Source organism: Streptomyces sp. NPDC033966, from assembly GCF_055575955.1.
On sequence record NZ_JBVIRQ010000019.1, the window covers coordinates 54,503 to 108,565 of the forward strand.

55 protein-coding genes and 2 pseudogenes (1 of these 57 running past the window's edge) are annotated in these 54,063 nt (G+C 73.7%); 35 read left to right on the forward strand and 22 right to left on the reverse strand.

What is annotated here, in order from left to right; translation table 11 throughout:
• Positions 1–113: 113 nt before the first annotated feature.
• Positions 114–1,010, reverse strand: coding sequence for a ribosome-inactivating family protein (locus tag ACZ518_RS35165; RefSeq protein ID WP_469117093.1), 897 nt, complete (start codon positions 1,008–1,010; stop codon positions 114–116).
• Positions 1,011–1,698: 688 nt separating this feature from the next.
• Here ACZ518_RS35165 and ACZ518_RS35170 point away from each other — a divergent pair.
• On the forward strand, positions 1,699–2,238 hold the full coding sequence (locus tag ACZ518_RS35170; RefSeq protein ID WP_469117094.1) for an ArsR/SmtB family transcription factor: 540 nt from the start codon (positions 1,699–1,701) through the stop codon (positions 2,236–2,238).
• A gap of 17 nt (positions 2,239–2,255) precedes the next feature.
• A complete protein-coding gene (locus ACZ518_RS35175; RefSeq protein ID WP_469117180.1) occupies positions 2,256–3,536 on the forward strand; it encodes an MFS transporter in 1,281 nt (426 codons plus the stop codon).
• Between the two features lie 195 nt (positions 3,537–3,731).
• Here ACZ518_RS35175 and ACZ518_RS35180 read toward each other — a convergent pair whose 3' ends face one another.
• The 4 genes from ACZ518_RS35180 to ACZ518_RS35195 all read right to left on the reverse strand — a co-directional run bounded on the left by ACZ518_RS35180 (position 3,732) and on the right by ACZ518_RS35195 (position 7,778).
• A complete protein-coding gene (locus tag ACZ518_RS35180) occupies positions 3,732–4,847 on the reverse strand; it encodes an AI-2E family transporter (RefSeq protein ID WP_469117095.1) in 1,116 nt (371 codons plus the stop codon).
• A gap of 275 nt (positions 4,848–5,122) precedes the next feature.
• On the reverse strand, positions 5,123–6,412 hold the full coding sequence (locus ACZ518_RS35185) for an MFS transporter (protein ID WP_469117096.1): 1,290 nt from the start codon (positions 6,410–6,412) through the stop codon (positions 5,123–5,125).
• A gap of 48 nt (positions 6,413–6,460) precedes the next feature.
• Positions 6,461–6,820 (reverse strand): hypothetical protein, encoded by a 360-nt coding sequence (locus ACZ518_RS35190; RefSeq protein WP_469117097.1) that lies wholly within the window; start codon positions 6,818–6,820, stop codon positions 6,461–6,463.
• A gap of 172 nt (positions 6,821–6,992) precedes the next feature.
• Positions 6,993–7,778, reverse strand: coding sequence for an ATP-grasp domain-containing protein (locus ACZ518_RS35195; protein ID WP_469117098.1), 786 nt, complete (start codon positions 7,776–7,778; stop codon positions 6,993–6,995).
• Between the two features lie 172 nt (positions 7,779–7,950).
• Here ACZ518_RS35195 and ACZ518_RS35200 point away from each other — a divergent pair, with 172 nt between their 5' ends.
• The 3 genes from ACZ518_RS35200 to ACZ518_RS35210 are packed head-to-tail and all read left to right on the forward strand — an operon-like array spanning position 7,951 to position 11,540.
• Entirely contained in the window at positions 7,951–9,735 is a 1,785-nt protein-coding gene (locus ACZ518_RS35200) for a bifunctional phosphatase PAP2/diacylglycerol kinase family protein (RefSeq protein ID WP_469117099.1), read from the forward strand.
• Between the two features lie 5 nt (positions 9,736–9,740).
• On the forward strand, positions 9,741–10,715 hold the full coding sequence (locus ACZ518_RS35205) for a YihY/virulence factor BrkB family protein (protein ID WP_469117100.1): 975 nt from the start codon (positions 9,741–9,743) through the stop codon (positions 10,713–10,715).
• Positions 10,716–10,748: 33 nt separating this feature from the next.
• Positions 10,749–11,540, forward strand: coding sequence for a phosphatase PAP2 family protein (locus ACZ518_RS35210; protein ID WP_469117101.1), 792 nt, complete (start codon positions 10,749–10,751; stop codon positions 11,538–11,540).
• Between the two features lie 22 nt (positions 11,541–11,562).
• Here ACZ518_RS35210 and ACZ518_RS35215 read toward each other — a convergent pair whose 3' ends face one another.
• Both ACZ518_RS35215 and ACZ518_RS35220 read right to left on the reverse strand, forming a co-directional pair.
• Positions 11,563–12,447 (reverse strand): YihY/virulence factor BrkB family protein, encoded by an 885-nt coding sequence (locus ACZ518_RS35215; RefSeq protein WP_469117102.1) that lies wholly within the window; start codon positions 12,445–12,447, stop codon positions 11,563–11,565.
• A 272-nt stretch (positions 12,448–12,719) separates the two neighbouring features.
• Positions 12,720–12,974, reverse strand: a pseudogene (locus ACZ518_RS35220) (FAD-dependent oxidoreductase); the annotation flags it as partial.
• Positions 12,975–13,156: 182 nt separating this feature from the next.
• Between ACZ518_RS35220 and ACZ518_RS35225 the strand changes: the two are divergent.
• Positions 13,157–13,612 (forward strand): ATP-binding protein, encoded by a 456-nt coding sequence (locus tag ACZ518_RS35225; RefSeq protein WP_469117103.1) that lies wholly within the window; start codon positions 13,157–13,159, stop codon positions 13,610–13,612.
• A 373-nt stretch (positions 13,613–13,985) separates the two neighbouring features.
• On the opposite strand, the gene ACZ518_RS35230 is transcribed toward ACZ518_RS35225, so the two are convergent.
• A complete protein-coding gene (locus tag ACZ518_RS35230) occupies positions 13,986–14,555 on the reverse strand; it encodes a PepSY domain-containing protein (RefSeq protein ID WP_469117104.1) in 570 nt (189 codons plus the stop codon).
• A gap of 260 nt (positions 14,556–14,815) precedes the next feature.
• Here ACZ518_RS35230 and ACZ518_RS35235 point away from each other — a divergent pair, with 260 nt between their 5' ends.
• The gene (locus ACZ518_RS35235) at positions 14,816–15,118 is read left to right on the forward strand and encodes a hypothetical protein (RefSeq protein ID WP_469117105.1); all 303 of its coding nucleotides are present in this window, start codon (positions 14,816–14,818) and stop codon (positions 15,116–15,118) included.
• Positions 15,119–15,354: 236 nt separating this feature from the next.
• Here the strand turns inward: ACZ518_RS35235 and ACZ518_RS35240 are convergent, their stop codons facing one another.
• Positions 15,355–16,179, reverse strand: coding sequence for a bestrophin-like domain (locus ACZ518_RS35240; protein ID WP_469117106.1), 825 nt, complete (start codon positions 16,177–16,179; stop codon positions 15,355–15,357).
• A gap of 310 nt (positions 16,180–16,489) precedes the next feature.
• Here ACZ518_RS35240 and ACZ518_RS35245 point away from each other — a divergent pair, with 310 nt between their 5' ends.
• Positions 16,490–16,876, forward strand: a complete 387-nt coding sequence (locus ACZ518_RS35245; protein ID WP_469117181.1) for a DinB family protein — start codon at positions 16,490–16,492, stop codon at positions 16,874–16,876.
• A 30-nt stretch (positions 16,877–16,906) separates the two neighbouring features.
• On the opposite strand, the pseudogene ACZ518_RS35250 reads toward ACZ518_RS35245, so the two are convergent.
• Positions 16,907–17,288: pseudogene (locus tag ACZ518_RS35250) on the reverse strand (hypothetical protein).
• Between the two features lie 152 nt (positions 17,289–17,440).
• Here ACZ518_RS35250 and ACZ518_RS35255 point away from each other — a divergent pair.
• Genes ACZ518_RS35255 through ACZ518_RS35275 form a run of 5 tightly spaced genes read left to right on the forward strand, consistent with a single transcriptional unit; the run spans position 17,441 to position 24,692 of the window.
• Positions 17,441–18,925, forward strand: coding sequence for an aldehyde dehydrogenase family protein (locus tag ACZ518_RS35255; protein WP_469117107.1), 1,485 nt, complete (start codon positions 17,441–17,443; stop codon positions 18,923–18,925).
• Positions 18,926–18,964: 39 nt separating this feature from the next.
• Entirely contained in the window at positions 18,965–20,497 is a 1,533-nt protein-coding gene (locus ACZ518_RS35260; protein WP_469117182.1) for a GMC family oxidoreductase, read from the forward strand.
• The gene (locus ACZ518_RS35265; protein WP_469117108.1) at positions 20,494–21,564 is read left to right on the forward strand and encodes a quaternary amine ABC transporter ATP-binding protein; all 1,071 of its coding nucleotides are present in this window, start codon (positions 20,494–20,496) and stop codon (positions 21,562–21,564) included. Before ACZ518_RS35260 ends, ACZ518_RS35265 begins: the two co-directional genes overlap by 4 nt.
• Before the next feature lie 52 nt (positions 21,565–21,616).
• Positions 21,617–23,707: an ABC transporter permease subunit gene (locus ACZ518_RS35270; RefSeq protein WP_469117109.1), complete on the forward strand. Its 2,091-nt coding sequence runs from the start codon at positions 21,617–21,619 to the stop codon at positions 23,705–23,707.
• A gap of 1 nt (position 23,708) precedes the next feature.
• The gene (locus tag ACZ518_RS35275) at positions 23,709–24,692 is read left to right on the forward strand and encodes an ABC transporter substrate-binding protein (protein ID WP_469117110.1); all 984 of its coding nucleotides are present in this window, start codon (positions 23,709–23,711) and stop codon (positions 24,690–24,692) included.
• 63 nt (positions 24,693–24,755) lie between these two features.
• On the opposite strand, the gene ACZ518_RS35280 is transcribed toward ACZ518_RS35275, so the two are convergent.
• Both ACZ518_RS35280 and ACZ518_RS35285 read right to left on the reverse strand, forming a co-directional pair.
• Positions 24,756–25,634: a sigma-70 family RNA polymerase sigma factor gene (locus tag ACZ518_RS35280; RefSeq protein ID WP_469117111.1), complete on the reverse strand. Its 879-nt coding sequence runs from the start codon at positions 25,632–25,634 to the stop codon at positions 24,756–24,758.
• Positions 25,631–26,008 (reverse strand): VOC family protein, encoded by a 378-nt coding sequence (locus ACZ518_RS35285; protein WP_469117112.1) that lies wholly within the window; start codon positions 26,006–26,008, stop codon positions 25,631–25,633. Before ACZ518_RS35285 ends, ACZ518_RS35280 begins: the two co-directional genes overlap by 4 nt.
• A gap of 187 nt (positions 26,009–26,195) precedes the next feature.
• On the opposite strand from ACZ518_RS35285, the gene ACZ518_RS35290 reads away from it, so the two are divergent.
• From ACZ518_RS35290 to ACZ518_RS35310, 5 genes are all read left to right on the forward strand, one after another.
• Positions 26,196–26,735 (forward strand): hypothetical protein, encoded by a 540-nt coding sequence (locus ACZ518_RS35290; protein WP_469117113.1) that lies wholly within the window; start codon positions 26,196–26,198, stop codon positions 26,733–26,735.
• Positions 26,736–26,883: 148 nt separating this feature from the next.
• The gene (locus ACZ518_RS35295) at positions 26,884–28,347 is read left to right on the forward strand and encodes a hypothetical protein (RefSeq protein ID WP_469117114.1); all 1,464 of its coding nucleotides are present in this window, start codon (positions 26,884–26,886) and stop codon (positions 28,345–28,347) included.
• Between the two features lie 170 nt (positions 28,348–28,517).
• Entirely contained in the window at positions 28,518–29,801 is a 1,284-nt protein-coding gene (locus ACZ518_RS35300; RefSeq protein ID WP_469117115.1) for an AAA family ATPase, read from the forward strand.
• A complete protein-coding gene (locus ACZ518_RS35305) occupies positions 29,798–31,120 on the forward strand; it encodes a vWA domain-containing protein (RefSeq protein WP_469117116.1) in 1,323 nt (440 codons plus the stop codon). Before ACZ518_RS35300 ends, ACZ518_RS35305 begins: the two co-directional genes overlap by 4 nt.
• A 318-nt stretch (positions 31,121–31,438) precedes the next feature.
• A complete protein-coding gene (locus ACZ518_RS35310) occupies positions 31,439–31,864 on the forward strand; it encodes a hypothetical protein (RefSeq protein ID WP_469117117.1) in 426 nt (141 codons plus the stop codon).
• A 31-nt stretch (positions 31,865–31,895) separates the two neighbouring features.
• Here ACZ518_RS35310 and ACZ518_RS35315 read toward each other — a convergent pair whose 3' ends face one another.
• Positions 31,896–32,468 (reverse strand): CGNR zinc finger domain-containing protein, encoded by a 573-nt coding sequence (locus tag ACZ518_RS35315; protein ID WP_469117118.1) that lies wholly within the window; start codon positions 32,466–32,468, stop codon positions 31,896–31,898.
• Positions 32,469–32,553: 85 nt separating this feature from the next.
• Between ACZ518_RS35315 and ACZ518_RS35320 the strand changes: the two genes are divergently transcribed.
• Positions 32,554–33,774, forward strand: coding sequence for an MFS transporter (locus ACZ518_RS35320; protein WP_469117119.1), 1,221 nt, complete (start codon positions 32,554–32,556; stop codon positions 33,772–33,774).
• 308 nt (positions 33,775–34,082) lie between these two features.
• On the opposite strand, the gene ACZ518_RS35325 is transcribed toward ACZ518_RS35320, so the two are convergent.
• Positions 34,083–34,571 (reverse strand): VanZ family protein, encoded by a 489-nt coding sequence (locus ACZ518_RS35325; RefSeq protein ID WP_469117183.1) that lies wholly within the window; start codon positions 34,569–34,571, stop codon positions 34,083–34,085.
• Positions 34,572–34,624: 53 nt separating this feature from the next.
• Between ACZ518_RS35325 and ACZ518_RS35330 the strand changes: the two genes are divergently transcribed.
• A complete protein-coding gene (locus tag ACZ518_RS35330; protein WP_469117120.1) occupies positions 34,625–36,100 on the forward strand; it encodes an MFS transporter in 1,476 nt (491 codons plus the stop codon).
• 51 nt (positions 36,101–36,151) lie between these two features.
• On the opposite strand, the gene ACZ518_RS35335 is transcribed toward ACZ518_RS35330, so the two are convergent.
• The 3 genes from ACZ518_RS35335 to ACZ518_RS35345 form a co-directional block, all read right to left on the reverse strand.
• Positions 36,152–38,557, reverse strand: a complete 2,406-nt coding sequence (locus tag ACZ518_RS35335) for a SpoIIE family protein phosphatase (RefSeq protein ID WP_469117121.1) — start codon at positions 38,555–38,557, stop codon at positions 36,152–36,154.
• The gene (locus ACZ518_RS35340) at positions 38,554–42,303 is read right to left on the reverse strand and encodes a HAMP domain-containing protein (RefSeq protein WP_469117122.1); all 3,750 of its coding nucleotides are present in this window, start codon (positions 42,301–42,303) and stop codon (positions 38,554–38,556) included. Before ACZ518_RS35340 ends, ACZ518_RS35335 begins: the two co-directional genes overlap by 4 nt.
• Positions 42,304–42,411: 108 nt before the next feature.
• Entirely contained in the window at positions 42,412–42,756 is a 345-nt protein-coding gene (locus ACZ518_RS35345; RefSeq protein ID WP_469117123.1) for an STAS domain-containing protein, read from the reverse strand.
• A 192-nt stretch (positions 42,757–42,948) separates the two neighbouring features.
• On the opposite strand from ACZ518_RS35345, the gene ACZ518_RS35350 reads away from it, so the two are divergent.
• From ACZ518_RS35350 to ACZ518_RS35365, 4 genes are all read left to right on the forward strand, one after another.
• Positions 42,949–43,872, forward strand: a complete 924-nt coding sequence (locus ACZ518_RS35350) for a SigB/SigF/SigG family RNA polymerase sigma factor (protein ID WP_469117124.1) — start codon at positions 42,949–42,951, stop codon at positions 43,870–43,872.
• 5 nt (positions 43,873–43,877) lie between these two features.
• Positions 43,878–44,189: an STAS domain-containing protein gene (locus ACZ518_RS35355; RefSeq protein WP_469117125.1), complete on the forward strand. Its 312-nt coding sequence runs from the start codon at positions 43,878–43,880 to the stop codon at positions 44,187–44,189.
• Complete coding sequence (locus ACZ518_RS35360; protein ID WP_469117126.1) at positions 44,186–45,133, forward strand: anti-sigma factor RsbA family regulatory protein; 948 nt, start codon at positions 44,186–44,188, stop codon at positions 45,131–45,133. The genes ACZ518_RS35355 and ACZ518_RS35360 overlap by 4 nt, the downstream gene beginning before the upstream one ends.
• A gap of 172 nt (positions 45,134–45,305) precedes the next feature.
• Positions 45,306–45,764: an ATP-binding protein gene (locus tag ACZ518_RS35365; protein WP_469117127.1), complete on the forward strand. Its 459-nt coding sequence runs from the start codon at positions 45,306–45,308 to the stop codon at positions 45,762–45,764.
• A 205-nt stretch (positions 45,765–45,969) separates the two neighbouring features.
• Here the strand turns inward: ACZ518_RS35365 and ACZ518_RS35370 are convergent, their stop codons facing one another.
• Both ACZ518_RS35370 and ACZ518_RS35375 read right to left on the reverse strand, forming a co-directional pair.
• Positions 45,970–46,377, reverse strand: a complete 408-nt coding sequence (locus tag ACZ518_RS35370; RefSeq protein ID WP_469117128.1) for a VOC family protein — start codon at positions 46,375–46,377, stop codon at positions 45,970–45,972.
• Positions 46,378–46,524: 147 nt separating this feature from the next.
• Positions 46,525–46,893, reverse strand: coding sequence for a PRC-barrel domain-containing protein (locus ACZ518_RS35375; RefSeq protein ID WP_469117129.1), 369 nt, complete (start codon positions 46,891–46,893; stop codon positions 46,525–46,527).
• 175 nt (positions 46,894–47,068) lie between these two features.
• Between ACZ518_RS35375 and ACZ518_RS35380 the strand changes: the two genes are divergently transcribed.
• The gene (locus tag ACZ518_RS35380) at positions 47,069–47,464 is read left to right on the forward strand and encodes a hypothetical protein (RefSeq protein WP_469117130.1); all 396 of its coding nucleotides are present in this window, start codon (positions 47,069–47,071) and stop codon (positions 47,462–47,464) included.
• 8 nt (positions 47,465–47,472) lie between these two features.
• On the opposite strand, the gene ACZ518_RS35385 is transcribed toward ACZ518_RS35380, so the two are convergent.
• The gene (locus ACZ518_RS35385) at positions 47,473–48,453 is read right to left on the reverse strand and encodes a helix-turn-helix transcriptional regulator (RefSeq protein ID WP_469117131.1); all 981 of its coding nucleotides are present in this window, start codon (positions 48,451–48,453) and stop codon (positions 47,473–47,475) included.
• 288 nt (positions 48,454–48,741) lie between these two features.
• Positions 48,742–48,864: a hypothetical protein gene (locus ACZ518_RS35390; protein ID WP_469117132.1), complete on the reverse strand. Its 123-nt coding sequence runs from the start codon at positions 48,862–48,864 to the stop codon at positions 48,742–48,744.
• Between the two features lie 154 nt (positions 48,865–49,018).
• Here ACZ518_RS35390 and ACZ518_RS35395 point away from each other — a divergent pair, with 154 nt between their 5' ends.
• The 10 genes from ACZ518_RS35395 to ACZ518_RS35440 all read left to right on the forward strand — a co-directional run bounded on the left by ACZ518_RS35395 (position 49,019) and on the right by ACZ518_RS35440 (position 53,192).
• A complete protein-coding gene (locus ACZ518_RS35395; protein WP_469117133.1) occupies positions 49,019–49,291 on the forward strand; it encodes a WhiB family transcriptional regulator in 273 nt (90 codons plus the stop codon).
• Positions 49,292–49,389: 98 nt separating this feature from the next.
• The gene (gvpO, locus tag ACZ518_RS35400) at positions 49,390–49,701 is read left to right on the forward strand and encodes a gas vesicle protein GvpO (RefSeq protein ID WP_469117134.1); all 312 of its coding nucleotides are present in this window, start codon (positions 49,390–49,392) and stop codon (positions 49,699–49,701) included.
• A gap of 78 nt (positions 49,702–49,779) precedes the next feature.
• On the forward strand, positions 49,780–50,214 hold the full coding sequence (locus ACZ518_RS35405) for a gas vesicle structural protein GvpA (RefSeq protein ID WP_469117135.1): 435 nt from the start codon (positions 49,780–49,782) through the stop codon (positions 50,212–50,214).
• On the forward strand, positions 50,211–50,930 hold the full coding sequence (locus tag ACZ518_RS35410; RefSeq protein WP_469117136.1) for a GvpL/GvpF family gas vesicle protein: 720 nt from the start codon (positions 50,211–50,213) through the stop codon (positions 50,928–50,930). Before ACZ518_RS35405 ends, ACZ518_RS35410 begins: the two co-directional genes overlap by 4 nt.
• Positions 50,931–50,932: 2 nt before the next feature.
• On the forward strand, positions 50,933–51,163 hold the full coding sequence (locus ACZ518_RS35415; RefSeq protein ID WP_469117137.1) for a gas vesicle protein GvpG: 231 nt from the start codon (positions 50,933–50,935) through the stop codon (positions 51,161–51,163).
• A complete protein-coding gene (locus tag ACZ518_RS35420) occupies positions 51,160–51,483 on the forward strand; it encodes a gas vesicle protein (RefSeq protein ID WP_469117138.1) in 324 nt (107 codons plus the stop codon). The genes ACZ518_RS35415 and ACZ518_RS35420 overlap by 4 nt, the downstream gene beginning before the upstream one ends.
• The gene (locus ACZ518_RS35425) at positions 51,480–52,316 is read left to right on the forward strand and encodes a GvpL/GvpF family gas vesicle protein (RefSeq protein ID WP_469117139.1); all 837 of its coding nucleotides are present in this window, start codon (positions 51,480–51,482) and stop codon (positions 52,314–52,316) included. The genes ACZ518_RS35420 and ACZ518_RS35425 overlap by 4 nt, the downstream gene beginning before the upstream one ends.
• A complete protein-coding gene (locus ACZ518_RS35430; protein ID WP_469117140.1) occupies positions 52,313–52,495 on the forward strand; it encodes a gas vesicle protein in 183 nt (60 codons plus the stop codon). The genes ACZ518_RS35425 and ACZ518_RS35430 overlap by 4 nt, the downstream gene beginning before the upstream one ends.
• A complete protein-coding gene (locus ACZ518_RS35435; protein ID WP_469117141.1) occupies positions 52,492–52,764 on the forward strand; it encodes a gas vesicle protein K in 273 nt (90 codons plus the stop codon). Before ACZ518_RS35430 ends, ACZ518_RS35435 begins: the two co-directional genes overlap by 4 nt.
• 41 nt (positions 52,765–52,805) lie before the next feature.
• Positions 52,806–53,192 carry a hypothetical protein gene (locus ACZ518_RS35440; RefSeq protein ID WP_469117142.1) on the forward strand — a complete coding sequence of 129 codons (387 nt, stop codon included), beginning with the start codon at positions 52,806–52,808 and terminating at the stop codon, positions 53,190–53,192.
• A gap of 86 nt (positions 53,193–53,278) precedes the next feature.
• Here the strand turns inward: ACZ518_RS35440 and ACZ518_RS35445 are convergent, their stop codons facing one another.
• A protein-coding gene (locus tag ACZ518_RS35445; protein ID WP_469117143.1) for a thiamine pyrophosphate-dependent enzyme crosses the window boundary here: on the reverse strand, positions 53,279–54,063 show its 3' end. It continues 943 nt past the right edge of the window; only the last 785 of its 1,728 coding nucleotides appear in the window; its start codon lies beyond the right edge, outside the window; its stop codon occupies positions 53,279–53,281.

Here is a 54,063-nt window from a genome sequence, read left to right on the forward strand (position 1 = left end):
GGCGAGGACCCTGGGGCGCCGGCCGGCGGGAGCTCGGTCGTGCGGCGCAGCCGGGACTCCTCGAGCCGAGCCGCCCTCCGACGGGCCGGAAGGGGCTCAGCGCTTCCGGAGCATTACTGGCCTGCCTGGCTGCCCAGCCCCAGCAAGTAGGAGATGCGCGGACGTTGGGGCGGATTTCCCCGCATCATGTCGATCAGACTCGCATAGCTCCGGCCGTCGACGTTCACCGGATTTCCGGTACCGCCGTTCCTGGTCTGGAAGGCCAGGCGGGTCAAGGGGGCCCACCGGTTCTCCAACGCGATTCCGAACGATCCCAGAGTCGTCTGCCAGCCGTATCCGTCCGATTCCCCTCCGTTCCTGATGGTGTTCGAGATGCGGTTCTGGATCCATCCGAAACGGGCCGCCTCCGAAGTGGCCTGGACTATGTTCGCGAGGTGCAGCCGGTAGTTGTCACGGGTGTTGTAGTTGAACCCGGTGAGTCCCATGAACTGGTTGCGCAGGTTCGGCCCGGTGTACACCGTGTTTGCGCGGGCGTTGGCGGAGTCGAGGCCGCCGTTCTGATAGCTCCCCGAGTAGATGGTCGTGAAGAGCTGGTCGCCCCTCCCGAAGTTCCTCACCAGCTGGGGCTGGGCGTCGCTGAACCGGAAGTTGCGACCCGCGAGCCTGAAGCCGTCCAGGTAGAGGTTGTCCGTGCGGTAGAACAGGCTGAGGAACTGATCGCCGTTGTCCGTGACGCGAATCTCGATGTACCGGCCGACTTCGGCCTCGGTCCTGCCCAGGACGCCGCCGTGGTCGGCGTCGACCGTGTAGCCCGCCAGATGGCGGAGCTCCCTCAGCATGTCGTCGTAGCGCTGGGCCGCCAGGGGGCCTCCTTGCCGGAGGCTGGTGATGTCCCAGGACATGACGGTCCATATTTGGGTCGTGGTCGCGCGGGCGGGCGAGGCCGTGGTCAGCTGGAGCAGACCCAGCAGCGCGACCAGGACGGCAAGGGCCGCCCGGGGCACCTTCATGGACAACAGGTTCAAGGCCGTGCCTCTCTTCGGAAGCCGGCCCGTGTCGCAGAACGAAACGGACCTGGCTTGTGGAGGAGTCCATGCTGGCCACGGCCACTAACACTGCGCTGTCTACCCCCTAACGCCTTGGTCGCGCGTGGGAGTTGCTCCGGTTGTCCAGCCGGAATCGGCCGAGGGGCCGGACGGCCTCTATCGCCGCCCGAGAAGTACGTCGAGACCATCGCCCGCTCCTCTTCGTACGCCTGCCTCTACTTCACCGACACCCGCGGCCGCCCCGTACAGCTCAGGACCGTCCGCAACGACGACGTCCGGCAATGGCCCGGCAGAGCACACGGAGCTGCGGGTGCGGACGCTCACGGAGTGGGAGCCGGTCATGGGGCCGGCCAAGTTCGAGCGGCTCCGGAGGGTGCACGAGGCCCGGCGCAGCGGGAACGCCGTATACCTGGAGCGCTGACGGTCCACCCCTCGCAGCGCCCCCTGTGCCCGTACCGGGAACTCCCGCAGGGCTCGTGGAGCGGTTCGTCCGCCGGCCGGACCCATGCGGTCGCGGCCGGACTCGAGGCCTTGCCCCGTCCACCCACCGGCCCGTCCCCGCGGCATCCAGGCGCCCGGGCACTCACGGGCGTCCGAGATCGCGTGGCGGATACCCCTTGCGCAATGGTCAAGAAACGTTGACCATTGAGCCATGCCTACCGATGATCTTCCCGAGACCTTTCACGTCACCACCGACGAACAGCTGCGCGCCGTCTCCAATCTGACGCGCCACCGGATCATGGCCGTGCTCCGCTTCGAGCCCGCGACGATCACGCAGATCGCCGAGCGGGTGGGCCTCGCGAAGGGGAGTTCCAGCTACCACGTACGGCTGCTGGAGCGGGCCGGGCTGGTGAAGGTGGTGCGGACCCGGAAGGTGCGGGGGGTCACCGAGCGGTACTACGCGATGGCCGCGCGGTCCATCGTGCTGCCGGATCCGGGCGAGGGAGGGCCGGACGTGCTGATGCGGCACGCGGTGGCGGACCTGGAGGCGGCGCCGGCCGCGGCCGAGCGGCACGTGCGGATGGCGCACCTGCGGCTCACCGACGAGCAGTTCGCGGAGCTGGGGGCCCGGCTGGAGGCACTGGCGGACGAGTACCGCGCGCTGTCCGACCCCTCGCTGCCGGACACGTCGCTCGTCTTCGCGCTGTTCCACCCGGCTTCGGGCAAGCAGGCCGAGGAGGACGCCAAGTGACCTCGGACGCTCGCAGGATGCCGGCCGGGTTCGGGCGGCTGTGGACCGCACAGACGGTTTCCTCGCTCGGAGACGGGGTGTCACACGCCGCGCTGCCGCTGATCGCGCTGACGTTGACGCGGGACCCGATGGCGCTCGCCGTCGTCACGGCCGCCGGAACGCTGCCGTGGCTGCTCTTCGGGGTGCTCGGCGGTGCGCTGGTGGACCGCTGGGACCGCCGGCGCACGATGTGGGTCACGGACGCGGCGCGGGCGGTGCTGCTCGCGGTACCGGTGGCAGCCGCCGCGCTCGACGTGCTGAGCATTCCGCTGCTCGCGGCCGTCGGCTTCCTCCTCGGCATCGGCGGGCTCTTCTTCGACACGGCCGCCACGGCCTACCTGCCCGATCTGCTCGGCCGCGACCCCGCGCTCCTGGAACGCGCCAACTCCCGCCTGCGCGGCACCCAGACCGCGGCGTCCGGCTTCGTCGGGCCGCCCGCGGGCAGTGCCCTGCTCGCGCTCGGGCGGGCCGTTCCGCTGCTCGCCGACGCGGTCTCGTTCGCGGTCTGCGCACTGCTCGTACGGTCACTGCCCTCCGTACCCCGGCCCGTGCCGCAGGCCCGTGAGTCGCTGCTGCGGCAGGCGCGCGCCGGAGCCTCGTACGTGTTCCGGGACCGGCTGCTGCTGGGGCTCGCGCTGCGCCCGGCGGTCGGGAACATCGCCTTCGTCGCCGTGGAGACCGTACTGGCCCTCTTCGCGCACGACCGTCTCGGCAGCGGCGCCATCGGCTTCGGCCTGCTCCTCGCGGCGGAGGCCACCGGCGGTCTGCTCGGCGCGGCCATCGCGTCCCCCCTCGGCCGGCGGCTCGGCACCGGCACCGCGCTGACCTGCACCGCCGCAGTCGAGGGACTCGCCATCCTGGGCCTCGCCGCCGCCCCGAACCCGTACGCCGCCGGCCTCGCGCTCGCCGTCTGCGGCGCGGGCATGGGTACCACGATGGTGCTCGCCCCTTCCCTGAGGCAGGCGATCGTCCCCGCCCACCTGATGGGCCGGGTCGCCTCCACCTCCCGCATGCTCGCCATGTGCGCCGCCCCGTTCGGCGCCTTCCTCGGCGGCTGGCTGGCCACCGCCTACGACGTGCGCACCCCGCTCTACACCGCCGCGGGCCTCCTGCTCACCATGACCGCCGTCACCGCGACCATGACAAGCAACCGCCGGGTCGAAGCGGCGCTGCGCGCCGCCGCCCCCACCGACGACCCGGATCACCCGAAGTCCCGGGACCACGTCCAGGAGCATGCCGCTGAGGCTGCACGGACCTGACGACCCGTGACCACCGGCCGCGACCGGAGCGGGGCGGACCACCTTGAGGAACTGCCCGAGGACCGGATCGGCGAGTTGCCCGTCCGGTGGAGGGCGAACGCCCGGATGCCCTCGCCGCGCCCGAGGGCGTCGAGGTGCACGGCGCCGGCCACACTGCGCCCCGGCACCCCCGGCGGACCCTTCGGCGGAGCGGTCCTATGAGGGGGCGGGGGCGGTGGGCAGCTCTTCGGCGGCCGCCGGATCGTGCGGCGGTTCGCCGAGCTGGTCGCGCAGGTAGTTCCAGACGACGGCGACCAGGGCGGCGGCCGGTACGGCCAGCAAGCTGCCCACGACGCCGGCCAGGTTGCCGCCCAGCGTGACAGCCAGCAGGACGACCGCCGCGTGCAGACCGAGACCGCGGCTCTGGATCATGGGCTGGAACACGTTGCCCTCCAGCTGCTGCACCACGACGATGATCGCCAGCACGATCAGCGCGTCCGTCAGGCCGTTCGACACCAGCGCGATGAGCACCGCCACCAGACCGGCGAACAGGGCGCCCACGATCGGCACGAACGCGGAGACGAAGGTCAGGACCGCCAGCGGCAGCACCAGGGGTACGCCGACGATCCACAGGCCCAGGCCGATGAACACGGCGTCCAGCAGGCCGACGAAGGCCTGGGACCGGACGAACGAGCCCAGGGTCTGCCAGCCGCGCCCGGCCACCTCCGGAACGTCGGTGGCGAGCCGGCCGGGGAGCTGGCGGGTGAGCCACGGCAGGAAGCGGGGGCCGTCCTTGAGGAAGAAGAACATCAGGAAGACCGACAGCACGGCGGTGACCAGGCCGTTGAAGATGGTGCTCACTCCCGTGGCGACGGTGGAGACCGCGCTGCCGACGCTGTTCTGGAGCCGGGCCACCGCGGCGTCGAAGGCGCCGGTGATCTGGTCGTTGCCGATGTTCAGCGGCGGCCCGGCAGCCCACTCGCGCAGCCGCTGGATGCCCTCGGCCACCCCGTCGACCAGTTCCCCCGACTGGGAGGCCACGGGAACCGCGATGAGCGCCACGATGCCGCCTGCCGCCAGGAGGAAGAGCACGGTCACCACGGAGGCGGCCAGAGCGGGCGGCCACCCCCGCCGACGCAGGAAGGCGGCCAGGGGCCAGGTCAGGGTGGTGAGGAGCAGGGCCACGATGAGCGGCCAGATGACCGACCACATCCTGCCCAGAACCCACAGCACCGCCGCCGCCATGACCAGGACCACCAGCAACTCGGCGGACACCCGTGCCGAACGCCGGAGGGCGGCAGCGGCTTTCGTGGAGCTCAATGTGACAGACATGGGCTCACCCTATTCACACGGCGTTCGGCCCCGGGCACCGCCGTTGACGGCCGGTAGCCCGGGCCCGGCCGGAGCCCGCGGCACCGTGAGCCGCCGTCAGCCGGGCCGGGGTCCGCCGCGTACCGGGCGGCCGTGGCGCGTAGCCACCGCCGGAACGCGACCGCGCTCGGACGTGACCACCTCCACCGTGGAAGAGGTCACCGGCGTGCCGGCCCGCACGTTCCGCTCGTGGGCACGGGAACACGCGGCCGGATTCCGCTGGACGTCTCCGGCCGTCAGCGGTCGAGGGGCCCGTGGGCGCTCTCCGGAAGCCGCAGGTACACCACCGAGGAGCACAGGCACAGTACGGCGACGTACCAGGGGAACAGCTCCGGCCTGCCCAGTTCTTGCAGCAGCGTGCCGATGTACGGGGCCGTGCCGCCGAAGAGCGCGACCGTCAGCGAGTACGGGAAGCCGATGCCGGCCGCCCTTACCCGGGCCGGGAAGACCTCCGCGTTCACGGCCGCCGAGACCGAGGTGAACCCGGTGAGCAGCACCATTCCGGCGCACTGGACGAGCAGCAGGGAGAGGAACGAGCCGTCCAGGGAGCGCAGCAGCGGTACGACGAGCAGGGCGAATCCGAGCCCGAAGAACAGCAGGGACGGCTTGCGTCCGAAACGGTCGGACAGCAGGCCGCCGACCGGCTGCAGCAGGGCGAAGAACGCCAGGGACAGCGTGCCGGCCAGCAGCGCGTCACGCTTGCCGATGCCGGTTTCGAGCTCGGCGTACGTCGGCAGGTACGAGGTCCACGTGTAATACGCGAGGGTGCCGCCGGCCGTGATGCCGGCGATCAGCAGCGAGGCGCGGGGGTGGTGCCGGAGCGCGTCGAAGAGCCCGGGGCGGGGGTCCGCGGCGGGCTGCGCGGCAAGGGTCTCCTCGGCGCCGCGCCGGATCCAGAATCCCGCGAGGCTGAGGACGGCGCCGAGCAGGAAGGGCACCCGCCAGCCCCAGCCGTTCATGGCGTCCTCGGGGAGCACGGCCACGAGCAGCGCGGCCAGGCCGGAGGCGGCGAGCTGGCCGATGGAGGTGGAGACGTACTGGAACGACGAGAAGAGGCCCCGGCGGCCGGGCCCGGCGGACTCCACGAGGAAGGTGGTCGACGCGGCGAACTCGCCGCCGACGGAAAGGCCCTGGAGCAGCCGCGCGGTGACGAGGACGACCGGGGAGAGCACGCCGACGGCCGCGTACGTGGGTGTGAGGCCGACCAGCAGGCTGCTGCCGCCCATGAGCAGGATGGTGACGGTCAGCGCGGTGCGCCGGCCCCGCCGGTCGGCGACCGCGCCCATCAGGAGCCCGCCGACCGGGCGCATGAAGAAGCCGACTGCGAAGACGGCGAAGGCGGAGAGCAACGGGACGAGGGAGTTGCCCGCGCCGGGCGGGAAGACCTGTCGTGCGATGTGGGTGGCGAGGAAGGTGTACGCGTACCAGTCGTACCACTCCACGGCGTTGCCGACGGAGGCGGCCAGCAGCTGGCGTAAGGGGTGGCGGCGGGGCGGGGCGGGGGTGTGCGTGGCCATTTCTGTCATGATCACGCTCTGCCCGCCGGAAGCGGCCCTTAGGCCGTGTCCTTCGGATCAGGCCGGATCAGGCCGGATCGGCCTGCCGGGTCCGCGGCGGCCCTTCTTCGCGCGGGCCGCCTCGCGCCTGCTGCGCTCCTGTTCCGCCCAGGCATCCGGGTCGATGCGCTTGCGGTAGACCTGTTCCGGTTCCGCCGAGCCCAGGTGCACGGTCCACACCGGTGGGTGACTTGCCCGGCAGGTCCCGGGAGGCCACGGCCCGCCGCACGGGGCGGGGTCGACGGGGTCCGCGTCCCGGTTGACGGCGCGGTGGCACCAGTCGCACAGCACTGTCGCGCGGGCGCCCGCGGCCTCGATGAGCCCGGCCGCGTCCTGGGCGGCTTCGAGCCAGTCGGGTTCCGTGACCGCGACCGGCACGCTGTCCAGCAGAAGTCTGCTGTTCCAAAGGCTGAGGCCGGGGCCGGTTCCGGGCGGCGTACGCGGGGCCCCGGGACCCGGGTGCCGTGTGTACCGGACGGCCGACGCCCCTCCCGCGGGCGGAGCGCGCCCGGGTTCCGGCCGGGAGCGCGCCGCCCTTCCCGGACTTCGGCTACCCCACCTCCGCCGTTCGCAGCAGGGCTCCGGGCATCAGGTGCGGCCGGTCGCGGCCCGTGACCGCGGCCATCGGGCCGGCGGCGCGGAGCACTGTGTCGAGGACGCGTTCCGGTTCGGCGGCGTAACAGTTGGCGAACCATGCCATGTTCGCCTCGACCACCGCCCAGCCGCCGACCGCGAGCCGGCCGATGTCCAGGCACACCGCGCTGGGCAGGCCGGCGGCCGTGGCGTCGAGGACCGTACGGCCGAAGGCGCGGCTCTCGGCGTCCAGCGGCGCCGGGTCGAGGCGTCCGCGGACGGCGTAGCGGCTCCCCGTGACGGCCTCGCCGTCGAGGACGAACAGCCGGTACTCCGCGGCGAACTCCACCACGCCGCTCACCAGGACCGGCGTGGAGCCGTCGAGCCCGCCGGGCAGGCTGGTCCCGTCCTCGTGGACAGCGGCGGGCAGTACGTCGATCTTGGCCGACGGCGGCTTCACGAAGGCCCGTTCCCGCAGCGTGCGGGCCTCGGTGAGGGTGGTGAGCCGTACGCGGCGCCGCAGGAGGGGGTCCGGTACGCGCGTCAGCCAGTCGTCGGCCGGTTCGAGCAGCCCGAGGCCCAGCGGGCCGGCAAGCCGTGCGGCCGCACGGGGACCGCCGTACCAGTGCACCCTGCGCCCTTCGGTGTTCGCCACCCGGTCGGTCACCTCGTAGCCGCGCCAGGCCGCTGCCCGGGCGAGGAGTTCGCCGGTGGAGGTTCGGGGTGCGGACAGGAACAGGACGGGTGGGGTACGGGCTTCCATGCCGGCGAGCCTAACGACCGCGGCCAGGACGGGATCCGTGACCTCCTCGACGGTTCGCGCCTTGACCGCCACCCGCAGGTCCCCGGCAGTGTCACCCCGGTCGAGACAGCCGGGCCGGCCGTGTGCCGTGAACGGCGCGCATGAGCGGGCCGTGGCGGGTTACACGGCCTCAATGAGACCTGAACGCGGCACCGCCGTGGCACCCGGCGGACCTTCCGTACTGCTGTTGCTGCCGGTGCAGGCGGCTCTGATGGCCGGTATCGGCCTGATGGTCACCGGCCCGCTCGCCGGCCGCTGGCCCGTGGCGGCCGAAGACGGCGTCAACCGGAGCCTGGCCGCGCACCGCGAGGGTCCCGTCGACTTCTTCACCGAGTGGCTGTCCCTGCTGGCCGGCACCCGGAGCGTCATCGCGCTCACCGCCCTCGCCGTCGTCGCCGTGCTGGCGTTCTCGCGGGGGCGGTGGCTTCGGGAGGCGCTGTTCCTGGGCGGGGCGGTCGCGGCGCAGGCCGCGGTCTTCCTGCTGGTCACCATGGTCGTGGAGCGCTCGCGTCCGGACGTGCCCCGCCTGGACCCCGCGCCGCCGACCTCCAGCTTCCCCTCCGGGCACGTCGGAGCGTCCGTGGCCCTCTTCGGCGGCCTCGCGGTCCTCGCGGTGCTCCGCCTGCGCGGGCCCCGGCGGTGGGCGGCCCACGCCGTGGTCGCGGGGCTTCTGCTGATTCCGCTGGCCGTGTCCTTCTCCCGGCTCTACCGGGGCATGCACCACCCCTCCGACGTGGTGGCGGGCCTGCTCAACGGCGCCTGCGTACTGCTCGTCATGGCGCACGCGCTGCTGCTGCCGGTCCCGCTTCCGGCCGCCCGTACCGCCCGTACCGCGCGTGCCGCCCGCGGCGCCGGGGCGGCACCCCGGCGGGCCGTGGTGGTGCGCCACCCGCACGGCTGCGGGGTGGAACTGGCCGGGCAGGTGCGGGAGGTGCTGCTCCGCCACGGTTACGCCGACCAGGTGTGGACGGAGACTTCCGCGCAGGACGCCGCGGGCGGCCTGGCGGGCCGGATCGGCGCGGAGGACACCGGCCTCGTCGTGGTCTGCGGCGGCGACGGCACCGTACGGGCCTGCGCCGGCGTGCTGGCCGGCACCGGCATCCCGCTCGCGGTCGTCCCCTGCGGCACCGGCAACCTGCTGGCGCGCAACCTGCGGCTGCCCGCCGATCCGGCCGCCGCTCTGGAGGCGGCCCTGTCCGGTGGGACCGCGCGGATCGACACGGCCCGGGTCGGGGGTGACGGGCTGGAGTCCACCCGGTTCACGGTCATGGCGGGCGCCGGCTTCGACGCCGCCATGGTCGGCGACGCCTCCGAGCGGGTGAAGGAGCGCCTCGGCTGGGCCGCGTACGCCCTGGCCGCCGTTCGCCACCTCGGCGACCCCCGGATGCGCCTGTCGATCCGGCTGGACGGGGGCCCGGCGCTGGAGCGCCGCGCCCGGATGGTCGTCATCGGCAACGTCGGCACTCTGCAGGGCGGACTGCCGTTGCTGCCCGAAGCGCGGCCCGACAGCGGCCGGCTGGAGGTGGTGCTGCTGGATCCGCGCGGTGCCCGCGGCTGGATCGCCGCGGTGGCCCACCTCGGGGCGCGCATGCTGCCCGGCCGGTCCCCGGGCGACCGCGGCGGCGCGCACGGCACGGTGGCCGGCGGGGCGCTGGAGTACTTCAGCGCCGAACGCGTCGGCATCCGCTTCGCCCTGCCCCAGCAGCGGCAGCTCGACGGCGACGTCTTCGGCCGCGGCAGGCGGCTGACCGCCGAGGTGGAGCCGGGCGGGCTGCGGATCTGGCTGCCGCCGCGCGCGCATCGGGAGCGGGAGCAGGAGCGGGAGCAGGAGCAGGAGCGGACGCGTGCGGCGGTGGACGCGGCACGGGCCGAGGCGGCCGGATCCGGCGGTCCGGCACACGACTTCGGCAGGGGGTGACGGTCGTGGGAACGGCGACACGGGTGCCGCAGCGCGGGGAGGTGGTGGCGGCCGAGGCGGAGGTGGAGGGCGAGGAACTGTCCGCCGAGGAAGCGGTGGCCGCGCTGCGGCGCTACGGCGGCTGGATCCTCGTACGGGACTCCTTCATCCGGTTCCGGTACGCCGACGGCTTCAGCCACTCCAGGGCGCTGGCCCTGCAGACGGTGCTGTCGATCGTCCCGCTGGCCATCGCCCTCGTCGGGCTGTCCGGCGCGCTGCACACCGAGGGCATCGGCCGGGTCGCGGAACTGACGATCCGCGGGCTGGCGAGCGGGCCGAGCCAGCAGGTGGTGGGCGACGCGCTGGCGCAGAGCCGGCTCCGGCCCGGGGACGGGAGCCGGCTCGCGCTCTGGCTCGGTCTGCTGTTCTCCGTCGTGAACGTCACCACCGCCCTCTGCCAGGTGGAGCGGGGCGCCAACCGCATCTACGGGACGGAACGCGACCGGCCGTTCCTGCGGAAGTACGGCCGCGGACTGGTCATGGCGGTGCTGGCAGGTCTGCCCCTCGGGCTGAGCTTCGCGGTCACCGTGCTCGGCACCCACCTGAACCGTGCCGTGGCCGAGGTGTACCACCTCGACGCGGGGACCATCCACGCCTGGGACATGCTGCGCTGGCCGTCGGGGGTGCTGCTGGCGCTGCTCGCCACCAGCGCCGTCTTCCGCCTCTCGCCCCGCCGCACCCAGCCCGGCTACACCTGGCTCGCCTTCGGGGCGTCGGTGTACCTGGTGCTGTGGCTGCTGGCGACGTGGGGCCTGAGCCTGTACGTGGGGGTCAGCGGCTCCTTCGCCACCGTGTACGGCCCCCTCAGCGCGTTCGTGGCGTTGCTCCTGTGGTCGTACCTGACCTCGATGGCCCTGTTCCTGGGGCTCGCCTTCGCCGCCCAGCTGGAAGCCGTACGGGCGGGGGTGAGGCAGCCGGTCATGGCGGATCCCGGCGTCTGAGCGCGAGGAACGAGGAAAGGAAGCACCACGGCCATGGCACGAATCCCGACCCGTGTCCGGCGTCTGTCCGGCCGGCTCGTCTCCGGTCTCCCGGGCCCCGACGCGCGGTTCGGCGCGCGGCTGCTGACGACGGTGGCGGCCACCGCCCTGGTGTCCGTGCCGTTCGCCCTCGCCCTGTTGCTGGTCGAATCGCGGTGGCCGCCGCTGGCCCGGCTGGACCGGGGGACGGCCGAGCGGCTGCACGCCGCCGCTCTGGAGCATCCCGCGTGGGTGCGGGTGCTCGGCGCCCTGACGGACGTGGTCTGGGATCCGGTGACGCTGCGGCTGCTGGTGGCGGTGCTGGTGGTGTGGCTGCTCCTACGGGGTGCGCGGCGGCTGGCGCTGTGGGCGGCCGTCACCGCGACGGCGGGGGGCCTGCTCGGCCTCCTGGTGAAGGAGGTGGTGGCGCGGGCGCGGCCGCACCTGTCCGACCCGGTCGCCCACGCGCCGGGGTTCTCCTTCCCTTCCGGGCACGCCATGACGGCCACCACGTCCTGTGCCGTGCTGCTGCTGGCGCTGCTGCCGCTGGTGCCGCGGCGGCTGCGTCCCCTGGCGTGGGTGCTCGCGGCGGTGTCGGTGGTGGGCGTGGGTTACACCAGGGTGGCGCTCGGCGTGCACTGGGTGAGCGACGTGGTCGGGGGCTGGTTGCTCGGTCTGGCGGTGGTGACGGCGACCACCCTGGCCTTCGAGGCCTGGCGGGCGGATGTCGGGCGGCGCCGTACGTCGCCCGCCCAGGGGCTGGAGCCGGAGATCCGCTCCGGGCACCCGGAGCCGCCGGGGGTCTGACGCACCGGCCCCGCCCCGCCCGCTACCCGCGCCTGCTCCCCCGCCGGACGAGCACCGCGTTGAACTGCGCTCCCGTCAGCAGTGCGAGGTTGGCGACCCACAGCCACACCAGGAACACCACGGCGCCGGCCAGGGAACCGTAGAGCCTGTTGTACGTGCCGGATTCGGCATAGAGGGTGAACAGGCCGGAGGCGCAGAGCCACAGCACGGCCGCCAGCGCACCGCCCGGAAGGCACCGGCGCGTTCCGCGGGCCTCGCGGGGGCCGGTCCGGTAGAGGATGAGGATCAGGGACGAGACGACCAGCAGGAGCACCGGCCACCGCAGGAGTGTCATCGTGTCGCTGCCCGCGTGGCCGGCGGCCGCCGCGAGCCGGCGGACCACGGGTCCGGTCACGACGAGGCTCCCCGCACCGGCCACCAGCAGCGCCAGCAGGGCGGCGGCCGTGAGGAGGAGGACGTGTGCCGCGCGCAGGGGCGGGCGCGTGTCCGGCAGCCGGTGCATCGCGTGGAGCGCGCGCCGGAACACCGCCAGGTAGCTGGAGGCCGACCAGAGCGCGCTCATGATGCCGCCGCAGAGCAGGATCCACAGGGAGGACGGCTGCGCGGTGAGGCCGTACAGCGCCTCCCGGAGCACCTGCGCCGACTGGGGAGGGGCGTAGGAGGTGAGATCGACGATCAGGCGCTCCCGGGTGCCGTCATCCGCCAGTCCGGCCAGTGAGACCGAGACGAGGAGGGCGGGTACGAGCGCCAGGACCGCGTAGTAGGTGAGGGCCGCGGCGTGGTCGGCGACGTTGTCGTGCCAGAGCCGGGCCGCGGTGTCGCGCAGGGCCTGCCGAAGCCGTTTGACGGAGGTGAGGAACCGGTTCGCCGGGGTGCTCCGGTGCGTGCGGAGAGTGTTCGCTGCCACGGTGCGCTCCTGCCCGGCTGGGGCGTCCTCATCCTGCGCGGTGCCCTTGCGGGGGCCGGGAGGTCCTATCCCGCCGTCCGCCGGCCGGCTGCGCGCAGTGCCGCGGTGCGGGCCCTCACCTGATCGGCGGACGGGTAGGTGTCCGTGCACTCGAACTGCCGCAGGTTCGGCGGGCTGGGCCCCCGTCCTGACGAAGTCGTCGCCGGCCATCGCGTTGAGCAGCCAGTTGGTCAGGACGCGGGTCTTGGCGACGTTGGTGCGCAGCGCCGACCAGTGAGCCGCTGGAGGCAGGCGGCCGTCTCCGTGCCGGCGTAACCGCCGCCGACCACCATGAAGCACAGGCCTGCGGCCCGTTCCGCCTCGTCCTCGCTCGCGTCGGCCAGGTCGAGCTGGGAGATGACGTGGTCGCGCAGGTACGCGGCTCCAGCCAGGGTCTTCATGCCGCGGGCGTGCTCGGTGAGGCCGGGGATGTCGAAGGTGCGGGTGATGCTGCCGGGGGCCAGTACGAGGTGGTCGTACGCGTGTTCCGTCTCGGGCCTGCCAGGTCATTCCGCCCCTGCCCCGCCGGCGCCGGTCTGCACCTGAAACGTCCGCGGGGGGAGCGGTCGGCCGCCGGTTCGGGGGTTTCGTCCGGAGCCCGGCGGAAACACGCGAAGACGACGAACAGGCCGAAGAGGTACCGGTCCCGTCGACTGGAGGGTGGAAGGCCGTGGCGGTTCGAGCGGTGGGCTGGGCCCGGTCGTTTCCCGTCCACCGGGGGGTCCGGGAGGCCCGCCGGTGGTGTCTGTCCCATCTGAACGCCCTGCCGTGGGCCGCGGACGCCCCCGACACGGTGCACTCCGTCCTGCTCACGGTCTCCGAGTTGGTCACCAACGCCCACGTGCACGCCCGGAGCAGTGCCCACCTCGTACTGACCTGGGACGGCAGCTGTGTGCACGTCAGCGTGGCGGACGACGACCCGCGGATACCGGCCCCCGGGCCGGCTTCCACCCGGACCACCTCGGGCCGGGGCCTCGCCATCGTCGACGCCCTCGCCGACCGGTGGGACGCCCACGCCTTCCACGGCGGCAAGACGATCACGGCCTGCTTCCGTCCGCCGGGGAAGCACTCCCCGCACGGGCGGACCGGCGATGACGCCGGGAAGCCGCCGTCCGGACGCCCCTGAAACGACGGGGCGGCCGCCTCCGATGCCGCCCTGGCCGGGCGGCGCGGCTACGCTGGAAGAGCGGCCGGCCAGGTGAGCGGCCTTCCGGCCGCCGGGCCCGGTCGTGAGCGTCTCCTCCCCCTCAGCAGGCGCCCGCTCCGGGCCTCGGGCCGCCCTGGCGGCCCGCCGCCGGCCGGCATGCTGCGCGGCTGCCGGAGCCGGGCGGCGACAGCCGGTAGAACCGGGGCGGATCTGCCGGGACGGCGCAGGTAGAGACCCACGACCGCTGCTTCACCTTCGCCGCCAACGGCAACCCACTCCTGAGGCGACGCTGCCGGACACACGTAACAGGAGCCGCGGCCCGGCCCGGGCGCGGCTCCTGTCACGCCGGGGGTCAGCCGTTGTCGTAGTCGTCGTCCGAGTCGGACCGGGCGGTTACCTTGCCGGTCGTGGCGTCCACGGCGCCGTCCCAGGTCTTGCCGTCGGAGCCCTTCACCTCGACGTGCCAGGACGCCGCCTTGCCGTTGTCGTCGTCGGAGTTCCACTCGACGCCCCACGCCTCGCCCGGGTGGGCCGCGACGGCGGCCTTGAGGGCCTGCTCGGCGGTGACCTTGGCGGCCAGCAGGTCCTTGTGCTCGCCTTCGTCCTGGTCGGTGTCGACGTTCTCCCGGGTCACCTTGCCGGTCGCCGCGTCGACCTTCAGCTCGGCGTGGCCCTTGCCGTCCTTGGTGATCACGTCCGCGTGCCAGACGTTGGCTTCGCGGTCGAGGGACTCGATCACCCCGGGGTAGTCCTTCAGGGCCGCGGCGGCGGCCCCCTCGGCCGTGGTGTCGGCCAGGGGCGCGGCGGCGGCCGCTGGAGCCGTCCGTACCGCGTCGGCGGGCGCCGCGACGGCGGCGGCCGCGGGGCCGCAGGCGAGCAGGACCACGGCCGCGGCCGCGGAGACGTACACGTTGCGCTTCATGGGCTCGACCTCCTCAGGCCGGCCAGGACCGCATACCTGCGGTTGCCCGGGGCGGGCGGGCCGGCAGCGAGCGTTCCCGCCCATTGTCCGGCCGGTCCCCGGCTTCCGCCCCCGGAGCTCGGTGGGCGGGCGCCCAGACCTTGCCGCGGTTGCCGCACAGGGGCTCCGGTGCGGGGCGAACCTGTGCACGGGCGCTGAAGCGGGGCGCTTGCCGGACCGTCCGCGGGGTAGGGGCGTCCACGGGAAACGGAAGGGGGGCCATGTCGGACGAAACCGAGACCGTTGTCGAGGCGGAGCTTGAACCGCACGAGCCGTCGCCGGGTGAGGTCGAGGCCCGCAACCGGGTACGGGCCGAAGCCGAGGGCATGACCCACCATCAGGCAGCGGCCGCGCTGGCGCGCGTCATGGACTCCGTCGGCAGTGCGGCTGAAGCCGACCCATCCACGCGGGCGGCGCTGGCGGAATGGCATCGCATCACCGGCCTCCTCGCCGGCCACGGCGGGCCCTACGCCCCCGAGGCCGACCCCTACGCCCAGGGCCAGCTGACCGCGCGCCGGCGCTGACCAGCGTCGACTCCGCCACCGCCCTCGGATGCGCGATCGAGTCACGGCACCGGCATCACCACTCATGATCCCAGTGGTCGTCAGCCCGGCGACTTCCACGGACCGCTGTTCGCACTCACGGAAGCCAGCAGCCGCGTCTTCGACGCCTTCGTGGCACGCAACGCCCGGCCGGACGGCAGGTCGCCCTTGGTGCCCGCCTCGGTGCGCCGGCTCCCCGAGAAGTCCGGGGAGCGGGACTACGACGAGTCCCGCGTGCGGATGCCGTTCGCGTCACAGGGCAGCGGGTGGCCCGGGTGGTCGCCGGCGAAGTCCTCCGCGATGTCGGCCGCCGCGTCGGCCATGGCGTCGCCGGAGATCAGGATCTGCCCGGAGAAGGGCTTGTCGATGTCCTCGATGAGGAGCAGGGATCCCGTGAGCAGCCCGGCGAGGACGAAGAGCAGGACGAAGTGCGAGGCCCCGCGCCCGCGCGGCAGCCCGAACGCGAAGGCTCCGACCGTGGCGGCCAGCGAGATCACCATGAACCAGTAGACGATGCCCGGGATCGCCGGAGTGGCCTCGGAGAGCCGGTCCTGGCGGGCGACGGAGCGCTCGTCGTCCGCCTGCACCAGGAGCTCGAAGGTGCTGTCGTCCTTCCGGGCGAGCTCCTTGAAGTGCGTCCGGAAGTCGGTGGACCACACCGACGCCTCGGGAGCCTTCCTCCCCGTGTCCATCATCGCGGGCCACTCGTAGACCGTGATCGCGCGGGCGTAGCAGACGGCCGCGCCCTGCAGTCGCTCCCGCTGGGGCTCGGGGGCGTAGTCGGCCACCTCGTACAGCTGGTCCACCCGGTGCGCTTCGGCCCCGGCCGCCGCTTCGGCCGAGCCGTACGACTCCGCCGCCACGACGATCACGAAGGCCACCAGCAGCACCGCCAGGGTTTCCAGAGGACTGATCAGATCACTGATCGAGGGCTCCTCCTCGTCCGTCCCGGCAGCCGCGTGGCGCCGGCGCCGCAGGTGGTTGGCGAACAGGCCGGCGGCGAGCGCGGCGGCCATGACGGCGATCGTGATCGTGGTGAGCATGAGCGCGGCCCCCGGGTCGGCGGTCGGTCGTACCGTGTCTCAGACCCCCACCCCACCACAGCCGCCACGCATCGGCACGCACCGGCACACCGGCTCCGCCGCACGGCCCAAGCCCTGGAGGCACGGCGTCGCCGCCCCGGCCGCCACCGCCAGTTGACGCCGTCAGGGCACGGACGGTTGTTAACGTGGGTGCGTGACGGCTTGCGCGGAATGCGGCTTCGAGTACGACCTCGCCCTGGCTCCTGGAGTCTCAGGACTCGCCAGGGGCCATGCACGCGATTACGCGGACCTGCTGAGCGCCGAACCGTCGGTGCTGCGGCGGCGTTCCACGCCGCAGGTCTGGTCACCTCTCGAGTACGCCTGTCACGTGCGCGACGTGCTGCTCGTCCAGCGCGAGCGGGTGATGGCCGCACGGCGCCGTGATACGCCGGTCGCCGAGCCGATGGGGCGCGACGAGCGGGTCGAGTACGACGGATACGCCCTGCAGGAGCCCGCCGATGTGGCGCGCCAACTGCAGGACGCGGTCGTCCTGTTCACCGGTGTCCTCGACCGGCTGTCTCCGTCGGACTGGGAACGCACGCTGGTGTACACCTACCCTGAGCGCGAGGAACGCACCCTGCGCTGGGTCGCCGTGCACACCCTCCACGAGCTACGGCACCACCTGCTCGACATGGGCCGCCAGCTGGAACAGCCGTAGCGGGCCCCGCCGTCCGGGTGGGCCGGTGGCTCACTTCAGGTGCCGCTCCAGGAAGCGGCACCCGTCCTCCAGCTCGAACCACGGGGTTCCGGTGTGCCCTCCCGGATCGGCGTGCAGCGTCTTCTCCTCGCCGCCGAAGGCCTCGAACAGGTCCAGGGCCCGTTGCCGGGGGTTCCCCTCGTCGTCCCACCGCAGCAGGAACAGCAGCGGAACGGTGACCCGCCGGGCCTCCTCCCGCTGGGCACGGGGCACGTAGCCGCCCGCGAGGAATCCGGCGGAGGCCGGCGCGGCCCTGCTCGCCGGCGCCGGAACGGGGGCGGTCACCGCACCCGGCGGCGTCGACGGTGGCCACCGCGAAGCCGCGGGCCGCCGTGGTCTCCCACCGGTTTCCGCCACGGCTCCGCGGCCGTATGCCACCCGTGCAATCGGAAACGGCTCTTCGGCGTGACTCCCGTCACTTCCCGTAACGGAAGGGGCATGTGTGCCGAGCCGCGGGGCAAGCGGGCCGAAAGCAACACGCATCGCGGGCGAGCCGCGGTGTCGGAAGCGGAGGTACAGCGCGTCGTGTCGGAGCAGAGAACCATCCACATCGCCGGGACCTGGCGGTCCGCGGTCTCAGGGGCCACCCGTGAGGTCCTGGACCCGGCGGACGGGAGCGTCCTCGCGGTCGTCTCCGAGGGCGCCGCCGCGGACGCCGACGCCGCCGTCCGCGCCGCGCGCGCCGCCTTCGACGGCGGCGAGTGGCCCCGTACGCCCGTCGCGGAGCGTGCCGCCGTGCTGCGCCGCACCGCCGAGCTGCTCCAGCGCAACCGGGAATGCCTGGCGCTGCTGGAGAGCCGGGACACGGGCAAGACGCTGGAAGAGGGCCGGGTGGACGTGGACTGCGTCAGCGACGCCTTCCGCTATTTCGCGGACCTGGTCATCGGTGAGAGCGCCGGGCGCGTGGTCGACGCCGGCTCCCCCGACGTCCACAGCGTCGTGGTCCACGAGCCGGTCGGCGTCTGCGCGCTGATCACCCCCTGGAACTACCCCTTGCTCCAGGCCAGCTGGAAGATCGCCCCCGCCCTCGCCGCGGGCAACACCTTCGTCCTCAAGCCGAGCGAGATCACCCCGCTGTCCACGGTGGAGCTGGTCCACCTGCTGGCGGAGGCCGGTCTGCCGGCCGGTGTCGCCAATCTGGTGACGGGTGCCGGTGACCCCGTCGGCGCCCGCCTGTCCGAGCACCCCGATGTCGACCTGGTCTCCTTCACCGGCGGCCTCGCCAGCGGTACGAAGGTCATGCGGGCGGCCGCCGACTCGGTCAAGAAGGTCGCGCTCGAACTCGGCGGCAAGAACCCGAACGTGGTCTTCGCCGACGCCTGCGCCACCGCCGAAGGCTTCGACACCGCCGTCGACCAGGCCCTCAACGCCGCGTTCATGCACAGCGGCCAGGTCTGCTCCGCCGGCTCCCGGCTCGTCATCGAGGACCGCGTGGCCCAGCGCTTCGTGGCCGAGCTCGCCCGCCGGGCCGACCGGATCCGCCTCGGCCGCGGCACCGACCCGGGCGTCGAGTGCGGCCCCCTGGTCTCCGCGGCCCAGCTGGCGCGGACGCAGGAGTACGTGGACTCCGCCCTCGCCGAGGGTGCCGTGCTGCGCGCCGGCGGTTCCCGCCCGGACGGGCCCGGCTGGTTCTACCGGCCGACGGTGCTGGACCAGTGCCACCGGGAGATGCGCGTCGTGCGGGAGGAGGTCTTCGGGCCCGTGCTGACCGTCGAGACCTTCCGTACGGAGGACGAAGCGGTCGCGCTCGCCAACGACACCGAGTACGGGCTCGCCGGCGCGGTGTGGACCGCCGACCCGGGCCGCGCCCGCCGGGTGGCGGGCCGGCTGCGCCACGGCACCGTCTGGATCAACGACTACCACCCCTACCTGCCGCAGGCCGAGTGGGGCGGCTTCGGGAAGTCCGGCACCGGACGCGAGCTGGGCCCGGCGGGTCTGGCCGAGTACCGCGAGGCCAAGCACGTGTACCAGAACCTCGCTCCGCGCCCCGTGCGCTGGTTCGCGGGCTGAAGGAGGAGGAGAACCATCAACGCGAACGCGAACACGGACATCACCGAGTACGAGTACGACTATGTCGTGGTCGGCGGCGGAACCGCCGGCTCCGTCATCGCCTCCCGCCTGACCGAGGACCCCGGCACCACCGTCGCAGTGATCGAGGGCGGCCCCAGTGACGTCGACCGGCCCGAGGTGCTCACGCTGCGCCGCTGGATGGGCCTGCTCGGCGGCGAGCTCGACTACGACTACCCCACCACCGAGCAGCCGCGCGGCAACTCCCACATCCGTCACAGCCGCGCCCGCGTCCTCGGCGGCTGTTCCTCGCACAACACCCTCATCGCCTTCAAGCCGCTGCCGTCCGACTGGGACGAGTGGTCGCAGGCGGGTGCCGAGGGCTGGCACTCCGCCGCCATGGAGCCGTACTTCGACAAGCTCCTCAACAACATCGTCCCGGTGGCGGAGAAGGACCGCAACGCCATCGCCCGCGACTTCGTCGACTCCGCGCGGGCGGCCCTGGACGTACCGCTCGTCGAGGGCTTCAACCGCAAGCCGTTCCACGAGGGCGTCGGCTTCTTCGACCTCGCCTACCACCCGGAGGACAACAAGCGCTCGTCCGCCTCGGTGGCGTACCTCCACCCCGTGCTGGACGACCGCCCCAACCTGCGGCTCTTCCTCGAGACCTGGGCGTACCGCCTTGAACTCGACGGTGCCCGGGTGCGCGGGGTGCACGTCCGGTCGCAGGACGGCACGCCGTCCCTGATCACCGCACGCCGGGAGGTCGTGGTCTGCGCGGGCGCCGTGGACACCCCGCGCCTGCTGCTGCACTCCGGCATAGGCCCGCGCGCCGACCTGGAGGCCCTGGGCATCCCCGCGGTGCACGACCTGCCCGGGGTGGGCGAGAACCTGCTCGACCACCCGGAGTCGGTGATCGTCTGGGAGACCGGGGGACCGATCCCGGAGAACTCGGCGATGGACAGCGACGCCGGGCTCTTCGTGCGGCGCGACCCGCAGTCCCAGGGACCCGACCTGATGTTCCACTTCTACCAGGTGCCCTTCACCGACAACCCGGAGCGCATCGGGTACGAACGCCCCGCGCACGGGGTGTCGCTGACCCCCAACATCCCCAAGCCCCGCAGCCGCGGCCGCCTCTACCTGACCAGCGCGGACCCCGAGGTCAAACCCGCCCTGGACTTCCGCTACTTCACGGACGAGGACGACTACGACGGCCGCACCCTCGTGGACGGCATCAAGCTCGCCCGGGAGATCGCCGCGACCGAGCCACTGGCCGGCTGGCTGAAGCGGGAGGTCTGCCCGGGGCCGGAGATCACCGGCGACGAGGCGCTGAGCGCGTACGCCCGGTCGGTCGCCCACACCGTCTACCACCCGGCGGGCACCTGCAAGATGGGCGCCCCCGACGACCCCACCGCCGTCGTGGGACCCGACCTCCGGGTGCGCGGCCTCGACGGCATCCGGATCGCGGACGCTTCCGTCTTTCCGACGATGACCGCCGTGAACCCGATGATCGGGGTCCTGATGGTGGGCGAGAAGGCCGCCGAGCTGCTGTCTGCGGAAGGCGGTGCCCGGTGAACGCCACCCCTGTCGAAGAACCCGTCTTCTCGGTCGAGGGCCTCTGGAAGGTCTTCGGCCCCAAGGCCGCGGCCGCGAAGGTCCCCGGTTCCGATCACGCCGCTCTGCCGGCGGCGGAACTGCGCGAGCGCACCGGCTGCACGGCAGCCGTCCGCGACGTCACGTTCGACGTCCGCAAGGGCGAGGTGTTCGTGGTGATGGGCCTGTCCGGCTCGGGCAAGTCCACCCTCGTACGGTGCCTCACGCGGCTGATCGAGCCCACGGCCGGGACCCTCGCCCTCGACGGCGAGGACGTCCTCGCGATGGACCCCGGCCGGCTGCGCGAACTGCGCCGCCACCGGGCCGCCATGGTCTTCCAGCACTTCGGCCTGCTCCCGCACCGCAGCGTCCTGGACAACGTCGCCTACGGCCTGGAGATCCAGGGCGTGGGCCGCGCCGAGCGCCGCGCGAAGGCTGCCGAGGTGGTCGAGAAGGTCGGGCTCGCCGGGTTCGAGGAGCGCCGCCCCGGCGAGCTGTCGGGTGGCCAGCAGCAGCGCGTCGGGATCGCCCGGGCCCTGGCCGCCGACCCCGAAGTGCTCCTGTTCGACGAGCCGTTCAGCGCGCTCGATCCGCTCATCCGGCGCGAGATGCAGGACGAGGTGGCGCGCCTCCACCACGAGGAGGGCCGCACCATGGTCTTCATCACCCACGACCTGGCCGAGGCGCTGCGCCTGGGCGACCGCATCGCGCTGATGCGGGACGGCCGCATCGTGCAGCTCGGCACGCCCGAGGAGATCGTCGGCTCGCCGGCCGACGACTACGTACGGGACTTCGTCCGCGACGTCCCGCGCGAGCGGGTCCTCACCGTACGCAGTGCGATGCGGCGCGCCGACGGCGACGACGCCGGGCAGGGCCCCGCCCTGGCCCCCGCCACGACCGTGGCCGACGCCATCGAGGCCGTCGTCCGCAGCGGTGGTCCGGTCCGGGTCGTCGACGGCGGCCGGTGCCTGGGTGTGGTCGACGAGGCAGGACTGCTCGCGGTGGTGGCGGGGCTCCCGGCCGCCACCGGGCGGGAGGCGGCGGCATGAACGGCACCGACCGACCCGCTGTCCCCGTACCCGGCACCGGGAGGTGGTGCGGATGACCGCGGCCACGGCCCCCGCACGCGAACCCTCCCGGCCGGGCGGCCCGCAGTCGCCCGGCCGGTCCGGCGCCCCGGAGCGCGCCGCCGCCGGCCGCCCCGCAGCGGCGGCGGACGCGGCGGCCGGATCCGGAGCGCCCGTGCGCCCGCGCGGCGGCCCGGTCCTGTCCGGGCTCCGTCCGGGCCGCGGACTGCTCCTGCCCCTCGCCGTAGCCGCCGTGCTGATCGCGCTCGCCGTCGCCCTGCCGGCCTCGGGCAGCTGGCCCGCGGCCCTGGCCGTGGACCTGTCGGGCCCGCTCGGCCGGGCCGGTGACTGGATCATCGGCCACCGGGACAGCCATCCGGTGTTCCTCTACTTCCTCGGGCACGTCAGCAACGCCGTGGTCGTGTCCGTCCGGGCCGTCTACGTCGTCCTGCTCGCCGCGGGCTGGACCGGCGTGACCGCGCTGGCCGCCCTGGTGGCCTGGCGCCTGGCGGGCCTGCGCCTCGCCCTGACCTGTGCCGCCGCCTTCGCCGCGTGCGGGCTGCTCGGCATGTGGGTGCCGACCATGCAGACCCTCGCGCTGATGGTCGTGGCCGTCGCCGCCTCCGTCGCCGTCGGCGGGATGCTCGGTCTCGCCGCCGGGCTCTCCGCACGGGCCGCCCGCGTCCTGCGCCCCCTGCTCGACACCATGCAGATCCTGCCGGCGTTCGCGTACCTGCTGCCGATGGTGCTGGTCTTCGGCATCGGCGTGCCCGCCGCCGTGCTGGCCACGGTCGTGTACGCCGCCCCGCCGATGGCGCGGCTGACCGCGCTCGGGCTGCGCGAGGCCGACGCGGGGGTGCTGGAGGCCGCCGCCTCGCTCGGCGCGACGGGCCGCCAGCGGCTGCTGACCGCCCGGCTGCCGCTGGCACGCGGGCAGCTCATGCTGGGTGTCAACCAGGCCGTCATGACCGGCCTGTCGATGGCCGTGATCGCCTCCGTGATCGGCGCGGGCGGCCTCGGAGACCGCGTCTACCAGGCGCTCGCGTCCGTCGACGTCGGTGCCGCACTGGCCGCGGGCATCCCCATCGTGCTGCTCGCCGTCGTCCTCGACCGCACCGCCGAGGCGGCGGGCCGCCGGATCGGCGCGGCCGACGTCCCCGTGCGCGGCGCGCGGCAGCTGCTGCTGAAGGTGTTCGACGGCTGGTACGGGTGGCTGCTCACCGTCCTCGTGGCGGTGGCGGCCGGTGTGGCCGGGCGCATCGCGGGCACATCGCTGTGGCCGGCGTCCTGGACGGTGTCCATCGCCGAGCCGGTGAACGCGGCGGCCGCCTGGATGACCTCCCACCTCTACTCCGGGGTGCCCGTCGTCGGGGGCAGTGCCGACTGGGCCGCCCGGTTCACCGGCTGGGTCCTCGATCCCCTGCGCAGCGGCCTCCAGGCCGCACCGTGGTGGCTGCTCCTGCTGCTCGCCGGGGCGATCGCCCTCGTCGTGAGCACCTGGCGCGCCGCGCTCACCGCCGTGCTCGCCCTGGCGGGGGTCGGCGTACTCGGTGTGTGGGAGGCCTCCCTCGACACGTTGTCGCAGGTCCTCGCCGCCGTCGCCGTGACCCTCGTGGCCGGGTTCGCGATCGCGGTGGCCGTGGCCGGCAGTGCCCGGGCGCAGCGGCTGCTGCGTCCCGTGCTCGACGTCTGCCAGACACTGCCGCAGTTCGTCTACCTCATCCCCGTGGTCGCGCTGTTCGGGGTCGGGCGGGCACCGGCCGCGGCCGCCGCGGTCGTGTACGCGCTGCCGGCGGTGATCCGGATCACCACGCAGGGCCTGCGCGAGGTGGACGCGGCGTCGCTCGAATCCGCCCGCTCGCTGGGCGCGACCCGTTGGCAGCTGCTGTGGCAGGTCCGGCTGCCGCTCGCCCGGCCGGCGTTGCTGCTCGCCGTCAACCAGGCCGTGGTCCTGGTCCTCGCCGTCGTCATCATCGGCGGCCTGGTCGGCGGTGGCGCGCTCGGTTACGACGTCGTCCTCGGTCTGGCGCAGGGCGACCTGGCCACCGGCCTCGTCGCGGGCACCGCGATCGTGTGCCTCGGCCTGCTGCTCGACCGTGTCACCCAGCCCGCGAAGGAGGCCTGAGATGCGATACCGACCCTTCCGCGGCGGGCGCGGCCGCCGCGGCGCGGCCCTGCTCTCCGCCGCTGCCGGACTCGCCGTCCTCTCCGGCTGCGGTGCGGCCGACATGACCCGGCAGGCCTCTCCGTACGCCGCCGCGCAGGACGCGAAGACGGTCACCCTGTCCGTCCAGTCCTGGGTCGGCGCGCAGGCGAACACCGCCGTGGCCGCCTACCTCCTCGAACACGAGCTGGGCTACCGCGTGGACACCGTGCAGGTCGACGAGGTCCCCGCCTGGGACGCGCTGAGCCAGGGGCGGGTCGACGCGATCCTGGAGGACTGGGGCCACCCCGAGCAGGAGAAGCGGTACGTCGAGGGCAAGAAGACGATCACCCGGGGCGGTGACCTGGGGGTGACCGGCCACATCGGCTGGTTCGTCCCCACGTACTTCGCCGAGGCCCACCCGGACGTCACGGACTGGAAGAACCTCGACAAGTACGCCGACCAGCTGCGCACCCCCGAGAGCCGGGGCAAGGGCCAGCTGATGGACGGTTCCCCGTCCTACGTCACGAACGACAAGGCGCTGGTGAAGAACCTGGGTCTCGACTTCGAGGTCGTCTTCGCCGGCTCCGAGGCGGCCCAGATCACCCAGATCAAGCAGTTCGCCAAGGAGGGCAAGCCCTTCCTGACGTACTGGTACGAGCCGCAGTGGCTCTTCGAGCGGGTGCCGATGACCGAGGTGAGGCTGCCCGAGTACACCGAGGGCTGCGCCGACGTCCCGGAGAAGGTGGCCTGCGCCTACCCGCACACGCCGCTGCAGAAGTACCTGAACGCGCGCTTCGCCGAGTCGGGGGGCGAGGCGGCCGCCTTCCTGAAGAGGTTCCGCTGGACCGAGGCGGAGCAGAACGAGGTGTCCCTGATGATCGCCGAGGAGAAGCTCTCACCGCAGGAGGCGGCGAAGAAGTGGGTCGAGCGCAACGAGCGCGTCTGGCGGCCGTGGCTGGGCTGACCGCCCGCGGGCCCTCCGTACGGTCCCGGCCCACCGGGGCGGGACCGTACGGGCCGGCCGGCGTCAGCAGTCCGGCGCGGGCAGGTCGACCGAGGCGAGTTTGGCCGGGTCGACGACGATGTGGATGCGGGTGATCCGGTCTTCGGCGACGGTGAAGGCGATGACGGAGAGAGGACTTCCGTCGGGGCTCCAGGACATGTGGCCGGGGCTGCCGTTGACCAGCACCGGGCGGTGGCGGGCGGCCTCGCGGGAGAACGTGCGGGCGCCGGCGGCGACCTTGGTGGCGCCCAGGGTGACGACCACGCCGTCGGGGGTGTCGACGGTCAGCTTCACGTTCGGGTCGAGCACGCGCAGGAGCGCTTCGAAGTCGCCGCCGAGGGCGGCGGCACCGAATGCCCGGACGACCTCCCGCCGGTCGTGTCCGGTGCCCGTCGGCCGGTCCGTGGCCCGGACCTTGCGGCGGGCCCGGCTGGCGGCCATCTTGGTGGCGTCGGTGGACCTGCCCAGGATCCGGCCGATTTCCTGGAACGGGACCGCGAACATGTCGTGCAGGACGAACGCCAGGCGTTCGCTCGGGGTGAGCGAGTCGAGCACGACGAGCAGGGCGAGACCGACCGAGTCCGCCAGCGCCACCCGCTCGTCCGGCGCGAGGTCGTCGTCGGGCGTCACCACGAGGTTCGCGAACTCTTCCTCGTAGGCGGTTTCGGGGTGGGACCGGCGGGATCTCAGGAGGTCCAGGCTGATCCGGCCGACCACGGTGGTCAGCCAGCCCGCCGGATTGCCGATGGTCCCCTCGTCCTGACGGACGAGGCGCAGCCAGGCTTCCTGGACCACGTCCTCGGCATCGGCGTGCGAGCCCAGCACGCGGTACGCGACGGCGCGCAGCCGGTCGCGCTGGGCTTCGAACGCCTCGGTCACGAGGCCGGACGGGTGTGCGGTCACGGCTTGCGCGGCTGACGCAGCGAGACCCGGTTGCCGTCGGGGTCCACGGCCTCTATGCGGAGCCCGAACGGATACTCCTCGGGTTCGGACCCTTCGAAGGTGACGCCGCGCCGGCGCATGATCTCGACGTCCTTTCGCAGATCGTCGGATTCGAGGATCACCGGACCGGGCACGCCGGCCGGCTGTCCCGTGCCTGCCGCCTGCGCCCACAGGATGATCTGGACCGGGCTGTCGGGAACGCCGACGGTGAGGAAGCGTCCGTCGGGCCCGGGGTAATCGATCCGCTTCTCCAGGCCGAGCCCGTGGGTGTAGAAGTCCAGCGCGCGGTCCTGGTCGGTGACGTAGATCGTCACGTACATGATGTCGGTCAGCATTCCGGTTCTCGATTCACTCGTCGGTGCGGTGGCCGTTCGTCTCCGGCCGTCACACCCATGACGGATGCCGACGGGGGAAGGTAACAGGACCGGTCTTAGTCTTACGATCATGGCTTTGCGACCCGACGAGTTTTTCGACCACGCACGTGCGGCCGCGGATGACGAGCTCCGGCTTCCGCTGGCAAGGATGACCGGGTGGGACGTCAGTCCCTTCGAGGCGGACGGGCTACGCGTCTCCGCTCTTCGCCCGCCCGTTCTGCCCGAGCCGCCGCGGCACGGCGAGGATCCGGCCGACTGCGACGAGTGCCGCTCGCGCGACGAAGGCATCTGGCTCGACGACCGCTGGCGCCTGGCCCGGATACCGGGCGTCGGCGTACCGCTGGTGCTGATGCTGTTCCCGCGCGACCACTACGACATGGCCGACCTGCCCGACGGACTGGCCGCCGAGCTGGGCGTGCTCACCACTCACATCGTGCGCCACGTGCAGGCGCTGCCGCACGTCTCGCGGGCCCACGTCTACCGGATCGGGGACGGGGCCGCACACCTGCACGTGTGGTTCTTCGCCCGGCCCGAAGGGCAGGCCCAGTTGTACGGGTCGTGGCTGCCCGTCTGGGACGACCTCCTGCCCGAATACCCGGCGGAAGCGGCCGACGCGGACGCGGCCGCCGTCGCCGACGCCCTGGTCGCCTCGTACGGAGGGCACCGCCGCACCACCGGCGGCGCATGAACCGCCGGCCGCCCCCACGCGCCGACGGCCACCCCCAGGGGGCCCGGAAACCCGGCTGACAGATCATCCGGGACCTGCTTATGATGCCGCCGATGAAGACCTACTCCTCTACCGGAACGGGGGAATCGTCCGCGCAAGGTGAGTGCTGATGGCACCTCACTTCGCGGAACCGATTCCGTCCCGCCTGCTCATGTGGCAACGCGTACGCGAGTACGCCGTTCCCCCGTCCATGATCGAGAACGCTGCGGCGCGCCGGGCCGCCGGTGACTGGGCGGGGGCCTGCGCCGCCGCCCGGATCGACGTCGATCTCGACCTGCATGCCGTGCGCGACCGCCACGGCACCGAACTCGCCGCCCGCGTGCGGGCCGATCTGCGCCGCCTGGCGCCCGATCTGCTGCGCTGGCACATGCCCCGGATCGCCCCCGACGGGCGTCTGCGGCCCGGCCTCACCCTCTGTCTGGCCCGTTACGCGGCCCCCGGTCACGCCGCACCCCGGCTCGTGGTGCGGACCCCGCCCGCCTGGGCGGACGCGGGCCAGCGAATGTCCCTGGCGCTCTGGGAGGGGCCCCGGGACGGTGCACCCGCACACCATCCCCACCCCCATCCCGACCGGCGCTTCCGGCTCGACCTGCACCGCCACCTCTGGGACGGCACGCGCAGCGCCGAACTGGCCGGAAGGTACTGGGCCGAGGAGGTGCCGTACGGGCCGGAACGCCGTGAGCCGGGGAACCACGCTCCCTCGCGGCCGCCGGACCACTGGGCCGCCGAGGCCGAGCTGCTGCTGCGGGCCGAGGGCCGTGGCCCCCGCGGCCCGCTCGCCGTACGGCTCGGCCCTCGCGGCCACGCCGTCTTCGAGCTCGTCGCCCCCGACGACAGCCACGCGCCGGTCCTGCGGCCGGTACGGGCGGTGCTGTCGGCGCGGGAGGCCGCGGCGCTCCCGGTGCTGCCGGAGGCCGCGGCCAGACCGCTGCCGGACTTCGAACTGCTGCGGGCCGGCCTGCTCCGGGCCGACCGGCTGCACCCGCTGGTCGCGGCGGTGCTGTCGGGCCCCGGCTCCGCCGGGCCGCCGGTTCTCGCGGGGGTTCCGGGCGGCTCCGGGGCGGCGGCGCCGGGCGCGGCGGCCGGAGCCACGGACCCGCACCGGGTCGACTGCCTCGGGGAGGTCCACCGGATCGCGCTGCGGGACGGGACGCTGGCGGCCGTCGACCACGAGCCGGCCCAACTGGCCCGTGAGGAACTGCTCATGGCGCTCGGCGGGCCCGGCCTGCCCTGCCTCCGGGCGATCGACACGGTCCACCGCAGCCCCGAGGCGCTGCCCGCCGTCCGCGAGCGGCTCGGCCACGGCGATGTGACCGGCGCCCTGGCCGTGGTCGAAGGGCTGCTCGGCACCGGCGCGGTCCTGCGTGAAGGTCCCCTGCGGGAGGCCCTGGAGGCGGCGGTGGCGGGCCGGCTCGACCACGGGCTCTTCCGCGCGGGGCTGGTGCCGGTGCATCCCGCCGCGCTCGTGGCGGGCGGTACGGGCCACCGGCCGCGGCTCGACCGCCGTGTCCCCTGGGACCTCCGCCGCAAGCAGGGCTCCCGTTCCCGCCCCCGGACCGGCCTTTACAGCTGACGGCCCGCACGGCACCCGGCCCCCGGGCCGCGGCCGTCGGGCGCACCGGCCCGGCTCCCCTTCCACGTACGTCCGGCACCGCGCGCCGCACCGGGGCCGCCCTCACGCGCCGCGCCGCCGACCACCTCCCGGACGGAACCCCCGTCCCCGAACCCGCACAGGTGATGACCATGACCTCTGGCATTCTTCTCCCCGCCCTCCCCGACCACCCCGCCCTCCCCGATCACCCCGATCGCCCCCAGCTCTCGCTCGCCGAAGACCTCCTGACCCTCCTGCGGACCACCACCACGGAGCCGCGCCCCGATGAGCAACTGGAGGCGCTGGCCCTGGCCGTGGCCGCGGACCTGCCCGTCCTTCTGTGGGGCGAGCCCGGCATCGGGAAGACCGCCGCCCTGACCCAGCTCGCCGCCTCCCTGGGACTGCCCCTGACGACCGTGATCGCCAGCGTCCACGAGCCGACCGACTTCTCCGGCCTGCCCGTCCTGGGCGAGGACCCGGCCGAGAACGGGGTGCCCATGGCGCCGCCGCAATGGGCCGTGGAGCTGGTTCGCGCCGGCCGGGGGCTGCTCTTCCTCGACGAGCTGTCCACCGCCACCCCCGCCGTCCAGGCCGCGTTGCTGCGCGTCGTCCTGGAGCGGCGGGTGGGCGCGCTGCAACTGCCGCCCGGCGTGAGGATCGTGGCCGCCGCCAATCCCCGCGCCTCGGCCGCGGACGGCTGGGAGCTGAGTCCGCCCCTGGCCAACCGCTTCGTGCACCTCTACTGGGTGCACGACCGGGAGGTGGTGGTGCGCGGCCTCGGCGGGGTCTGGCCGCGTGCGGAGCTGCCCCGGCTGGACCCGGCGGGGCTGACCGAGGCGGTGGCGTTCGCCCGCCGCGCGGTCTGCGGCTTCCTGAACGCCCGGCCCACGCTGATCCACCGGCTGCCGACCACCGAGACCCGGCGCGGCGGCGCTTGGCCCTCGCCCCGCAGCTGGGAGGCCGCGATGACGCTGCTCGCCTTCGGCACGGCCGCCGCCGTCTCCCGCGACGTGCTGGCGCTGCTGGTCAGGGGCGCGGTCGGCGACGGCCCCGGCCTCGAACTGCTCGCCCACATCGACCGGATGGAGCTGCCCGACCCGGACGCGCTGCTGGCCGACCCGGCCGCCGCCGAACTGCCGGAGCGCGGCGACCTGCGCCAGGCCGCGCTCGAAGCCGTGGTCGCCGCCGTCGGAGCGCGCCCGGAACGGGAGCGCTGGGAGGCGGGCTGGGCGGTCCTCGTCCGGGCGTTGGAGACCGGCGCACCGGATCTGCTGGTCGGCCCGGCGAAGGCGCTGGCCGCTCTCCGACGCGACGGCTGGGAGGTGCCGGAGACGGTGGAGCGGCTCACCGCGGTGGTCGGCCTCGCGCGGCGGGCGGAGGACTCCGTGGCCCGCACCGCGAAGGGCAGCGCCGGCACGGCGGGCGGGGGCCGATGAGCACCCCCGCGCGCCCGCACCCGCGCCCGCGCCCCATGTCCCCTCCCCCGCCCCCGCGCCCCGTACGGGTCGCGGTCCCCGGCCCGCCGCCGGACCCCGCGGTCCCGCTGGACACGGAGAAGCTGCTGGCCGCCCGGCTGCACGCGGCCGCCGTCCGCCCGTACCTCGCCGGAGCGCTGTTCGCGCTGCACGTGGTGGAGGACGGGTCGGTGCCCACGATGGCGGTGGACGCCCACTGGCGCTGCTACGTCTCCCCGTCCTTCGTGGCGCGCACCCCGCTGGAGGACCTGGCGGGTGTGTGGGTGCACGAGGTCTCCCACCTGCTGAGGGACCATCACGGGCGCAGTGAGCGGTACGCGCGGGAGCACGGGGAAGGCGGGCCGGGGCAGCGGCTGCGGCAGAACCTCGCCGCCGACTTCGAGATCAACGACGACATCTACGGCGACGGCCTGCCCGTGCCCGCGGGGGCCGTGCGGCCGGCCATGATGGGCCTGCCCGACGGGTTGCTGATGGAGGAGTACCTGAGCCGGTTCTCGCTGGCCGCCCGCACCCCGCTGCTGACCTGGCTGGACTGCGGCAGCGGCGCCGACGGCCGGGCGCGGCCGTGGGAACTGGGGCCGGAGGGCGCGCACGGACTGACCCGGCAGCAGCGGGACGCCGTCCGCTTCCGGGTGGCCGAGGCGATCACCGGCCGGCCGGGGGACGCCCCGGAGGGCTGGCGGCGGTGGGCCGACGAGGCCTTCCATCCCCCGCAGCCGTGGCGGCAGCTGCTCGGCGCGGCGGTGCGGGCGGCCGCGGGCGGGCCCGGGGCGGGCGAGGACCACAGCTACCGGCGCCCGTCCCGGCGCTCCGCCGGGGTTCCGGGGGTCGTGCTGCCCAGCCTGCGCCGGATGCCGCCCAGGGTCTGCGTGGTGATCGACACCTCCGGATCGGTCAGCGACGCCGAACTCGGCACCGCGCTGCTGGAGGTCGCGGCGATCTCACGGGCGGTGGGCGGCCGCCGCGACCTGGTCTCGGTGATCTCCTGCGACGCGGCGGCGGGGGTCGCCGTACCGCTGTGCCGCGCCGAGAACCTGGAACTGGTCGGCGGCGGCGGTACGGACCTCAGGTCGGGGTTCGCCCGGGCGCTGCGGTGCCGCCCCCGCCCGGACGTGATCGTCGCCCTGACGGACGGGCAGACGCCCTGGCCCTCCGCCCAGCCGTCCTGCCGTACGGTCGTCGGCCTCTTCCCCCGGCCGGCCCGCTCCGTCGACGAGGAGGACCCGGACTACGTTCCCGACGCCCCGCCCCCCTGGGCCCGCGTCGTCCACCTGGGCTGACCGCGTGGGTGGCGCCGCCGGGGCCTGGCACGGAAACCGGCCGTCGTGGTCGCGGGTACGCGTCCCCGTATCGGTCGGGGGGTGGGGTCGCGGAACGTACGGTCGGCAGGTGCCGGGCGGGTCCGGCCCCGTCGGACAGCGAACCGGCGGCGCGCAGCAGGCCGACGCGGAAGGGCTGGTCCAGGCCAATCGGCCGCACGTCGGTCCGCCCCTTCCCCAGGAGGCTCAAAACAGTGCTGCCGAACGATCCGCGAGCTGGTGAAGTCGTCCACCGGTGCCCCGACGGGGCATATGTGACCGGACGGCAGAAGGAGAACCGTGCCCACTCCCAGGAAACTCACCGCCCTGCTCGCGGTCGGCGTCCTCGCTGCGGGAACCCTCGGCGGGGCTGCTTCCGCCGCGGCGGCCGCGACGTCCCGGCCGGCAGGGGTGGCGCCGGCCGCCGCGGCGTCGTGCATAAGCGGCGCTTGGAGGTACGACGGATACAGGTTCGCCCCCGAGGGGGACGGCTACTACGTGACGACCAACCGGTGCTCGGACATCCAGGTCCAGCCGGACCGGGACACGACGCTGAGGCTGTGCTACCTGAAAAACCGGGACGAGGACAAGAAGGTCTGCAAGGACTGGGTGACGGTCAAGCCCGGCAGGTGGAAGGTCCTGGGGACGGACTTCGGCGACGGCACCTACTTCTACATCGACTTCCCCAACTCCGACACCCTCAAGACGGGTCTGGTCGCTGCCTGACGCCCCCAGGGCAGCCCGGGCCGGGGGGTACTCAGCTCCGGGCCGCCTTGCGGGCCCGGAAGGCCGCCGCCTTGACCCGGCTGCGGCAGGCCGTGGAGCAGAAGTGGCGGACCGTGTTGCGAGAGGCGTCCACGTACACCCGGTCGCAGTGCGGGGCCGTGCAGACGCCGAGGCGTCCGGCGAGGTCACTGCCGATCGCCAGGGCGAGAGCGGTGGCGCATCCGGCGCTCCAGCCCACGGCGAGACTGTCGTCGGAGCCGTGGAAGTGCACCTGCCAGGGCTCGCCCGCGACGCGGTCGAGTTGCGGGCGGGCGCCGGTGGTGCGCAGCAGGGCGTTCACCAGTCGGGCCGCCTGGTCGATGCGGCCCCCGTCGACGGCCTCGAAGACCGCCCGCATCTGCCGGGCGGTGCGCGCGAGGTGGACGGCGTGCTCCGGGGCGACCGCGGAGCGGTCCGGCGAGGGCGGCAGGGCGTCGTGAACCGCTTGCGGGAGCTGGTCTCCGTGCGGAGCGGTGTAGGGGCGGCCCTGCCGGGTGCCGTCGGTCAGCGCATTCACGAGGGAGACGCTCGCATCGAGCAGCGCCACCACGTGACCATCGAACATCACTTGACCGGTTACTCCTTTGACCTCTAGCCTGCACGCGCAACCGACGATAGCCGTTTCGCCGGTCACGCGCGAGGGGGGTTTCGTGAGGTCCGCGCAGAACCGGAACCCCCTGCCGCGTACGGTGCGGCTGCTGGTCGCGGCCCGAGCGGTGAACCGGCTGGGGGCGTTCTCCCTGTCGTTCCTCACCGTGCTGATCACGACGGGCTTCGGTGCCAGTACCGCTGTGGCCGGCTACGTCAGCGCCGCTTTCGGGCTCGCCACGATCCCTTCGCGCCTGATCGGCGGCCGCCTTGCCGATCGCATCGGCCGGCGCCGCACGATCGTGGCCGGCCTGACCGGGTGCGCGGTGGCACAACTGGGCATCGCCTCGGCCGGCGGACTGGTGGCGGCGGCCTGCTTCGCGGTACTGATGGGGTTGGCCTTCGAGGTCTACGAGCCGCCGAGTCAGGCGGTGATCGCGGATGCCGTCCCGCCCGGCGAGCAGGTCCGCGCCCATGGCCTGTTGAACGCCGCGCTGGCCGTGGCCGGCATGGGAGCGGGCCTCCTCGCGGCCGGGCTGGGCCGCTGGGACCTGCGATGGCTCTTCGTGGTGGATGCCCTCAGCTGCCTGCTCTGCGCGCTGACCGTGCACCTGCTCCTGCCCGCGGACCACCGCGCCGCGACAGCGCCGACGGAGCCGGCCGCCGCCATCACCCCATGGCGGGACCGTGCGTTGCTCGTGATGCTCGCGGCAGGGACCCTGCTCGCGGTGGTCCACCTCCAGATCGTGATCGGGCTGCCCCTGTCCCTGGAACTCCGCGGACTGCAACCCGCCGACGCCGGACTGCTGTTCACCACGTCCGCCCTCACCATCACCGCGGGGCAGCCGCTGCTGAGGCTCGAGCGCCTCGCCACGCTCCCGGCACCCGCCGCCTTCGCCGGCGGCTATCTCCTGATGGCCCTCGGCCTCGCCGGGTACGCGCTCGCGCACGGCCTCCCCGGCCACATCGCGGCGACCGTCACATGGAGCGTGGGCGACCTGCTCCTCGTGGGCCGCGCGTACGCGCTCGTCGCGAACATGGCCCCCGCCGCCGGGAAGGCGCGGTACCTGGCGGTCTACGGCACGAGCTGGGGCATCGCCGGGATCGCCGCCCCGCTCGTCGGCACCCAGCTGCTCGCGCGTGCCGGAGCTGCCGGGCTGTGGGGGGCGATGTCCTTCGCCTGTCTGGTCCTCGCGGCCCTGCATCCCGTCTGGGTCCGCACCGTCGGCGACGGCCTCGCACGGAACGCCGGGCCCGCTCGGGATCAGGCGGGCCGTCCGTAGCCGTCGGCCCCGGTCGTCGTCCCGCCGACGGGCCCGGGGGCCGCTGCACGGGCAGTGGGCGCCGGGGGCTCGGCCGGGCCGGGTCTGCGGGGAGGCATGGACGCGGCCGTGGGCTTGCCTGCGACGGGACGACGGAGCGGTGCCGTGCCGGCGGCCCGCGGGCGGTGTCCCGGTGAGGGGTGCCGCCCGCGGTCACCAGCCGCGGTGGTCGCCGGTCTGGCGAGACGTGCCGCCGTCACTGGCGCGTGTGTCCCCGATCTCCGTTCCCAAACCCCGTCACCGGCAACCGGGTTCGGGCCGGACGCGCCTTACCCGCCCGGCGGCGGCACGGAGCCGCGGGCCGGGGCGCGGCGTCCGCGACGGAGCGGGCAGTGCCACCAGTGGCGGCGGCGCGGGTGCACGGCCCGGCCCAGCCGGCGGCCCAGGAGGAGGTAACCCAGCAGCGCGCCCGCGGTGTTGAGGAGGACGTCGTCCACGTCGAAGGCGCGGCCCGCGACCAGGGCGCCCTGGATCAGCTCGACGAGCGTCATGACGGCGGCCGTCACCGCCGCCACCCTCAACAGCCCGCGCGCCTGCGGGAGGAGGACCGGGAGCAGTACTCCGAACGGGATGCCGAGCACTACGTTCCCGCCGAGCTGTTCGGCGGCCTCCCTGACGGACGCGCCGTCGAGGTACAGGCCGATCGAGGCGTCCGGGTGGGTGTTGCTGTGCGCGATCCCGGCCGAGGCGGCCGACGGCTCCAGGGTGACGCGCGCCAGGACCAGGCTGAACAGGACGGTCCCGGCGAAGGCGCCCAGCCGTACGGCCCGGTGGTGGTTTGGGGTGCCGGGCGGCGGGCAACAGCGCGTGCATGGCTGAGCTCGGGGATCACCGCGGAAGCCCGGACACGGGAACGGTCACCACGAAGGTACCGGCGCGGCTGGACCGGCTGCCCTGGTCGCGCTGGCACTGGATGATCGTGGTCGGGCTGGGCACCGTGTGGATCCTCGACGGGCTGGAGGTGACCGTCGTCGGCAACATCGCCGGACGCCTCTCCGAGGACGGCAGCGGCCTCTCCGTCACCGACGCCCAGGTCACCGGCGTCGCCGCCGCGCTCTACGTGGCCGGGGCGTGCTCGGGGGCCCTGGTCTTCGGCCGGCTCACCGACCTCTTCGGCCGCAAGAAGCTCTTCCTGGCCACCCTCGGCCTCTACCTCGCCGCGACCGCCCTGACCGCCGTGTCCTTCTCGCCCTGGTGGTTCTTCCTCTTCCGCTTCCTCACCGGTTTCGGCATCGGCGGCGAGTACGCGGCCATCAACTCCGCGATCGACGAGCTGATCCCGAGCAAGTACCGGGGACGGGTCGACCTGATCATCAACGGCAGCTTCTGGCTCGGGGCGGTGGCCGGTGCGCTGCTGTCCGTGGTCGCGCTGGACACGGACGTGTTCCCGGCGTGGCTGGGCTGGCGGCTCACCTTCGCCCTCGGCGTGGTCCTGGGCCTGGTGATCCTCCTGGTCCGCCGGCACGTACCCGAGAGCCCCCGCTGGATGTCCATCCACGGCCGGGCGCGCGAAGCCGAGGAGCTGGTCACCGACGTCGAACGGCAGGTGGAGGCGGAGAAGGGGGAGCGGCTGCCCGAGCCCGACGAGGCGATCACCGTGACCCGGCGCCACAGCATCGGCTTCGGCCTGATCGCCCGGACCGTCTTCCGCTCGTACCCGCGGCGCGCCGTCCTCGGGCTGTCGCTCTTCATCGGTCAGGCGTTCCTCTACAACGCGATCACCTTCGGGTTCGGCACGATCCTGATCCGGTTCTTCGACGTCTCCAGTGGCGTCACCGGCTACTACTTCGCCGTCGTCGCGTTCGGCAACTTCCTCGGGCCGCTGCTGCTCGGCCGGTTCTTCGACACGGTCGGGCGGCGGCCGATGATCGCGGGCACGTACGTGCTGTCGGGGCTGTTGCTGTTCGGCACGGCCTGGCTGTTCGGCGCGGGCAGGCTCACGGCACTGACCATGACGGCCTGCTGGTGCGTGGTGCTGTTCTTCGCTTCGGCGGGGGCGAGTTCGGCGTACCTGACGGTGAGCGAGATCTTCCCGATGGAGACGCGGGCGATGGCCATCGCGTTCTTCTACGCGATCGGCACGGCCGCCGGCGGTATCTCGGGGCCGCTGGTCTTCGCCGGCCTCACCTCCAGCGGGGTCCGTTCGGACACCGTGCTGGCCTTCTGCGTCGGGGCGGCGCTGATGGTCGCCGCGGGACTCGTCGCCGTCTTCTACGCGGTGGCCGCCGAGGGGCGTTCGCTGGAGCGGATCGCCACCCCGCTGTCGGTCCGGTCCGACACCGCCTGAGCCGCCCGGCCGCCCGGCCGACGGGGCGGCCGGGCGACGGGGCGGCACGGCTCAGTCGACCTGTACGCCGATGACGCAGGTGTCGTCGTCGGTGTCGGACCAGCTCTCGGTGAGCAGCGCGTCGAGCCGGCCGTCGAGGTCCCCGGCGCCGGTGGCGGCGGTGTCCAGCAGATGGGCCAGGGAGTCCTGCACGGAGGCGTCCCGGCGCTCGACCAGTCCGTCCGTGAACATCAGCAGGGTGTCCTTCGGTTCGAGACGGACCTCCCCCTCGGCGTAGGTGACGTCGGGCAGCGCTCCGAGGAGCAGGCCCTCGATGAGGGGGAAGGCGCTGGCCTCGCCCTTCCTCACGAGTACCGGCGGCAGGTGTCCGGCGCGCGCCCAGCGCATGACGCGGGTGCGGGGGTCGTAGAGGCCGCAGACGGCCGTGGCGGTGACCTGCTTGGTCAGGTGGTGGGTGACCGTGTTGAGCCAGGACATCAGCTGGGCGGGGCCGGCGCCGGTGACGGCGAGGCCGCGCAGGGCGTTGCGGAGGACGACCATGCCGGTGGCGGCTTCGATGCCGTGTCCGGCGACGTCGCCCACCGAGAGCATGATCAGGCCCGAGGGCAGGACCAGCGTGTCGTACCAGTCGCCGCCGACCAGGGACTCCGTCTCCGCCGGCCGGTAGCGGACGGCGACGCGCAGCCCCGGCGCCTCGATGTGGTGGTGCGGGGGCATGATGGCGTGCTGGAGCTGGAGGGCGAGCCTGTTGCGTTCGGCCGATTCGGCTTCGGTGAGGGCGAGTTGGTCCCGGGTCGCGGCGAGCGCCACCTCGGTCCAGTGCTGGGCGGAGATGTCCTGGTACGCACCGCGCAGGGCGTGCAGCCGCTGTGCCGCGTCGAGTACGGGTTCGGCGACGACCCGGATGTGGCGCAGGATGCCGTCGGACCTTCGCAGGCGCAGGTTGACGGAGGCGGGACGCCGGTAGCGCAGCACGGCGCGCAGGAAGCGGCCGAGGGCGGCGGAGTCGTCCGGGTGGGCGTGGTCGGGCAGGTCGCGCAGCGGTACGGGGGACGCGGTGGCCGGCAGTCCGTGGAGGGCGTAGAGCTCGGAGTTCCAGGTGATCTCGCCGGTGGCGAGGTTCTCCTCGAAGCCTCCGATGCGGCCCAGGCGCTGGGCGTGCTGGAGCAGGTTGGCCAGCCGGGCGGTCTCGTCCTCGATCCGCCAGACGAGCAGGACGGCGGCGCCGTGCCGGCTGACGCTGATGTCGGCGACCGAGGTGAGCGGGATCTGGTCGACCAGCGCGGTCAGGCTGACGCGTTCGGCCCGGAAGGGCTCGCCGGTGGCGTGCACCCGCTCGATGGTGTCGAAGAGCCCGCTCTCGCCGGCGGCCATCGGGTAGGCCTCCAGGAGCAGTGCGCCGTTGACGTCCGCGCGCGGACGGCCCACGGGGTCGACGAAGCGGCTGTTCGCGTGGCGGATGCGGAAGTCCGCGAGTCGGCCGTCGGCATCGAGGACGGGGGTCAGGATGATGGTGGGGTCGTGCAGTCCCTCGGCGAGGTCGATGAGTTCCGAGACGTCGGGGAGCAGTCCCTCCGGCGCGGCCGCTTCGGGCGGGGACGCCGTGTCGAGGGTGTGGGCGCACAGTTCGGCCAGCGCCTCCACCTGGCGCTGGATCTGCGGGGGCTGCGGTGGCAGGGGCCGCGGCCAGCAGACTTCGAGTACGCCCTGTACGCGCCCGCCGGTCCCGGCGGGTACGGCCATCCGGCCGCCTTCGGGCCATTGGAGGCGCCCGATCGAGGGGATGCCCTCGCGTCCGAGGTCGGCGAGGGTGACGGGGGCGCGTTCACGCAGGGCCAGGCGGGGAACGGTGGAGACGCCCGGGGGCACGTGACGCCAGCGGGAGGCTTCCTCGGAGGGGAATCCGGCGTGGCCCGCGAGGGCCAGTGAGCCGTCGGGGGCCGCGGCCCACACGGCCACGGCGACCGCTCCCAGCGGGGTCAGGGCGTTGGCGAGCAGGGATTCGGCCACGGCCTGGGTGTCGGCGGCGGCGGCGAGCACTCCGCTCTCGGCGGTGCGCAGGCGCACCGACAGGGTGGAGGCCGTCCCGGCCGGCGGGGCGGCCGCGGTGCGTTCGACGAACTCGGCCGCGACCTCGCTGACGTGGTCGCGGGCGGCCTGGTTGACGATGTCGGCGGCGAGTTCGAGGGGGGAGAGCCCCGCCTCGCGGCACAGCTCGTCGAGCTGGTGGGCGGCGGCGGCCGGGGTGCAGTCGAGCCGCCCCATCAGGATGCCCTTGGCCAGCTCGACCAGGGCCCGGCCGTCGGCCGCCGCATGGGCCTCGCGTACCTCTCGGCGCAGCCGCTCGACCGTGGCGACGAGGCGCCCCAGCGGGGTCGGCGCCTGCTTCGGGAGGGAGGGCGGCGGCCCTTCTCCGGGCCGGCCTTCGGGGGTCCGGGAGGTGTGGGAGTAGGTCACCGGACGGCCGGCCCCTCGTCGTGGGGGCCGGGGCCGGTCAGCCAGTGGCGGACGCGGCCGATGAGGTCGTCGGCGTCGACCGGCTTGGTGACGTAGTCGCTGGCCCCGGCCGCCAGGCTCTTCTCCCGGTCGCCGGGCATCGCCTTGGCCGTGACGGCGATGATGGGCAGCTCGGCGTGCGCGGGCATGCGGCGGATCTCCGCGGTCGCCGCGTAGCCGTCGAGCTCGGGCATCATCACGTCCATCAGGATGAGGTCGATGCCGGGGTTGCGGGTGAGCGTCTCGATGCCCTTGCGGCCGTCCTCGGCGTGGAGCACGTGCACGCCGTGGAGTTCGAGGATGCCGCTGAGGGCGAACAGGTTGCGGGCGTCGTCGTCGACGACGAGGACGGTGCGCCCTGCCAGGTCCCCTTCGGGCACGGGTGGCGTCTCCTCGCCCTCGGGCACCGCGTGCGCGAGTGGCAGCACCTCGCCGGGCCGGTCGGCGGACAGGTGCAGGACGATGCGTTCGCGGAGCTCGTCGAGGCTGCTGAGCAGTTCCACGCGGCGGGACGGGAGCCGTTCGCGCAGGGCCTCGCCCGGGCCGTTCTTCAGGCGGGGGTTGTTGTGGGCGAGGACCGGCAGCGAGCTGAGCGCCGGGTCCCCGTCGAGCGCGTCGAGGAAGCGCAGGGCTTCGCCACCGGGCATGTCGAGTTCGAGGACGACGCAGTGGAACGGCTCGGACGCCAGCACCGCGGCGGCTTCTCGCGAGCTGGTGGCGCCGACCACCTGGATGCCGTGCTGCTCCGCGCCCGGGGCGGGGCGCGGTACGAGGTCGCGTTCGGCGCTCTCGGCGACGAGGGAGAGCAGGCCGCCCTGGCGCTCCTCGATGACGAGGAGGCGGCGGGCCTGCCGCTGCGGTCCGCCCGAGGTCTCGCCGGCGCCCTCGCGCCGCTGGCCGGGCAGCTCGTACGCGGTGGTCCCCGGGGCCGGCGCCGGGGCCGCGGAGAGGGGGACTCCGGGGTCCCCTTCGAACTCGGCGTGGCTGACCGGGAGGTAGAGGGTGAAGGTGCTGCCCTGGCCGGGGGTGCTCTCCGCCGCGACGGCGCCGCCCAGCAGTTGGGCGATCTCTCGGGTGATGGAGAGGCCGAGTCCGGTGCCCCCGTACTTGCGGCTGGTGGTGCCATCGGCCTGTTGGAAGGCGCCGAACACGGATTCCAGCTGCTGTTCGGGGATGCCGATGCCGGTGTCGCGGACGCGGAAGGCCATCAGGCTCCCCCGGCGGAGCAGCCCGGCGGGCACCTCGGAGTCGGTGGCCCGTTCGATGCGCAGTTCGACGCCGCCGCGCTCGGTGAACTTGACCGCGTTGGACAGCAGGTTGCGCAGGATCTGGCGCAGCCTGGCGTCGTCGGTGAGGAGGGCGGCGGGGGCGTCGGGGGCGGTGGTGACGGTGAAGTCGAGGCTCTTCTGGGTGGTCATCGGCCGGAAGGTGGCTTCGACGTAGTCCAGCAGCTGCGGCAGGTGGACCCGCTCGGGGTGGATGTCCATCTTGCCCGCCTCGACCTTGGAGAGGTCGAGGATGTCGTTGATCAGCTGGAGCAGGTCGGAGCCGGCCGAGTGGATGATGCCCGCGTACTCGACCTGCTTCGAGGTGAGGTTGCGGGTGGGGTTCTGGGCCAGGAGCTGCGCGAGGATGAGCAGGCTGTTGAGCGGGGTGCGCAGTTCGTGGCTCATGTTCGCCAGGAACTCCGACTTGTACTTGGAGGCCAGCGACAACTGCCGGGCGCGTTCCTCCAGTTCCTGCCGCGCCTGTTCGATCTGCAGGTTCTTGGCCTCGATGTCGCGGTTCTGGCTGGCCAGCAGGGCGGCCTTCTCCTCCAGTTCGGCGTTGGAGCGCTGCAGCTCCTCCTGCTGGTCCTGGAGTTCGGCGGAGCGGGCCTGGAGTTCGGCGGTCAGGCGCTGGGACTCGCCGAGGAGTTCGTCGGTGCGCGCGTTGGCGACGATGGTGTTGACGTTGACGCCGATGGTCTCCATCAGCTGGCTGAGGAAGTCGCGGTGGACGGGGGTGAAGGCCGAGAAGGAGGCGAGTTCCATCACCCCGAGGACCTGGTCGTCGACGACGATCGGCAGGATCATCAGGCTGCCCGGGGTGGTGTGGCCGAGCCCGGAGGAGATGACGTAGTTCGCGGGAACCTGGTCGGTGGCGATGGTCCGGCGGCTGCGGGCCGCCTGTCCGACGAGGGAGTCGCCGAGGGCGAAGCGTACGGCCACCCCGTCGGACGCGGAGCGGCCGTACGAGCCGACGAGCGTGAGCATCGTGCCCTGCCGGGTGTCCTCGGCCAGGTAGAAGGCGCCGTACTGGGCGGCGACGAGCGGGGTCAGCTCGTCCATGACGAGTTCGGCGACGACCGCGAGGTCGCGGTGGCCCTGCATCAGGCCGGAGATCCGCGCGAGGTTGGACTTGAGCCAGTCCTGCTCCTGGTTGGCGCGGGTGGTCTCCCGCAGCGAGCCGACCATGGAGTTGATGTTGTCCTTGAGGTCGCCGACCTCTCCGGGCGCTTCCACGGTGATGGAGCGGGTGAGGTCGCCCTCGGCGACGGCGCTGGTGACGGCGGCGATGGCCCGGACCTGCCGGGTGAGGTTGCCGGCGAGCTCGTTGACGTTCTCGGTGAGCCGTTTCCAGGTGCCGGATACGCCTTCCACCTCGGCCTGACCGCCGAGGCGGCCCTCACTGCCGACCTCGCGCGCCACACGGGTGACCTCGGCGGCGAACGCGGACAGCTGGTCGACCATCGTGTTGATGGTGGTCTTCAGCTCCAGGATCTCGCCGCGCGCGTCCACGTCGATCTTCTTCGACAGGTCGCCGTTGGCCACGGCCGTGGTGACGAGCGCGATGTTGCGGACCTGGTTGGTCAGGTTGTTCGCCATGGAGTTGACGTTGTCGGTGAGGTCCTTCCAGGTCCCGGCCACGTTGGGCACGCGGGCCTGGCCTCCGAGGCGGCCCTCGGTGCCGACCTCGCGCGCCACCCGCGTCACCTCGTCGGCGAACGCCGAGAGCGTGTCGACCATCGTGTTGATGACCTCGGCCAGCGCGGCGACCTCGCCCTTCGCCTCCACCGTGATCCTCTGCGACAGGTCGCCGCGGGCCACGGCGGTGGCGACCTGGGCGATGGACCGCACCTGGCCCGTCAGGTTGGACGCCATCACGTTGACGTTGTCGGTGAGGTCCTTCCAGGTCCCGGACACCCCGCGGACAGTGGCCTGGCCGCCGAGGTTGCCCTCGGTGCCGACCTCGCGCGCCACCCGCGTCACCTCGGCGGCGAACGCGGACAGCTGGTCGACCATCGTGTTGATGGTCGTCTTCAGCTCCAGGATCTCGCCGCGCGCGGTGACGGTGATCTTCTGGGAGAGGTCGCCCTGGGCGACGGCGGTGGCGACCTGGGCGATGGACCGCACCTGCGCGGTCAGGTTTCCCGCCATGAAATTGACCGAATCCGTAAGGTCCAACCAGGCTCCGCCGACCCCGGGGACCTCGGCCTGGCCGCCCAGCGTCCCCTCCGTGCCGACCTCGCGCGCCACCCGCGTCACCTCGGAGGTGAACAGCGACAGCTGGTTGACCATCCCGTTGAAGACGGTGGCGATCTCCCCGAGGAGCCCTTCCGCCGCGTCGGGCAGCCGCGTGCGGAAATCCCCGTCCCGCACGGCCGTCAGCCCCTCCAGCAGCAGGCGCAGCTCGGACTCGGTGATGCCGCCCTCGCCTGCTGCCACTGGCGCTCCGCCCGGTGCGACCGCGCCGGTCCGCTCAGCCATCTCCAACCCCACTCTCGCCGTACCCGACCGGTGAAGGCTAACCCCCGCCGCGGAGCCCCCCGGCCGTCACCGGCCGAGGGCGTCCTCGACACCGGAGTGCAGCGACAGGACCGTGTCCGCGCCGGTCAGGGCGAACAGGCGGCGCAGTTGTTCGCCCGGGGCGGCGATCCGAAGCTCCGTCAGACGGTGCAGCCGCAGCAGCAGGTTGAGGAACGAGGAGTCGCCGAAAGTGACCGAACTCGCATCCAGGACCACCACCCGGTGCCGGCCGGCGGCGGCGGTCAGGGCCTCCTCCAGCGAGGGCAGGGTGTCCTGGTCCAGCTCCCCGCGCGCCACGACGACCCAGCCGGGCCCCGCCGGGTAGCCGCCCCCGACCACGCCGTCTCCCTGCGCGTCCTCTGCTCCGGTCATGTCCGCCTCCCCGGATCTCACCTGTACGGGTTCCGGAATGGAGTATGCATGCCGGCCCTCCCGGCGACGACGCCCCCCTCCGCGGAGCGCGGCCCCCGTGGCGAGGGTCACGTTCCGGTACGTGTAAGGCCCTGATCCGGGGGCAGGAGCGCGGCGGCAGTCATCGGCAGCAACAGGGAGGGAACCGCCACCATGCCTCGTTCGGCAGCAGCCGTAAGCCCTGATCGTGCGACGGACCGCCAGGCGCCGGGCTGTACCCCGCCCGCGGGAGGGGAGTCGCCGGCGGTATCGCCGCTGCCCCGTGTGGAGCAGGCCCGGGAGATCGCGCCGGCGGACGCCCGTGAACTGTCGAGGCTGTTCTTCGGGAAGCTGCGCAGCCTGGAGGAAGGCACGCGGGAGTACCAGTACGCCCGCAACACGCTGATCGAGATGAACCTCTCCCTCGTGCAGTACGCCGCGCGCCGGTTCCGTGCCCGGGCCACCGGGGGCGGGCTCGACATGGACGACATCATCCAGGTCGGAACCATCGGGCTGATCAAGGCCATCGACCGCTACGACCCCGACCGCGAGGTCGAGTTCTCCACGCTCGCGCTCCCGTACATCACCGGCGAGATCAAGCGGCACTTCCGCGACACCACCTGGGCCGTCCACGTCCCGCGCCGCCTCCAGGAGCTGCGCTCCGAGCTCGCCAAGGCCCAGGAGTCCCTCACGGAGAGCCTGAACCGGGCCCCGACCGTCAGGGAGGTCGCCCGGTACCTCGACCTGTCCGAGGAAGAGGTGATAGACGGCCTGGTCGCCGCGAACGGCTACACCAGCGGCTCCCTGGACACCGCCGGCGACGCCGAGGAGACCCAGGGGACGGGCCGCCCCGCCCGCGCACTGGCCGAGAAGCTCGGCGGCACCGACCCCGCCATGGAGCTCTTCGAGGACTTCCACACGCTCGCCCCGCTGCTGCGCCGGCTGGAGCCGCGGGACCGGCTGATCCTGAGCATGCGGTTCGGGCAGGAGAAGACGCAGGCCGAGATCGGCGCCGAACTCGGCATCTCACAGATGCAGGTGTCCCGGCTGCTCTCCCGGACACTGGCCCGGCTGCGCGCCGGAATGCTCACCTCGTAGGAGTCATGGTGGCCCTGACAGCCGTACCGCTGGGAGACCGCGCGGGCACGCGCCTCTGCGGCAGCGGGGACCTCGACACCCGGCAGGCACTGGGCGCGGCGCTGGCCGCGCTGGGCCGGATCCCGGGTTCCGTCGTACACCTCGACCTGTCCGCCGTGAGCTTCCTCGACACGGCAGCCGTGGCCGCCCTGGTGCAGGCGTCGGCCCTCCTCCGCTGCCAGGGCCGGTGCCTGCTGCTCCACGACCCGCCGTACTCGCTCCGCAAGGTCATGGAGATGTTCCCGGACGAATGTGCCGCGCTGGAGGTCGCAGCATGATCACAGTTCCTGCGGCCGACGGCCCCGGGGCCTTCGTCCATCCCGCGCTGTTCTACCGCGGCCCCGACGAATACCTCGCCGGGGTGGGCGGTTTCGTGCGGGCCGCGCTCGCGGCGGACGAGCCGGTCCTGGTCGCGGTACCGGGACTCCGGCTGGACCCGCTGCGGGAGGACCTCGGCGGCGGGGCGGGCGTCGAGTTCGCGGACATGACGCGGCTGGGACGCAATCCCGGCCGGATCCTCGCCGCGCTGCGGGATTTCTCCGAACGGCACGAGGGGCGGCCCGCGCGCATCGTCGGCGAGCCGATCTGGCCGGGCCGTACGCGGGCCGAGGTGCTGGAGGCCACGCGCCACGAAGCCCTCATCAACACCGCGTTCGCGGGCCGCGACGCCACCGTCCTGTGCCCGTACGACGTGGCCGCCCTCTCCCCCGGCGTGGTCGCCGACGCCCGCCGTACGCACCCCACGGTCATCGAGGGCGGCCACGAACTGCCGAGCCCGGGCTACACCGACGCCTCGGTGGTCAGCGGCGACTGCGACGTCCCGCTGCCCGAACCCGGCCCGGGAACGGCCCGCCTCGACTACGCGACCGGGGACCTGGCCCGGGTACGCGAGTTCGCCGAGGCCTGGGCCGACGGGACCTCCCTCGCCGCGGGGCGGCGGGGCGACCTGATCCTCGCCGTCAGCGAGGCCACGGCCAACTCCTGCGCCCACGGCGGCGGCCAGGGCACCCTGCGGCTGTGGAGCACCCCGGGGCGGGGCGTGGTGGCCGAGGTCCGCGACGGCGGCCGGCTGGCCGATCCGCTGGCCGGCCGGCGCCGCCCCCCGCTCGCCTCGACCAGCGGCGGCCGCGGCCTGTGGATGATCCACCAGCTGTGCGACCTCGTCGAGATCCGCGCGACGCGCTCCGGCTTCACCCTGAGACTGCACATGGCCGACGTCTGAGAGCCCGGCCCCCTTAAACTGTCCCGGCACTCGACGTCGCCGGGAGGGTGGCCCGCCGGGTGTCCCCGGCCGGGCCGGGGGCATACGTACCGTCCGGAAGGCGACGGGATCAGCGGGGCCCGAGCGGTCGCCACGAGAAGAAAGCCGTGTCAACGGCGGGGGTGAGACCACAGTGAAGAGCAGCGGATCGCAGACCGGCCATCCACCGCGCCCCGGGGTGGCGGGGCAGCGCCGGCTCCTGGCGCTGGCCGGGGCCCGGGGACAGGTCGCCAAGGGCCGTGACTTCACGCGGCAGGCGCTGCGGGACTGGGGGTGGGACGGGACCGAGACCTCGGAGGACACCCTGCTCGTCGTCTCCGAACTGGTGACCAACGCCGGTCTGCACGCGGACGGCTGCATCCAGCTGGTCCTCACCCGCGGTGAAGCCCTGCGGATCGAGGTGTTCGACGGCTCCACGGCGCAGCCGCGCCGCCAGCCGTCCCCCAGGCGGGGCGTCCCGGGCGGTCACGGGCTCTACATCATCGACCGCCTGTGCGACCGCTGGGGCTCCGAGGTCCACGAGCGGGGCAAGGTCGTGTGGGCGGAGATCGAGGCTTCCCGGCTGGTCTCCGGCAGGCCCGCGGCGGGCTGAGCCGCCCCGCCGGCGGCCGCCCGGACGCGCGTTCGCGGATCGGTCGGCGGGCGGGGGGTTTGAAGGTGCGGATCGGGGACACACGCGGGGTGTCGGTGCGTTGCCCCTTTGAGCGGTGTGGCAACACCCGAGAGCGGTGGCCGCACTCCGTTTTCCGTCCCCCCGGAACGGAGTGCGGCCATCGGCTGCTTCCTGCCCGGAGGGCTCAGGCGGCCGGTTCGCCGAGGGCCGCCAGGACGAACGCGTGGCCCGCCGGGTCGGCGTAGCGGCGCTGGGTGGTCCTGCTGCCGGGCCGGGTGTCGTCCGCCTCCGCCGCCACCGGGCGCGCTCCGAGTGCCACGGCCTCGCGCTCCGCCTCGTCGAGGGTGTCCGGGGTCACGAGGATGTGCAGGTGGGGCTGCTGGGAACCTTCGGGCAGCGGCCAGCTGGGCGGTACGCGGTCGGGGTCGTGGCGGACGCCGAGGACGGTGCCCGTGGGGCCGGAGACGAGGAGGAGGCCGGCGTCGCCGTCGGCCGGGCCCACCTCGGCGCCCAGCAGGGAGGCGTAGAAGTGGGCCAGCGGTCCGGGCTCCGCGCAGTCCAGTACGAGGACGCTTGTCTTGGGTACGGTCATGGACCGCGTGTGCCCTGCGCGGCCGCCCGCACACGTGGTGTCACGCGGGAGCGGGACGCGCGTGCTCCCCGGAGCCCGTGGAGCGCCGGGGAGCACGTGGAGCACCGGGGAGCCGCGGCCGAACCGGTCGGTGCCGGCCCCGGTGGTTCAGAAGGGGCGGCCGCCGAAGGCGTCGCCCTGCCGGTAGTAGGCGGTGAGTTCGTCGTGGTAGCCGGGGCTCCCGAGGTGCGTCTCGCGGTGGAACTCGGGAGCGTTCTTGATCTGCTCCTTGGTCCGGTCCACGTAGATCTTCTCCTCGTCCAGGTCGATCCGGGAAACGGTGCCGGCCGGCAGGAGGACCTCCTTGCCGAAGATCCACACGCCGGTGTCGACCACGATGTAGGCGGAGCCGGCTTCGTCGGAGTGCTTGTCGACCTTGCCGATGCTCCCGTCGACGGCTTCGACCTTGAAGCCGGCGAGGTCGATGCCCTGCCGGCGGCCCGAGGTCTCCCTGTATCCCCACACGTTCTCGGTCATGTCGGGTGGCCCTTCCTGATCGGGGGTGTCGCTTCCTTGCGTGATCCCGCGCCTGCCCCGCCCGCCCGGTCTCACACGGGCACCGGGCAGGGGCGTTTCGTTTTGCGGACGGGCGGCCGGGATCCGTTCGCGCAGGGGCTTTCGCCTCGGGCTCCGGGTCGCTGGAGTGGGGGGCATGCCCCCCACACAGGACGCACCGCCCTCCGAGCCTTCCGACGAGGGGGGCGACGACGACTTGTGCCGGCTGGTCCGGCGCGTCCTGGCGCGGGCCGGCTTCGACACGTCCTCGCGGGAGGGGGACGGTCTGCGCGTGTGGGCGGCGGCGGAGGGGGTCATGGTGGGATGGGTCGCCCGCGAGGTGCTGCGGCCGACCTTCCAGGTCCACGGCCACGAGGAGGACCTGTCGAGGTTCACCTCGCTGGCCGGCCTGCACAAGGCGCTCCGGACGGCGCTGGCCGTGATCCTGCGCGAGGCGGGCCTCGACGTGGTCCCCCACGGGGAGCACCTGCTCACCGTCCGGCCGGGGACGCCGGCGGCGGAGGGAGGGGCGGGCGGCGCGGCCGGGCCCTGAGCCGCCGCTCAGGACCCGGCGAGCGTACGGCTGGGCGGGCCGCCGTAGGCGGCGCGGTAGGCGGCGGCGAAACGCCCCTGGTGGTGGAAGCCCCAGCGGTTCGCGACGGCCGTGACCGTGTCCCGGGAGGGGTCCGCCGCGACCAGGTCGGCGTGGGCCAGCGCCAGGCGTACGCGGCGCAGGTACGCCGTCGGGGTGGTGCCGAGGTGGCGTCGGAAGGCGTACTGGAGGGCCCGGGGGGTGACTCCGGCAGCGGCGGCCATCTCGGCGAGGCCGATCCCGGAGGCCGGCTGCGATTCGATGAAGGCGACCGCACGGCGGACGGTCTCGGGCGTGGCGTCCCGGGTGTCGCAGAGCACGGGGTCGGGGCGGGCGTTGGTGGGGAAGGCGGCCAGGACGGTCGCTGCAAGCATCCGGGCGGCGGCGTCGAGCACCAGCGGTTCGCCCGCCGCCGGCAGGGCGAGGATGCTCTCCTCGACGTAGTCGACGGTCCTCTTCCACTGGTCGGCCATGACCGTGGAGACGGGGGTGAAGCGGGTGAAGCGCAGTGGGCGGAGGGGCCGGTCCGCCGGGCGGCCCGCGAGCTCCTCCACCAGTGCGAGGGGCACCGTGACGGCACGCAGTTCGGCGGAGTACACCCGGCCCGCGTAGGGCAGATGGGGCTGCGAGATGACCAGGACGTCGCCCGGGCCGGCCTCGGTGACGTCGTCCGCGCACTCCCGGGCCATGCGGCCGCCCACCACGTGCGTGACGGCCACGGCACCCAGGGGGCCGGTGGCGTAGGCGTACTCGGTGCGCAGGGAGATGGTGCTCAGCGATACGGGACCCGCGCTGTCGCGGGTGTACCGGAAGGTGCTCCGGGGCGCGGGCGCCTTCATGCGCAGGCTGGTCCCGTAGGCCGACTTCAGCCAGTCCCGCGCCACGTCCACGTCGGAGGTCCGGAAGGCGTGCCCGCCCGGCGGCCCGGCGGCGTGCGGCTGTCGTTGCATGGTGGAGGCGTCCTCTTGCGCGGCGGCGCGGCACGGAGGAGCTGCGCGGGCTCAGCCTACGTCGGGAAGCGGCTGCGCCGGGCGCGTTCGTGGCGGGCGGGCTCAGCTGCCCGGAACCCCGGGCGGGCGGGGCGGGCGGGGCGCCTGTGCCTGCCCCTGGCCGCCGCCGGCTCCGGTCCGCCGGAGGTCCTCGCGGGCCCCAGCACGCGCTCCTCGTACCGGCCGAGCCCGAGCAACACGCACATCAGCAGTGGCGGTACGAGCAGCGCCAGGAACAGCACGGGAGGGCTACCTGTGCCGGGCGAGGGTGGCCACCAGGACGACGAGGGCGAAGGCCACCACCAGCAGGTGGAGCCAGACGGGTCCGGATTCGGCGGCCCAGGCCAGTGCAGCGGTCGTGTTCGTTGTCATACGGACGCGCTTGCCCCCGCTCGGAGAGGTGACACGGCCCGGGGCCGACTCGCTCGTGGGCCGAACCCCGCCCGGGACTACGGGCTTTCGCCAGGTTTCATTCGAACCGGCGGGAACAGACGCGCTCCTGACACCGACACCGAAGGAGCCGGAAATGCCGAAGCCTCCCCCTCTCCCCGGTCCTGTGCTGACGCACTGGGCCTGGCAGTCCCGAGCCGTGTGCAGGGGGCTGGACTCGGAGCAGTTCTTCGGCCCCTGGAACGAACAGCGAGGAGACCGGGAGCAGCGCGACCGGGAGGCCAAGGAGTTGTGCGCGTCCTGCCCGGTACGGCAGGCCTGCCTGCGGCACGCCCTGCTGATGGGCGAGTCCTACGGCGTGTGGGGCGGCCTGACGGCCGGAGAGCGGCGGCGGCTGCGGGCCGCCTAGCCGCCGCACCGGAGGGTGCTGCGGGCGCTGGTCGTGCCCGGTTCCGGCGGCGCCCGTTTGGGGGTGACGCGTGCGGACATACGCGCCAGGAGGAAGACATGGCCGACTCACCTGACGAAGAAGAGAAGAGGGCGGGCGGGAGCAAGCCGCCCGTGCGGGCCGCTTCGGTGATCCGGGCCGCGATGGAACAGCTCTCGGAGCTGCTGTCGCAGCCGGCCGAGGGGGTCAGCCGCTGCGAACGCGACGAGGACGGCGCCTGGCACCTGTCGGTCGAAGTCCTCGAACTGGCCCGCGTTCCGGACACGATGAGCTTGCTGGCGTCCTACGAGGTCGAGGTCGACGCCGGGGGCGAGCTGGTCGGGTACCGGCGCGTCCGCCGTTACGAGCGGGGCCGTGCGGACCGGCGCTGAAGCGGCGCTGCTCCGCTTCCCGGACCGCTCCCCCGCCCCCGTCCCCCGTCCCCCGAAGACGAAAGGGAACCGGAAGCTATGACTGTCGTTCCTGCCCAGCCCGCTCCCGCCACTGCCGGCGGTGGCTCCAGCGGCCTGTACGACGTCCTCGAACTGATCCTGGACCGCGGCCTGGTGATCGACGCGTTCGTACGCGTCTCCCTCGTCGGCATCGAGATCCTGAAGATCGACATCCGTGTGGTGGTGGCCAGCGTGGACACCTACCTGCGCTTCGCCGAGGCGTGCAACCGCCTCGACCTGGAGGCCGGGCCCCGCAAGAGCCCGGGGCTTCCGGAACTCGTGGGCGAGGTCACCGAGTCCGGGGCGCGCGGAAAGACGAAGGGCGTCCTGAGCGGTGCCGCGCAGACGATCTCGGACGCCCTCGGCCGGGACCGCGAGGAGACCTCGGAAGAGAAGACCGAGAGCCGGCCCCGCGGCCGGCGCACCACCGCCCGCCGGGAGGAGAAGGAATGACCACGTACGTGTACGGCATCGCCCGGGCCGATCAGAGCCTGCCCGACACCCTCGAAGGTGTGGGAGAGCCACCGTTGCCCGTGCGCACGGTACGCAGCGGGAAGCTGGTGGCCCTGGTCAGTGACGCGCCCGCGGAGCTGCGGGCGAAGCGGCGTGACCTGCTCGCCCATCAGCGGGTGGTGATCCAGGCAGGCGGTGGCGGCCCCGTACTGCCCCTGCGGTTCGGCGGGGTCTCCCCCGACGACGACACGGTCACGTCCGTCCTCGAACGGCGCCAGGAGGCCTACCTGGAGCGGCTGGCCGAGCTGGAGGGCAAGGACGAGTTCAACGTCAAGGTCTCGCACCAGGAGGACGCCGTCCTCTTCGCCGTGGTCAGCTCGGATCCGGAGCTGCTCGCCCTGCACCAGGCCAACCGGGCGGCGGGCGGGGGCACGCACGAGCAGAAGCTGGCGTTCGGCGAGCGAGTGGCGCGGGCCGTTGCCGCGCAGGGGCGGACGGACGCCGTCCTGGTCGAGGAGACGCTGCGGCCGTACGCGGCCGCCCTGCGGCACGGACCGGGAGGGCCGGGGTGGCCGGCGAACCTGTCGTTCCTCGTGGCCCGTGAGCGGCGGGAGCGGTTCCTGCAGGCGGTGCGCCACCTCCACGAGGAGCACGAGCACCTCCAGGTGCAGGTGACGGGACCGCTGCCCTCGTACAGCTTCGCGGACGCGGACTGACCATGGGGCTGCTCAAGGAGGTGCTGCTGCTGCCGGCCGCCCCGCTGCGGGGAACCGTCTGGGTCCTGGAGCAGGTCGTCGCCGAGGCCGAGCGGCAGTACCGCGACCCGGCCGTGGTCCACCGTGAACTCGCCCTGCTCGTCGCGGCGTTCGAGGGCGGCGAGCTGGACGCGGCCGAGTTCGACCGCCGGGAGGACGAACTCCTGGCACGACTGGAAGGCACCCGGTCATGACGACGCCCTCCGGCCTCCCCCGGCCCGCCTACGGTGACGGGGGCTCCGGCGCCGATCTCGCCGACATCCTCGAACGGGTCCTCGACAAGGGCGTCGTCATCGCCGGCGACATCCGCGTCAACCTCCTCGACATCGAACTGCTCACCATCAGACTGCGCCTGGTCGTGGCCTCGGTGGAACGGGCCAAGGAGATGGGGATCGACTGGTGGGAGCGGGACCCGGCCCTGTCCTCGAAGGCCCGCCAGGGCGAGCTGGGACGGGAGAACGAGGAGCTGCGCCGGCGCGTCGCGGAGCTCGAAGCGCGGCGGGAGCGGGCATGAGCGGGCCGGAGCTGTTCTACGTGTACGCCGTCGTCGCGTCGGGCACCGGCCCCTCGGCCGCCGACGGGGTCCGCGGGGCGGGGGACGCCGGGGTCACGGTGGTCGACGACGGGGTGCTGGCCGCGGTGGTCGGGGCGGTCGATCCCGCCGGGTTCGACGAGAGCGCGCTCCGCGGGCAGCTGGAGGACCTGGACCGGCTCGCCGCTCTCGCCCGGGCCCACCACCGGGTGGTCGCCGCCGTCGGGCGCCTGCGCACCACCGTGCCGCTGGGGCTGGCCACCGTATGCCGGGGCGAGGAGGGGGTCCGCAGGCTGCTGGCCGAGGGGCGCGAGCGGCTGTCCGAGGCCCTCGTACGGCTGGCCGGTGCGCAGGAGTGGGGCGTGAAGCTGTACGCGGCCGCCCCCGCTGAAGGGGACGCGCCGGCGGCTCCGCCCGACGCCGGGGGCGGAGCCGGGACCGGGACCGGGACCGGGACCGGCCGGGAGTACCTCCGGCGCCGCCTCGGCGACCGCCGCCGGCGCGAGGAACGGGCCGGCCTGGCCGCCGGAACCGCCGAGCGGGTCCACCGGCGGCTGGCCGCGCGGGCCACCGAGTCGGTCCTGCACCCCCCGCAGCAGGCCCGGCTCTCCGGCCGGCCGGACACGAACGTCCTGAACGCCGCGTACCTCGTGCCGTGTGAGGCGCGCGAGGCCTTCCTCGACGCCGTCCCCGGCCCCGCCGACCTCCCGTCCGGCATCCGCGGCGAGGTCACCGGTCCGTGGGTCCCGTACTCCTTCACCCGGACAGCCGCCGAGCGGCGCGAGCAGCGCGAGCAGCGCGAGGGGCAGCCATGACGGGCGAGCAGGTCGCACTCGTCGACCTCCTCGACCGGCTGCTCGCCACGGGAGTGGTCCTGGCCGGCGACGTCACCTTGAGCATCGCAGGCGTCGACCTCGTCCGCATCGACCTCAAAGCCCTCGTCAGCTCGGTCGGCGAGGCCGTGCCCTCCCCCTGGAAGCAGGTGGGCGCGTGAGTGCGCCACGGCGGGTGGACCTCGACCCCGATACCGTCGAACGCGACCTGGCCCGCCTGGTGCTGACCGTCGTCGAGCTGCTGCGGCAGCTCATGGAACGGCAGGCGCTGCGGCGGGTCGAGGCCGGCGGCCTGAGCGAGGACCAGGAGGAGCGGCTCGGCCTGACCCTCATGCTCCTGGAGGACCGTATGGAGCTGCTGCGGACCCGCTTCGGCCTGGAGCCCGAGGACCTCAACATCGATCTGGGTCCGCTCGGCAAACTTCTCTGAAGGGCGCGCATACCGAACACGGATCCGGCTACACGCGCTACATGACCCCATCAGAGAAGTCCGACAACGGCAAGACGACCAGCAGCAGTTCCCGTTCCTCATCCAACGGGACGACCACCCGTCAGAGGGCCGCCGGAGCCGCCCGGGCCGCGGCCGGTGCGACGGCCGAAGCCGAGGAGCGGGGGGCCGCCGGTCCGGAGGTCCTGCCCGCCCCGCTGTCCGAGAAGGCGCGGGCGGCCGCGCAGGCCCTGCGGGGGCGCCTCGGCGACCCCGGGCGGGTGTGGGCGGCGGTGCGGGCCCGCAAGGCCGTCAGCGCAGTGGCGGCCGGCGGGACGGCGGCCGTCCTCGGCACCGCGTACGCGATCGGCCGCCGCGCGGGACTGCGCCGGCGCGGGCCGCTCTCCCGGCTGACCGGCGGCCGCATCTGAATCCGCGTCGCGCACGGCGTACACGAGGGCGGCCCCCACCGGGTGGGGGCCGCCCTCGTGGGTGCGGCCGCGCCGGGCACCGTCCGTCAGTGCTCGCCGCCCGGCAGGATCTCCTTGGCCTTGGCCACCGCGTAGCCCCAGCCCTGCGCCACGGTCGGCCGGCCCGGGACCGCCACTTCCTCCGGGTTGGTCAGCACGTCCAGCAGGACCGGTCCCGGGGTGGCCAGGGCGCGGCGTACGCCGTCGTCGAGATCGGCGGGGTCCGTGACGCGGATCCCCGTCAGGCCGAGGGCCGTGGCGACGGCGGCGAAGTCGGGGTTGTCGAGTCCGGTGCCGAATTCGGGCAGGCCCGCCTGCTCCTGCTCCAGTTTGACCATGCCCAGGCTGCGGTTGTCGAAGACGATCAGCTTCACCGGCAGCCGGTACGCCGTGACGGTCATCAGGTCGCCCAGCAGCATGCTCAGCCCGCCGTCCCCGCAGAACGCGACGACCTGCCGGTCGGGCGCCCAGAGCTGGGCCCCGATGGCCTGCGGCATGGCGTTGGCCATCGAGCCGAGGTTGTAGGAGCCGATCAGCCGCCGGGCGCCGCGCATGGTGACGAAGCGGGAGAGCCAGACGGTCGCCATGCCGGTGTCGGAGGTGAAGACGGCGTCCTCGTCGGCGTGGGCGTCCACGGCGGCGGCCAGGGCCTCGGGGCGGACGTCGTGGTCGCGGTTGTCCAGGACCGCCCGCAGCTTCCCGACCGGGCGACGTTCGAGGGCGGGGTCGGCCAGCCTGCGCTGCCCCTTCTCCCACGTGGCGAACCGTTCCCGGGCGTCGTCCAGGTGGGTGCGGTCCGGCGCCGCCTTCAGCAGCGGCAGCAGGGCCCGCA

What these genes read in the sequence shown, in the direction of transcription:
- ACZ518_RS35165 (WP_469117093.1), bottom strand. Translation starts at nt 1,010, where the DNA reads ATGAAGGTGCCCCGGGCGGCCCTTGCCGTCCTGGTCGCGCTGCTGGGT.
- ACZ518_RS35170 (WP_469117094.1), top strand. Translation starts at nt 1,699, where the DNA reads ATGCCTACCGATGATCTTCCCGAGACCTTTCACGTCACCACCGACGAA.
- ACZ518_RS35175 (WP_469117180.1), top strand. Translation starts at nt 2,256, where the DNA reads ATGCCGGCCGGGTTCGGGCGGCTGTGGACCGCACAGACGGTTTCCTCG.
- ACZ518_RS35180 (WP_469117095.1), bottom strand. Translation starts at nt 4,847, where the DNA reads ATGTCTGTCACATTGAGCTCCACGAAAGCCGCTGCCGCCCTCCGGCGT.
- ACZ518_RS35185 (WP_469117096.1), bottom strand. Translation starts at nt 6,412, where the DNA reads ATGACAGAAATGGCCACGCACACCCCCGCCCCGCCCCGCCGCCACCCC.
- ACZ518_RS35195 (WP_469117098.1), bottom strand. Translation starts at nt 7,778, where the DNA reads ATGGAAGCCCGTACCCCACCCGTCCTGTTCCTGTCCGCACCCCGAACC.
- ACZ518_RS35200 (WP_469117099.1), top strand. Translation starts at nt 7,951, where the DNA reads ATGAGACCTGAACGCGGCACCGCCGTGGCACCCGGCGGACCTTCCGTA.
- ACZ518_RS35210 (WP_469117101.1), top strand. Translation starts at nt 10,749, where the DNA reads ATGGCACGAATCCCGACCCGTGTCCGGCGTCTGTCCGGCCGGCTCGTC.
- ACZ518_RS35230 (WP_469117104.1), bottom strand. Translation starts at nt 14,555, where the DNA reads ATGAAGCGCAACGTGTACGTCTCCGCGGCCGCGGCCGTGGTCCTGCTC.
- ACZ518_RS35235 (WP_469117105.1), top strand. Translation starts at nt 14,816, where the DNA reads ATGTCGGACGAAACCGAGACCGTTGTCGAGGCGGAGCTTGAACCGCAC.
- ACZ518_RS35240 (WP_469117106.1), bottom strand. Translation starts at nt 16,179, where the DNA reads ATGCTCACCACGATCACGATCGCCGTCATGGCCGCCGCGCTCGCCGCC.
- ACZ518_RS35270 (WP_469117109.1), top strand. Translation starts at nt 21,617, where the DNA reads ATGACCGCGGCCACGGCCCCCGCACGCGAACCCTCCCGGCCGGGCGGC.
- ACZ518_RS35275 (WP_469117110.1), top strand. Translation starts at nt 23,709, where the DNA reads ATGCGATACCGACCCTTCCGCGGCGGGCGCGGCCGCCGCGGCGCGGCC.
- ACZ518_RS35285 (WP_469117112.1), bottom strand. Translation starts at nt 26,008, where the DNA reads ATGCTGACCGACATCATGTACGTGACGATCTACGTCACCGACCAGGAC.
- ACZ518_RS35290 (WP_469117113.1), top strand. Translation starts at nt 26,196, where the DNA reads ATGACCGGGTGGGACGTCAGTCCCTTCGAGGCGGACGGGCTACGCGTC.
- ACZ518_RS35295 (WP_469117114.1), top strand. Translation starts at nt 26,884, where the DNA reads ATGGCACCTCACTTCGCGGAACCGATTCCGTCCCGCCTGCTCATGTGG.
- ACZ518_RS35300 (WP_469117115.1), top strand. Translation starts at nt 28,518, where the DNA reads ATGACCTCTGGCATTCTTCTCCCCGCCCTCCCCGACCACCCCGCCCTC.
- ACZ518_RS35305 (WP_469117116.1), top strand. Translation starts at nt 29,798, where the DNA reads ATGAGCACCCCCGCGCGCCCGCACCCGCGCCCGCGCCCCATGTCCCCT.
- ACZ518_RS35315 (WP_469117118.1), bottom strand. Translation starts at nt 32,468, where the DNA reads ATGTTCGATGGTCACGTGGTGGCGCTGCTCGATGCGAGCGTCTCCCTC.
- ACZ518_RS35330 (WP_469117120.1), top strand. Translation starts at nt 34,625, where the DNA reads ATGGCTGAGCTCGGGGATCACCGCGGAAGCCCGGACACGGGAACGGTC.
- ACZ518_RS35345 (WP_469117123.1), bottom strand. Translation starts at nt 42,756, where the DNA reads ATGACCGGAGCAGAGGACGCGCAGGGAGACGGCGTGGTCGGGGGCGGC.
- ACZ518_RS35350 (WP_469117124.1), top strand. Translation starts at nt 42,949, where the DNA reads ATGCCTCGTTCGGCAGCAGCCGTAAGCCCTGATCGTGCGACGGACCGC.
- ACZ518_RS35355 (WP_469117125.1), top strand. Translation starts at nt 43,878, where the DNA reads ATGGTGGCCCTGACAGCCGTACCGCTGGGAGACCGCGCGGGCACGCGC.
- ACZ518_RS35360 (WP_469117126.1), top strand. Translation starts at nt 44,186, where the DNA reads ATGATCACAGTTCCTGCGGCCGACGGCCCCGGGGCCTTCGTCCATCCC.
- ACZ518_RS35370 (WP_469117128.1), bottom strand. Translation starts at nt 46,377, where the DNA reads ATGACCGTACCCAAGACAAGCGTCCTCGTACTGGACTGCGCGGAGCCC.
- ACZ518_RS35375 (WP_469117129.1), bottom strand. Translation starts at nt 46,893, where the DNA reads ATGACCGAGAACGTGTGGGGATACAGGGAGACCTCGGGCCGCCGGCAG.
- ACZ518_RS35380 (WP_469117130.1), top strand. Translation starts at nt 47,069, where the DNA reads ATGCCCCCCACACAGGACGCACCGCCCTCCGAGCCTTCCGACGAGGGG.
- ACZ518_RS35385 (WP_469117131.1), bottom strand. Translation starts at nt 48,453, where the DNA reads ATGCAACGACAGCCGCACGCCGCCGGGCCGCCGGGCGGGCACGCCTTC.
- ACZ518_RS35390 (WP_469117132.1), bottom strand. Translation starts at nt 48,864, where the DNA reads ATGACAACGAACACGACCGCTGCACTGGCCTGGGCCGCCGAATCCGGA.
- ACZ518_RS35395 (WP_469117133.1), top strand. Translation starts at nt 49,019, where the DNA reads ATGCCGAAGCCTCCCCCTCTCCCCGGTCCTGTGCTGACGCACTGGGCC.
- gvpO (WP_469117134.1), top strand. Translation starts at nt 49,390, where the DNA reads ATGGCCGACTCACCTGACGAAGAAGAGAAGAGGGCGGGCGGGAGCAAG.
- ACZ518_RS35405 (WP_469117135.1), top strand. Translation starts at nt 49,780, where the DNA reads ATGACTGTCGTTCCTGCCCAGCCCGCTCCCGCCACTGCCGGCGGTGGC.
- ACZ518_RS35410 (WP_469117136.1), top strand. Translation starts at nt 50,211, where the DNA reads ATGACCACGTACGTGTACGGCATCGCCCGGGCCGATCAGAGCCTGCCC.
- ACZ518_RS35415 (WP_469117137.1), top strand. Translation starts at nt 50,933, where the DNA reads ATGGGGCTGCTCAAGGAGGTGCTGCTGCTGCCGGCCGCCCCGCTGCGG.
- ACZ518_RS35420 (WP_469117138.1), top strand. Translation starts at nt 51,160, where the DNA reads ATGACGACGCCCTCCGGCCTCCCCCGGCCCGCCTACGGTGACGGGGGC.
- ACZ518_RS35425 (WP_469117139.1), top strand. Translation starts at nt 51,480, where the DNA reads ATGAGCGGGCCGGAGCTGTTCTACGTGTACGCCGTCGTCGCGTCGGGC.
- ACZ518_RS35430 (WP_469117140.1), top strand. Translation starts at nt 52,313, where the DNA reads ATGACGGGCGAGCAGGTCGCACTCGTCGACCTCCTCGACCGGCTGCTC.
- ACZ518_RS35440 (WP_469117142.1), top strand. Translation starts at nt 52,806, where the DNA reads ATGACCCCATCAGAGAAGTCCGACAACGGCAAGACGACCAGCAGCAGT.